At 44.2% G+C, this 43,433-nt stretch carries 44 protein-coding genes and 1 pseudogene (1 of these 45 only partly in view); 15 read left to right on the top strand and 30 right to left on the bottom strand.

Annotation, left to right across the window (positions count from 1 at the left end):
- Positions 1-18 precede the first annotated feature (18 nt).
- Both C7Y69_RS20765 and C7Y69_RS20760 read right to left on the bottom strand, forming a co-directional pair.
- Positions 19-327, bottom strand: a pseudogene (locus C7Y69_RS20765) (cytochrome ubiquinol oxidase subunit I); the annotation flags it as partial.
- 449 nt (positions 328-776) lie between these two features.
- A complete protein-coding gene (locus C7Y69_RS20760; protein WP_013786440.1) occupies positions 777-1,415 on the bottom strand; it encodes a DUF3365 domain-containing protein in 639 nt (212 codons plus the stop codon).
- A gap of 176 nt (positions 1,416-1,591) precedes the next feature.
- On the opposite strand from C7Y69_RS20760, the gene C7Y69_RS20755 reads away from it, so the two are divergent.
- The 3 genes from C7Y69_RS20755 to C7Y69_RS20745 all read left to right on the top strand — a co-directional run bounded on the left by C7Y69_RS20755 (position 1,592) and on the right by C7Y69_RS20745 (position 5,537).
- Positions 1,592-2,857 (top strand): sigma-54 interaction domain-containing protein, encoded by a 1,266-nt coding sequence (locus C7Y69_RS20755; RefSeq protein WP_041453156.1) that lies wholly within the window; start codon positions 1,592-1,594, stop codon positions 2,855-2,857.
- Between the two features lie 86 nt (positions 2,858-2,943).
- Entirely contained in the window at positions 2,944-3,366 is a 423-nt protein-coding gene (locus C7Y69_RS20750; protein ID WP_232363159.1) for a hypothetical protein, read from the top strand.
- A gap of 77 nt (positions 3,367-3,443) precedes the next feature.
- The gene (locus C7Y69_RS20745; RefSeq protein WP_013786443.1) at positions 3,444-5,537 is read left to right on the top strand and encodes a TonB-dependent receptor; all 2,094 of its coding nucleotides are present in this window, start codon (positions 3,444-3,446) and stop codon (positions 5,535-5,537) included.
- A 139-nt stretch (positions 5,538-5,676) separates the two neighbouring features.
- Here the strand turns inward: C7Y69_RS20745 and C7Y69_RS20740 are convergent, their stop codons facing one another.
- Entirely contained in the window at positions 5,677-6,447 is a 771-nt protein-coding gene (locus tag C7Y69_RS20740; protein WP_013786444.1) for a sulfite exporter TauE/SafE family protein, read from the bottom strand.
- Positions 6,448-6,702: 255 nt separating this feature from the next.
- Between C7Y69_RS20740 and C7Y69_RS20735 the strand changes: the two genes are divergently transcribed.
- Complete coding sequence (locus C7Y69_RS20735; protein WP_013786445.1) at positions 6,703-8,532, top strand: DUF4105 domain-containing protein; 1,830 nt, start codon at positions 6,703-6,705, stop codon at positions 8,530-8,532.
- A gap of 22 nt (positions 8,533-8,554) precedes the next feature.
- Complete coding sequence (locus tag C7Y69_RS20730; RefSeq protein ID WP_126874033.1) at positions 8,555-9,001, top strand: DUF3015 family protein; 447 nt, start codon at positions 8,555-8,557, stop codon at positions 8,999-9,001.
- A 121-nt stretch (positions 9,002-9,122) separates the two neighbouring features.
- Here C7Y69_RS20730 and yeiP read toward each other — a convergent pair whose 3' ends face one another.
- From yeiP to C7Y69_RS20700, 7 genes are all read right to left on the bottom strand, one after another.
- Complete coding sequence (gene yeiP / locus C7Y69_RS20725; protein WP_013786447.1) at positions 9,123-9,689, bottom strand: elongation factor P-like protein YeiP; 567 nt, start codon at positions 9,687-9,689, stop codon at positions 9,123-9,125.
- Between the two features lie 99 nt (positions 9,690-9,788).
- Entirely contained in the window at positions 9,789-10,184 is a 396-nt protein-coding gene (locus C7Y69_RS20720) for an MmcQ/YjbR family DNA-binding protein (RefSeq protein ID WP_013786448.1), read from the bottom strand.
- A 16-nt stretch (positions 10,185-10,200) separates the two neighbouring features.
- A complete protein-coding gene (locus C7Y69_RS20715; RefSeq protein ID WP_013786449.1) occupies positions 10,201-10,707 on the bottom strand; it encodes an AAA family ATPase in 507 nt (168 codons plus the stop codon).
- Between the two features lie 33 nt (positions 10,708-10,740).
- Positions 10,741-11,334 carry a GNAT family N-acetyltransferase gene (locus tag C7Y69_RS20710; RefSeq protein WP_126874032.1) on the bottom strand — a complete coding sequence of 198 codons (594 nt, stop codon included), beginning with the start codon at positions 11,332-11,334 and terminating at the stop codon, positions 10,741-10,743.
- A gap of 39 nt (positions 11,335-11,373) precedes the next feature.
- Positions 11,374-11,532: a hypothetical protein gene (locus C7Y69_RS21655; RefSeq protein ID WP_013786451.1), complete on the bottom strand. Its 159-nt coding sequence runs from the start codon at positions 11,530-11,532 to the stop codon at positions 11,374-11,376.
- A gap of 78 nt (positions 11,533-11,610) precedes the next feature.
- Positions 11,611-12,750, bottom strand: coding sequence for an FG-GAP repeat domain-containing protein (locus tag C7Y69_RS20705; RefSeq protein WP_126874031.1), 1,140 nt, complete (start codon positions 12,748-12,750; stop codon positions 11,611-11,613).
- A gap of 64 nt (positions 12,751-12,814) precedes the next feature.
- Positions 12,815-14,725 carry a DUF885 domain-containing protein gene (locus C7Y69_RS20700; protein WP_126874030.1) on the bottom strand — a complete coding sequence of 637 codons (1,911 nt, stop codon included), beginning with the start codon at positions 14,723-14,725 and terminating at the stop codon, positions 12,815-12,817.
- A gap of 487 nt (positions 14,726-15,212) precedes the next feature.
- Here C7Y69_RS20700 and C7Y69_RS20695 point away from each other — a divergent pair, with 487 nt between their 5' ends.
- The 3 genes from C7Y69_RS20695 to C7Y69_RS20685 all read left to right on the top strand — a co-directional run bounded on the left by C7Y69_RS20695 (position 15,213) and on the right by C7Y69_RS20685 (position 17,190).
- On the top strand, positions 15,213-15,710 hold the full coding sequence (locus C7Y69_RS20695) for a hypothetical protein (RefSeq protein ID WP_126874029.1): 498 nt from the start codon (positions 15,213-15,215) through the stop codon (positions 15,708-15,710).
- 88 nt (positions 15,711-15,798) lie between these two features.
- Positions 15,799-16,188, top strand: coding sequence for a YybH family protein (locus C7Y69_RS20690; protein ID WP_013786455.1), 390 nt, complete (start codon positions 15,799-15,801; stop codon positions 16,186-16,188).
- Between the two features lie 171 nt (positions 16,189-16,359).
- Positions 16,360-17,190: a 5'-nucleotidase, lipoprotein e(P4) family gene (locus C7Y69_RS20685; RefSeq protein WP_013786456.1), complete on the top strand. Its 831-nt coding sequence runs from the start codon at positions 16,360-16,362 to the stop codon at positions 17,188-17,190.
- Between the two features lie 70 nt (positions 17,191-17,260).
- On the opposite strand, the gene C7Y69_RS20680 is transcribed toward C7Y69_RS20685, so the two are convergent.
- The 5 genes from C7Y69_RS20680 to C7Y69_RS20660 all read right to left on the bottom strand — a co-directional run bounded on the left by C7Y69_RS20680 (position 17,261) and on the right by C7Y69_RS20660 (position 23,490).
- Positions 17,261-17,479, bottom strand: a complete 219-nt coding sequence (locus tag C7Y69_RS20680; protein ID WP_013786457.1) for a DUF2892 domain-containing protein — start codon at positions 17,477-17,479, stop codon at positions 17,261-17,263.
- Positions 17,480-17,553: 74 nt separating this feature from the next.
- Complete coding sequence (locus C7Y69_RS20675; protein WP_013786458.1) at positions 17,554-19,062, bottom strand: hypothetical protein; 1,509 nt, start codon at positions 19,060-19,062, stop codon at positions 17,554-17,556.
- A gap of 5 nt (positions 19,063-19,067) precedes the next feature.
- Positions 19,068-19,982: an outer membrane lipoprotein-sorting protein gene (locus C7Y69_RS20670; protein WP_013786459.1), complete on the bottom strand. Its 915-nt coding sequence runs from the start codon at positions 19,980-19,982 to the stop codon at positions 19,068-19,070.
- Position 19,983: 1 nt separating this feature from the next.
- Positions 19,984-22,569 (bottom strand): efflux RND transporter permease subunit, encoded by a 2,586-nt coding sequence (locus C7Y69_RS20665; RefSeq protein ID WP_013786460.1) that lies wholly within the window; start codon positions 22,567-22,569, stop codon positions 19,984-19,986.
- 687 nt (positions 22,570-23,256) lie between these two features.
- On the bottom strand, positions 23,257-23,490 hold the full coding sequence (locus tag C7Y69_RS20660) for a hypothetical protein (RefSeq protein ID WP_013786462.1): 234 nt from the start codon (positions 23,488-23,490) through the stop codon (positions 23,257-23,259).
- Between the two features lie 409 nt (positions 23,491-23,899).
- Here C7Y69_RS20660 and C7Y69_RS20655 point away from each other — a divergent pair, with 409 nt between their 5' ends.
- Positions 23,900-24,679 carry a siderophore-interacting protein gene (locus C7Y69_RS20655; protein ID WP_126874027.1) on the top strand — a complete coding sequence of 260 codons (780 nt, stop codon included), beginning with the start codon at positions 23,900-23,902 and terminating at the stop codon, positions 24,677-24,679.
- A 217-nt stretch (positions 24,680-24,896) separates the two neighbouring features.
- Positions 24,897-25,088, top strand: a complete 192-nt coding sequence (locus C7Y69_RS20650; protein ID WP_126874026.1) for a CsbD family protein — start codon at positions 24,897-24,899, stop codon at positions 25,086-25,088.
- Positions 25,089-25,195: 107 nt separating this feature from the next.
- Here C7Y69_RS20650 and C7Y69_RS20645 read toward each other — a convergent pair whose 3' ends face one another.
- Genes C7Y69_RS20645 through C7Y69_RS20635 form a run of 3 tightly spaced genes read right to left on the bottom strand, consistent with a single transcriptional unit; the run spans position 25,196 to position 27,046 of the window.
- Positions 25,196-25,723: a CC0125/CC1285 family lipoprotein gene (locus C7Y69_RS20645; protein ID WP_126874025.1), complete on the bottom strand. Its 528-nt coding sequence runs from the start codon at positions 25,721-25,723 to the stop codon at positions 25,196-25,198.
- The gene (locus tag C7Y69_RS20640; protein ID WP_126874024.1) at positions 25,713-26,561 is read right to left on the bottom strand and encodes an anti-sigma factor; all 849 of its coding nucleotides are present in this window, start codon (positions 26,559-26,561) and stop codon (positions 25,713-25,715) included. The genes C7Y69_RS20645 and C7Y69_RS20640 overlap by 11 nt, the downstream gene beginning before the upstream one ends.
- Entirely contained in the window at positions 26,558-27,046 is a 489-nt protein-coding gene (locus C7Y69_RS20635) for an RNA polymerase sigma factor (RefSeq protein ID WP_013786467.1), read from the bottom strand. The genes C7Y69_RS20640 and C7Y69_RS20635 overlap by 4 nt, the downstream gene beginning before the upstream one ends.
- Before the next feature lie 252 nt (positions 27,047-27,298).
- On the opposite strand from C7Y69_RS20635, the gene C7Y69_RS20630 reads away from it, so the two are divergent.
- The gene (locus tag C7Y69_RS20630) at positions 27,299-28,654 is read left to right on the top strand and encodes a S8 family serine peptidase (protein WP_126874023.1); all 1,356 of its coding nucleotides are present in this window, start codon (positions 27,299-27,301) and stop codon (positions 28,652-28,654) included.
- Between the two features lie 29 nt (positions 28,655-28,683).
- Here the strand turns inward: C7Y69_RS20630 and C7Y69_RS20625 are convergent, their stop codons facing one another.
- The 4 genes from C7Y69_RS20625 to arfB form a co-directional block, all read right to left on the bottom strand.
- Positions 28,684-29,688 carry a hypothetical protein gene (locus C7Y69_RS20625; protein WP_013786469.1) on the bottom strand — a complete coding sequence of 335 codons (1,005 nt, stop codon included), beginning with the start codon at positions 29,686-29,688 and terminating at the stop codon, positions 28,684-28,686.
- Positions 29,689-29,849: 161 nt separating this feature from the next.
- Positions 29,850-30,497 (bottom strand): hypothetical protein, encoded by a 648-nt coding sequence (locus C7Y69_RS20620; protein ID WP_126874022.1) that lies wholly within the window; start codon positions 30,495-30,497, stop codon positions 29,850-29,852.
- 174 nt (positions 30,498-30,671) lie between these two features.
- The gene (locus C7Y69_RS20615) at positions 30,672-31,349 is read right to left on the bottom strand and encodes a hypothetical protein (protein WP_013786471.1); all 678 of its coding nucleotides are present in this window, start codon (positions 31,347-31,349) and stop codon (positions 30,672-30,674) included.
- A gap of 150 nt (positions 31,350-31,499) precedes the next feature.
- Positions 31,500-31,913 carry an alternative ribosome rescue aminoacyl-tRNA hydrolase ArfB gene (gene arfB, locus C7Y69_RS20610; RefSeq protein ID WP_126874021.1) on the bottom strand — a complete coding sequence of 138 codons (414 nt, stop codon included), beginning with the start codon at positions 31,911-31,913 and terminating at the stop codon, positions 31,500-31,502.
- A gap of 138 nt (positions 31,914-32,051) precedes the next feature.
- On the opposite strand from arfB, the gene C7Y69_RS20605 reads away from it, so the two are divergent.
- The gene (locus C7Y69_RS20605) at positions 32,052-33,008 is read left to right on the top strand and encodes an alpha/beta fold hydrolase (RefSeq protein ID WP_126874020.1); all 957 of its coding nucleotides are present in this window, start codon (positions 32,052-32,054) and stop codon (positions 33,006-33,008) included.
- A 42-nt stretch (positions 33,009-33,050) separates the two neighbouring features.
- Here the strand turns inward: C7Y69_RS20605 and C7Y69_RS20600 are convergent, their stop codons facing one another.
- The 4 genes from C7Y69_RS20600 to C7Y69_RS20585 all read right to left on the bottom strand — a co-directional run bounded on the left by C7Y69_RS20600 (position 33,051) and on the right by C7Y69_RS20585 (position 35,106).
- Positions 33,051-33,476, bottom strand: a complete 426-nt coding sequence (locus C7Y69_RS20600) for a hypothetical protein (RefSeq protein WP_013786474.1) — start codon at positions 33,474-33,476, stop codon at positions 33,051-33,053.
- Positions 33,477-33,562: 86 nt separating this feature from the next.
- Positions 33,563-34,012 (bottom strand): hypothetical protein, encoded by a 450-nt coding sequence (locus C7Y69_RS20595; protein ID WP_013786475.1) that lies wholly within the window; start codon positions 34,010-34,012, stop codon positions 33,563-33,565.
- A gap of 184 nt (positions 34,013-34,196) precedes the next feature.
- Positions 34,197-34,760, bottom strand: coding sequence for a CBS domain-containing protein (locus C7Y69_RS20590; protein WP_013786476.1), 564 nt, complete (start codon positions 34,758-34,760; stop codon positions 34,197-34,199).
- 52 nt (positions 34,761-34,812) lie between these two features.
- Positions 34,813-35,106, bottom strand: coding sequence for a hypothetical protein (locus C7Y69_RS20585; protein WP_013786477.1), 294 nt, complete (start codon positions 35,104-35,106; stop codon positions 34,813-34,815).
- 262 nt (positions 35,107-35,368) lie between these two features.
- Here C7Y69_RS20585 and C7Y69_RS20580 point away from each other — a divergent pair, with 262 nt between their 5' ends.
- On the top strand, positions 35,369-35,896 hold the full coding sequence (locus C7Y69_RS20580; protein WP_126874019.1) for a cytochrome b: 528 nt from the start codon (positions 35,369-35,371) through the stop codon (positions 35,894-35,896).
- Positions 35,897-35,918: 22 nt separating this feature from the next.
- Entirely contained in the window at positions 35,919-36,497 is a 579-nt protein-coding gene (locus C7Y69_RS20575) for a YceI family protein (protein WP_126874018.1), read from the top strand.
- A gap of 97 nt (positions 36,498-36,594) precedes the next feature.
- Here C7Y69_RS20575 and C7Y69_RS20570 read toward each other — a convergent pair whose 3' ends face one another.
- The 3 genes from C7Y69_RS20570 to C7Y69_RS20555 form a co-directional block, all read right to left on the bottom strand.
- Positions 36,595-37,887 carry an NAD(P)/FAD-dependent oxidoreductase gene (locus C7Y69_RS20570; RefSeq protein WP_126874017.1) on the bottom strand — a complete coding sequence of 431 codons (1,293 nt, stop codon included), beginning with the start codon at positions 37,885-37,887 and terminating at the stop codon, positions 36,595-36,597.
- A gap of 246 nt (positions 37,888-38,133) precedes the next feature.
- Complete coding sequence (locus C7Y69_RS20565) at positions 38,134-40,239, bottom strand: TonB-dependent receptor (RefSeq protein WP_126874016.1); 2,106 nt, start codon at positions 40,237-40,239, stop codon at positions 38,134-38,136.
- A gap of 339 nt (positions 40,240-40,578) precedes the next feature.
- Entirely contained in the window at positions 40,579-41,586 is a 1,008-nt protein-coding gene (locus C7Y69_RS20555) for a 5'-methylthioadenosine/S-adenosylhomocysteine nucleosidase (protein ID WP_126874015.1), read from the bottom strand.
- Between the two features lie 361 nt (positions 41,587-41,947).
- Here C7Y69_RS20555 and C7Y69_RS20550 point away from each other — a divergent pair, with 361 nt between their 5' ends.
- A complete protein-coding gene (locus C7Y69_RS20550) occupies positions 41,948-42,832 on the top strand; it encodes a LysR family transcriptional regulator (protein WP_013786484.1) in 885 nt (294 codons plus the stop codon).
- 105 nt (positions 42,833-42,937) lie between these two features.
- Here C7Y69_RS20550 and C7Y69_RS20545 read toward each other — a convergent pair whose 3' ends face one another.
- Positions 42,938-43,433 carry the final stretch of an OmpP1/FadL family transporter gene (locus C7Y69_RS20545; RefSeq protein WP_126874014.1) on the bottom strand. It continues 860 nt past the right edge of the window, so only the last 496 of its 1,356 coding nucleotides appear in the window; its start codon lies off the right edge, out of view; it ends in the stop codon at positions 42,938-42,940.

The following is a 43,433-nucleotide window of genomic DNA, read 5'->3' as shown; positions in this document are numbered from 1 at the left end:
AATCTATTGGAGCACGTCAATCAGACCTTCAATAGCCAGCGGTGCCCCAAAAATATCCCCTACATAGTGAGAATAGTAGGACCAATTCATACCGAACTGAAACTCCATAGTGAGGCCGGTAGCCACACCAATGGCGAAGTTAATACCAAACAACTTGCCCCAAAACTGAGTCATTTGTTTGTAAATTTCTTTGCCTGTCATCACATAAACGGATTCCATAATGGCAAGCATGAAACTCAACCCTAAGGTTAAGGGCACAAATATAAAGTGGAACATCGCAGTTAGCGCAAATTGCCACCGCGATAGCTCGACTAACGTATCGCTCATGGGTTTTCTCCCTAGTTAAAAAACAGTACGGCAAGCCGCTAAAATTCTTTTAAATCAATAACCTTAAAAATAAGGCCGCACCGTAAGACTTGTACTTCTGACGGAGGTTTAGCAAGCTTTGCGCCAGCTATGGCACGATTGCCCATCACCACCTGTATTCCCTACCATGCGGCGCAATTATTCCACTAAGTCGAACCAGCCGCGTTGATCCATCTCAAACAAGATGAGAGGAAATTGCGCCAAAAATGACAATTCCCGCCATTTTTGACAAATAAAAATTAAATGAAGTAATAGGTCAAAAAATCTGAAAGTGGAGGGTTTGCAAAAAGCACTGGAAAGGAATTAGGTGAATAGAAATAAGTAAAGAGAGTAAGAAGAAATAAGCGAGAGGCGATAGAGATGCAACTGAGCCAGTAAAGGCCCGTTGCATCTTCTAAATAAAGAAATGGCTATTCGGGTGAATAGGTAAGCGTGAAAGCCCCTCTTAAACTGCCCGGCGCTAAACCCGTGGCGGTATCTTCAGGGTATTTCTCTTTAATAATATCTAACACTGCTGGGGCCACGTTATTGCCATGACAGGCTGTACATACTTGCCCCGTAACAATCGCTGACATATAGCGCAATTCACCTGTTTCTTCATTCCACTGTGATGCCTCTAGCGGCATAGGCAATTGCTTAGATAAGGCATCTGCAAACTCGTGCAATTGGGTTTCTTCCCATGCATCTGGTTGGTTGTCTTGGTTACGCACTTGCAGCGCGGTGCGCCCTACCGTCCAACCATCCTTCTTGAGCGCTTCTGCAATAGGCCCAGCAGCCACATAGCACTCTTCTACCCCTGCTTCCAAACCACCTTTTGAAATAGCTTGCTGAAGCCTCGACTTTAACGCGCCCCCTAGTGCTTTGGCATTGCTACGTGCTTGATTTAGCTTATCTTCGGGGCCTGCCAGGGTGGTTTCAGTTGCGTGTTGTGTAGCTATGCTGTCTTGCGGCTGCGGCATTTCAGCCGCTAGCGCGGTTGATAGTACGATTAATAGTGAAGCAGATAAAAAGAACCCACTTATCACAACAGCCGTTAATCTCGTTTTCATATTCTTTTCCTCAATGGGGAGCATTACCTACCAAGATACGTACAAGGCTCGTGCCAATGTGATACCTTAAACCTAGATTAATTACCTTATGGGTGTAGGTTGTATCTATACCGCATGCGCACCCACCCCGTATCGCTAGGTGAAGCTGTTACATGAATATCTCGATTGTTCAGGCAATGATAGATGCCATCGATAAACCCGCTATTTTCATTAATCATCAGTATGTAATAGAGGCGGTTAACCAGCCTTATCGCAATACCTACCCTGTGGATATTATTCCGGGTAAAAGTCAGTGTTTTAAGGTGTCACACGGTAATACTAAGCCTTGTGATCAATGCGGTGAAAGCTGCCCTATTCAGCAATGCAAAGACACCGGCCGGACTGCAAGTGTGGTTCACATTCACACCACAAAAAGCGGTCAAAGCTATTGTGATATTCTCATGCGGCCGGTTCACGACGCTAATGGCGACCTGCTTGGTTACTTAGAAATATTAGATAAACTCGCGTTTGCATCAAATTACCCTACCAAGGGTAAAATGATAGGTGAGTCTGCCGCCTTTAAAGCCATGCTGAATAAAATTAATCGGGCCGCAAAATCCGATATAGCCGTGTTGCTTCAAGGCGAAACGGGCACAGGTAAAGAGCTGGTTTCTCATGCCCTGCACACCAGTAGCCACCGCGCTGAAAAACCTTTTGTGGTAATAGAGTGTACGGGGTTAGCTGATACGCTTTTTGAATCGGAGTTATTCGGCTACGAGAAAGGCGCTTTTACTGGCGCGCAATCAAACAAAAAAGGATTAGTTGATGCCGCCCAAGGCGGAACGCTATTTTTTGATGAAATTGGCGATGTGCCTCTTACCATGCAGGTGAAGTTACTACGGTTGTTTGAAACTCAAACCTACCGCCCAGTTGGAAGCGTGCAAGTAAAAAAAGCCGATTTCCGTTTAGTATGCGCTAGCCATAAAGACTTAAAATCCTTAGTGGAAAAAGGTGAATTCAGACAAGATCTTTACTACCGTATTGCAGGTTTCCCCATACACCTTCCGCCACTTCGTGAGCGTCAAAGCGACATTGAATTGCTGTGCAGCCACATGTTGCACGAACTGCCTTCGAAAAAGCGTTTACACAAATCCACTATTGAAATGCTAACCAACTATACCTACCCAGGTAACATTCGAGAGCTTAAAAATATTGTGGAACAAGCGTACTTGTTGGCAGATGAAAATGTAATTTACCCAACCGATTTGCCCGAGCTAGTTAGCGAACCCACTGTCCACACAAATGAAAGAGTCCTCACTCTGGAAGCTGCTGAAGCTAAGTACCTTGAAAAGGTAGTGGCAAAGCACGAAGGCAGTATAGACACTCTTGCCAATGCACTAGGTGTCAGCCAGCGGACGTTATATCGTAAGCTTCAATCGCTAGGGTTAAAGGTTAAGGGTTAAATAGCTCGCAGTAAAAACCCTTTCAACATCCTATTTTTAACGTATTATTAGATAAGTTCCGGTAGAAATAGAATACTGCTTTGCCATTGAAGTCATTATTTACACTGCTAGTATGCCTAACCCTGCTTTTGCAAAATGCGATGGCATTGGGGCTTGCGGCTGTTTCAATGGAAAAGGCCCAGCAATTTACTACCCAGTTTAACGACAGCAACAACGATATAGAACTTATCTGTACCGGTAATACCATGCGCTGGATATCATTAAGCGCGACTGAACATGCCGGTGAGTTTGTTTATGTTAGTGTCGATATTAGCAAAATACCGGTAGAACATATCGACTGTACCAATAGCCTACTTTCTGATTTACCCAACGCGGTAAAGTCACCTGAGTTTTCACTTCCCTTAATAACCTTTGTTAGTTATAACAACCTTGCTACTGCCATTGCACAGCGGCCCTATACCGCATACGCCTACGCGGCTCCGCTGTCACGCGCTCCACCCCTTTCATAGTTTTCCCATAACACTTTATTTATAACGCGCTTTTATCAGCGTTATCGCTGACGTTGTTTAATTAAAATGGACTAATTATGAAAAAAACAGCCATTGCACTAGCAGTATGTACTGCTGGCTTTTCCCCTTTTTTGTATGCTCAAGACACCGCTTCAACAGAAGTGATTACCGTTATTGGCGAGCCGCTCACCCTCACTAATAATGCGCCGGTTTCGGCCTCTACTAATACCGAAGCTGACTATGGCGATCAACTCGCTGCCCTTCCTGGCGTAACTATTTCACGAAACGGCCCCGTAACCGGGTTAATTCAATACCGTGGCCTTTATGGTGATAGAGTCGGCGTGACTATTGATGGTGTAGATATTGCGGTCGCAGGCCCTAACGCTATGGATTCCCCGCTTTCACATGTGTTACCTGAACCCGGCCTTCAGGCCGTGCTGTATCGCGGAATAGTACCGGTAAGTGCAGGGGTTGAAACCTTAGGCGGTAAACTAGACATTCGTGCCGACGCTCAGCACTTGTTTGCACAAGCTAATGGCCTGCAGTTTAATGCCAGCGCCGGTGCGTTTTCTCCCGGCGATGCACAGCAGTACCAAGCCAATGCATTTTATGGCACAGACAATGGCTTTTTTAGCGGCGCATTTACCCACCAGCAACGTGACGAGCGCGAGGCTGCCTCTAACGATGCAGGCTCAAACATAACTATCCCTAATTCTCAGTACCAAAGAAACGGCGGTAAACTTCGTGCAGGCTATAGTTGGGGCAAGCATAGCCTAGATGTCAGCTACCAAACACTGAACACTAACAATAGCGGTACTGCGGCTCTTGCCATGGATATTACGTCTATAGATGCGGCGTGGTATCGCTTAGGTTATCAATACCAAGCCGATGATGAGCGTATGTTAAAAGTCAGCGTGTTTGGAAATAGCAACCAACACGCCATGGACAATTTTTCTCAACGCGCGGTTTCGATGGCCAGCACGGCAAGACAAAACGATGCCGATTCCGTTGCACAAGGAATAGAGGCAAGCTACATCACCCCAGCCCTTAATGGTGAACTTGAAGTAGGCTTTAGTCATTTACACAGTCGAAATAGCTCTGTTATCACCAACCCGAATAACAGCGCATTTTATATCAATAACTTTAGCGATATTACCCGCGATACTTACAGTGGTTTTACCGAATGGCATAGAAAAACCGACACCGCTGATTACCTGCTGGGCCTTCGTTATACCCAAATTGATATGGACGCTGATGCAATAGACTCTAACATGGTAATGATGAACGATGCGGTGGCCACACTAGCGTCTAACTTCAACACCGCCGAACGTAGTGAAACCTACAATATGCTAGATGCGGCAGCGACTATTCAAATACCCGTAAGCGAAACGGTGACAGTCTTTACGGGTATCTCCCAAAAGAACCGCGCGCCTAATTATTATGAACGTTACACCTGGTTACCATTAGGCATTACAGGCGGCATGGCAGACGGGTTCAATTACATTGGTAACCTTGAACTCGATAACGAAACTGCGCGTCAAATTGAGTTTGGTGTTACTTACAGCAAAAATGACTGGACCGTTTCACCACGACTTTATTATCAAGACATAGAAGACTATATTACTGGCACCCCGAGCAGCAATGCAGCTGCGGTTATGTTCTCGACCATGATGGGGTCTGATACACCGTTTCAATGGACGAATACCGACGCAGTTATTAAAGGCCTAGACGTTACGATTAACGGTAAGCTATCTGACAACCTGCTTCTAACGTCTACAGCAAGTTTGAGCCATGGTAATAGAGACGATATAGACGACGGGTTATTTCGCATTGCCCCTGAGCAATTAACTACCCGTATTGAGTGGCAAAGCGAGCTTATGCAATCGCCGCTTATGTTGTCAGTTACGTCTCATTTAGTGGGTGCACAGAATCATACCTCTGCCCTACAAAATGAAAGCAGTACATCAGGTTACGGACTTATACATTTGGGCGCACGCTGGCAACTTACTCAAGCCTTTAGCGTGTCGGTACAGCTTCAAAATGCGCTTGATAAGTACTATACCGCTCATACCGCAGGTGTTAACCGCGTATCAGATGCCGATATTGCGGTAGGAGATAAACTGCCTGGGACTGGCAGAGAATGGCAGATCTCAGCGAGCTATCGCTTTTAGCGACCACTATTCACTGGCCCACTCCCAAAGCGAGCCAACATGTAAATTACGATAAAAAAGGTAAAGTGATAGGCGAAGATATTCGCCTATCACGCTTTCGTTGAGTAATTCATAGGCAAACAACATCGAACAAGCTGACCTACACTAAATCAGACACTGCCTGCACAATTAAGCGGATTGCTAATAAGGTAACGATAACCTTAAACAGCACGAGAAATTTATCGGCTGGAATCTTCTTGAGTACTTTTAGCCCCACGTAAGTCCCCACTGCGCCACTTATAATCATGGCAAAAATTAATCCTAGCCATTGAAAAAAGGAGAATCCTACAAAGGTAAACACAAACGCTTTTAACCCATGTTGAAAGGTAAGGCACGAGGCCATGGTGGCGGTTATCTGCATTTTATTGTAATTGTTCCGATGCACAAACGCGGCAACTAGCGGCCCCGTAGCCCCCACAAACATAGAGATTAACGTGGTGACCAGCCCCGCTAGACTTCGCCCAGCGGGCTGCATTTCCTGCGCTTTTGGTTTGCTGCCCCACACCAAAAATAAGATAAAACCCGCTACAGCAAATTGGATTACGACTAAGGGCAATTGCACGACTATAAACGTAGCCAGCACCGCCCCCAACAACGCCCCAAACGAAAAGAACTTCACCATAGACCAATCAACATAACGAAAGGTCATTAGTGCTCGGTTGCCGTTTGAACCTAACTGTACCAACCCATGCACAGGAATAAGTGCAGATACTGGCAAGCTTCCCGCCATTACCGCAATAAGCAACACGCCACCGCCAATACCAAAGGTGGCGGTTATCAAGGACGTCATCGTAGAGGTTGCTATTAGCACTGCGGCGGTAGTTAACGAGATAGCGCCATCAGCGGTTAGCCAATAAGTAACGAGATCCAATTACAGCCCTCCTTTTTTAATTTATTGATTTTTAGTTTCCCTCAAGCACAAACGAGGTGAAAGAAAATGGTTTTAACCTCACCTTTTTGAAGCGAAATTTAAGGCACCTAGTAGCAATTAGTAACAAATTATCTGTAATTGGAACTTGTATATACCCTGCAGCGAAGGCATATTCTGCAATCTTCATTGCGCAACGAAACGGTTTATTTTACGTCGTTGTCGCGAATTTAAATGGATTTAGTCTAGGAAGTTGCGTTGTATTCCTTTTTCACCCGCTGTTGCATAGTATTTTTGTGTACCGTAACGCTAGTTTACGCTAACGATGCGTCTCAACATATAAATAACCTAGCATCACACAAGGTGTGGAAGCAGCTATTACATGCTGAGCAAACCGCAGTAACGCTACACCACAATGGCAGTAACTTCTATTTAGCAGAAAATGGCTTTGAAAATCCACTTTCGGAACTTGAAGCGACTATTCATGCCTTCTCACAAAACCCAAAAAGCCAGTGTCAATTTCCCGCACGTAAACGTTTTATAGAAAAACAGTTACCCACACTTAGCTTCCCTGACGTGGCATGTCCAAAGTATGAAGATTATTTAGATGCTTTTTCTACCCACAGCGCCAGCCTTATTTTTGCTTCAGGCTACTTAGGTAACCCCGCGTCGATGTTTGGTCATGTATTTTTAAAGTTTAATGGCGAATCAGAAGACGGCTTACTCGATAACACCTTCTCTTATGGGGCTAAAGTACCCGATAACGAAAACAAGTTGGTTTACATCACTAAAGGCATATTGGGTGGCTATCAAGGTAAGTTCTCTAACCAGCAATACCACCATCATCATTTAACTTATAGCGAAACCGAGCTTCGCGATATGTGGGAATATAAACTTGCCCTATCCCAAGACGATATTCAATTTCTACTTGCCCATTTATGGGAGCTAGAAAATGCCACAATGACCTATTACTTCTTTGAGCAAAACTGTGCCTACCAATTAGCAAAGTTACTCAGCTTAGTTTTCGATGAATCTCTGATTGCCCCCAATAAGGTGTGGGTGATGCCATTTGATTTAGTGGTAATGATGCAACGCCATCAAACTAGCCGTACAATGTTTAATGACGTTATCTACCATGGTTCACGTCAGCAAACACTTTATGATCGCTGGCAACAATTAACCAGCAAGGAACAGCAAACCTTACTGCAAATTCTAGAAAGTGCGCCTAAAGACACGCAACAGCAACTTGCTGCTTTAGGTGACGCATCGGCGATACGGGTTATCGATACCCTTTACGACTACTTTGCGTTTATTGAACAAAAAGAAGACGACCTCACCACTATACAACAAGCACAAAAGCGGCAAGCCATGATAAAACGGTTTGGTATGGCACCCGTTAAACCAAACTGGAAAAGCATAGATAGACGCCCTCCTCATGAAGCACAAGATACCACGCGTATTGGTCTTGGTTTATACGACACACCATCAGGCGACGTGGCGGGGGAGTTGAACTTTAGGGCCAATTATTACGATCTGCTCACGCTGAATGCGGGGCGAATTCCTTACTCTGAGCTAACCACCTTTAATCTTCGTCTTCGTTACCTAGAGGGTGAAGAGTTAGCAGTAAGAGAGTTTACGCCAGTACGAATTATTAACCTTAATGCGTCTGAATCTGGATTGCCACTTGATAGCAATTGGGCTTGGAAACTGGCCTTTGGCTACAGAGAACAGGCTAACAACTGTACCCACTGCGGCGCAGGTTATATCGACAGTTTTATTGGGAAGTCTTGGGCCTTTCGTCACAACCTTGTAGGTTATGCCGCGCTCAGCACTTCTATTACCAGCTCTAATCTGAATGGCGGCTTTATCGCTGTGGGTTCAGAAGTGGGAGGCGTAGCACATGTTACGTCTGAAATAGCAATGTCATTGGCAGTAGGACAACAATGGTTTGTGAACCAGCCATCGAAGGATCAACATTACCTCTCTATTACCGCGCGATATTCAATTAATCAGCGCTGGGATGTGAGAGCCAATATTGATAACAAGCATGGTACTGACTTCGGCTTGCTCATTTCACATTATTACTAATAACAATCAGAGGAATATAACAATGTTTAAAAAACTAACGCTTGCTGCACTTCTTACGACTACTGCCATTGCTGGAAACGTATCGGCTGACGACAACATCAACCCGTGGAAACACTGTGGTATTGGCGCGGCTATTTTTGATGACAATGGCACAGCTGCTGCCATTTCAAACATCATTTGGGATTTAGGTACGACTGCGGTTTCTTCAAAAGTATCATCTGCTGATTCTTGTGAAGGTAAAATGGCTACTGCGGCGGTATTCATTCAAAATAACTTTAACAACGTTATTGAAGAAACTAGCCAAGGTTCAGGCGCACACCTAACGGCAATGCTTGATATTTTAGAAGTAAACGAAGCGGCACGTGCTGATGTTGTTACTGCTGTTCGTGCTGAAATGGCACTATCAGTTGCAGCAAACGAAGCAACTAGCCCAGAAGCTTTCTACAACGCTGTTGTAGCAAACATCTAGTTATATAGGCAGTGGCGAAATGACCGCTTGCGGGAATGCCACTGTCGCATAGCGGTGATATAGCAATAATAAACGAGGGCGCAATGCGCCCTCGTTTTTTTAAATCGTACTTAAATAAATATTACGCGCGACTTTGGAATTTACGCTCTTCGGTATTTACCTTTATCCACTCGCCAGTACTGATGTACTCAGGCACTTGAACCACTAGCCCCGTCGATAACGTAGCAGGCTTAGTCCGCGAGGTTGCAGACGCACCTTTAATAGAAGGGTCGGTTTCAGTTACCTCTAGTTCTACACTCATTGGTAAATCTAGCGCCACTGGCACATCGCTTACAATTAACACCTGAATAGACTCAGTCTTTTCGTTAATAAATAAGGCTTCGTCAGCAATGCTTTCTTTGTTTAGGTGGTACGGCGTGTAATCTTCGTTATCGAGGAATACATACTCGTCGCCATCTATGTAAGAAAACATCACTGGGCGACGCACTAAATCAGCCATTTCTAGCATGTCTGAATCTTTGAAGGTTTCATCAAACTTAGCGCCGCTAACCACGTCGTACATACGCATGCGATAAATACTACCACCCGCGCGGCCCTGAGGTACTGAACGTTCGATATCTCTCACAATACACGTTTTACCACCATAAACGATGGTGTGATTCTTTTTAATTTCACTTGCCTTTGGCATGGTCTTACCCTGTTATTAATGGCCTTTAACGATTGGCGGGCCATGTTAAATTATCGCCCTATCTTCCGGTAATTGAGTGTTATAGTCAAAGCTATAAGATTAACTCAACCCTAGTTCCTTTTGTTTTTTCTTAGTAAGTCCTAGCGACACTAATTTATAAGACTCGTGTAAGTAGTAGCTCAACTCTTCGTTGAGTGCTTCTACACTTTGTTCAAATTCAATTTTAGGTTGAGTTTCATCGCCGCCAAATTGCTGGATCCATTTCATGCCCCGAGACGCAAAATAAGGCGCCGGGCGATACCCGGGTTTCTCGCTCAAAAAATGGTAATTAAGCTCTGAGGTTTTGAAAATAAAAGCGGGTTCACCGTTTTTGCCTAAACCGCCTATGGCAAATACTTTACCGCCCACCTTCCATACATGGGAGTTATTCCATTGCATTACATAAGTTGTAGCCTTTAAGCCACCACAAAACTGATTAAACTCGTCGTAGGTCACTGTGCTTCGCTATCTTTCATTGTCTTTCACTGTGGCTGTTTGAGGTGTACATGGTTTTGGTTCCCTCAAAACTATCGTACAAGACTTGATGACTTTGCTTGGAAAAGGTATCCGTTCTATTTTCATAGTCCTTTATCCAGTCTATCAACATATCTAAATTCGCATCTTGCGCTTGCTTAGACGCATACTTATGAGGTTCCCATGGGCGTGCCTTAGCATTTTCTACACAAAGGTTAATGGGTAGATTTAAGAAGATGAGCTCATCGGCAGAAGGCAAGACTTCAGCGAGCAAATCGGAATAGCAACCCTCAATAACCCACGATGTATTTTTAGATAAGAAAGTTTCAATAAGCACCTTTGATTCGCTGATAGGCAAACGACTAGGTGGGTTTGTCGGCAAACTAGAAGGCGCCCAAGCCACCGAGTCCAAATCTAAATGAGCGATGTGGTGCCCCTTTACCAAATTCTTAGCCAAGGTAGACTTTCCTGAACCTGAATTTCCAAATACCACGATTTTTGTCATGACTCACCTTGTTATTAGCGCTATCACGTGGCTCTATTGTCGAAAACTTGCCAACTTGTACACTAAGTTATTTTTTACCGCCGCCCATTCAGAATTAATAATGGAAAATACCACTGTGTCTCTAAACGAACCATCTGGTAGACGTTGATGCTGCCTAAGTACCCCATCCTGTTTTGCGCCGAGACGAGCAATTGCCTTACGCGATTCAAGATTGTGCCAGTGAGTTCTAAACTCAACAGCAATAACGTCAAGCACCTCGAATGCATGGTTCAGTAGCGCTAATTTACATTCCGTGTTTACCGACGAGCGCTGATGACTTTTTGCATACCAGGTATAACCAATTTCTACTCGCTTGTTTGCATAATCTAGATTGCAAAAACGGGTACTGCCGATCACTTTCCCACTTAGTTTTTCAACCACCACGAAGGGTTGGGACAAGCCATCTTTTTGCTGCTGCAATGCCAGAGAAATATAAGTGTCAATAGCGTCTGGTCGTGGCACCGAAGTAAACCAGAGCTCCCATAGTTTTCCATCACTCGCAGCGTCTGCCAAATCATCAGCATGTTCTTCCCGCAAAGGCACCAGCACGACTGATCCGGCATCAAGTTCATTTTCTGGTAAAAACATTGTATATCCTGCTTCCTTTTCAGTTTAACTAAACTAGCGTTAGCATTGTTTTTTAGGTCTTTTGGCCACTTTAAGCAAAGGCATAGGACCAACGAGCATCGTCGGGTCCATTTGAAAATCTAGGTCGATAATTTCCCAGCCCTGCGAACCAAGTGAATTCAGGTACTTTTCAACATCTTCGACAGTAAGCTCTGTCAAAATATCCCTTTTATTAGCGCACGAATATTATTTCTGACGCTGTTGATTACTTAAAAGCTACACTAAATAACTCAACGCCTACAAGTCATTGCTACTAACATACACAGCAGCCCGTTTACTGTCACCATCTCCAATGACAAAATCACTTTTACCATCTTGATTTATATCGAGAATGGCAAGGCTCCAGGGGTTTGAAATTTGAGGGTGCTTGAAACTGATAGACTTAAATGACGACTTAGTTCCCAATATTGCAAGCACTTCACCTGACCAACTGCTGATTAACGCATCATCAATTCCGTCATCATTTATATCGCCCGTGGCAATTTGTTTAGCGCCTGCTGAAGCGCTAATTTCTGATTTAGCGACTTTTAGAAAATTACCGCGACCATCGCCGAGCATAATGGTAATCATACTTTCATTTGTCGCTACAATGACATCTTGGTTTCCGTCGCCATTCATATCAGCAAGTTCAATAGCAAAGGGCGATTCCGGTTGGGCTAACTTGCTTAAAGAAAAGCGCATTTGCTTATCGCCAGTATTTACCAATACGCCAATATCTCGCTGATTTGGAGTAACCATATCTTCAAAACCATCGTTATTGATGTCGCCAACAGCAAACCCTCGGTATGGGTCTCCACCTGCGTTAATAACCTTACCAGGCGTTTTAAATCTTCCTGCACTTAAGCCTTTTAGTACCAGAAGTCCATTGTGGCTTCTGTTATCTACAATTAAATCTGGCGTTTCATCACCATCAATGTCACTCAATTTCACAACGTGGGGATGAGGCTTTACGTTAATATTTAAGGGGGAATGCGGCGGCTCGACAAAGGTTCCATCCCCCTTGCCAAAGAGCACAGTAATGTACGAAGTTTCATGATTGGCAACAACCACATCAACGTGTCCGTCTGCGTTTATATCTGATATCGCTAACCCAGAAGGGCTATCCCCTGCAGCAAAAATTCCGCCGCGGTTTAGGGTACCCTTCCCGTCTGAAAGGTAAGTGATAATATTATTATCAGACGCGTTCGCGATTATCACATCTTGGTTGTCATCAGCGTTAATATCCGACGCGATAATCGATGGTTGCCCAGCCCCTACTTCAATAATGGACGATGTGTATTTTATGCTATCTATTTCAATAGTCTCTGCTGACGCGTAAACGTCAACTAAGCCAATAGTTATCAAAAGGAAATAACTTGTAGAAGTTAATACATTCATGTTTCACCTACAGATATTTATACCGCCGATCGCAGAGAAGAAGTAGGGCATTGTCCTTCTGCTATTATTGTTTAGTGTTGATGTATTGCTCTACCCGCTTTTCTAACGCGTCCAAAGGCAATGCGCCAGCACCCAGTACGCTTGAATGGAAGTCGCGAATATCGAAGTTATCACCTATCTGCGCTTGTGCTTTTTCACGTAATTCCAGTATTTTTAACATTCCCATTTTGTAAGAAAGTGCCTGACCAGGGTTCACGAAATAACGCTCTACTTCCGTTTCAATATCTTGAGGTGATAAAGGGGTATTGGTAACAAAATATTCTATTGCTTGTTCTCGCGACCAGCGTTTGTAGTGAATACCTGTATCGGTCACAAGGCGAACCGCTCGCCAAAGCTCATTCTGCAAACGGCCAAAGTTATGCAATGGGTTTTTATAAAAACCCATTTCAAACGCTAATTGTTCAGCATACAAGGCCCAGCCTTCAATATAAGCCCCTACGCCTAAATACTTCCTAAAGCGCGGCAGCCCTTCTAGTTCTTGTGCCTGAGCAATTTGAAAATGATGGCCGGGTACACCTTCATGATAAGTTATCGCTTTGAACACATACTTTTGAACCCCTGTCATATCAGCCAAATTAGCATAGTAAATACCAGGACGGCTTCCATCTAAACTGGGACGATTATAAAACGCAATAGACGTAGAGTTCTCGCGCCAAGGCTCTACTCTACGTACTTCTAAATCGGCTTTTGGCAGAGTATGGAAATATTGATCGGCAACGGCAAAGATTTCACTGGTTTGCGCTTTTGCATCATCCAAAAACGCCGCTCGACCCTCGTCGTTATTGGCATAATAATTATTGGGGTCGGTGCGTATAAATTCAAAAAACGCTTGTAGTGTTCCCGTAAACTCAACCTCATCCATTATCTGCTGCATCTGTTGATGAATGCGTGCAACTTCATTTAAACCAATCACATGAATTTCTTCTGGTGACAACGCTAATGTGGTTTCAGCTTTTACTCGATTCGCGTAATACGCATCGCCGTTAGGCAACGACCAAACACCATCATTGTTAATTTGTAATGGCTTTTGTTGTTCAAGTGTTGCAAGTAAACTGCTGTAGCCTCTTTTAAACGGTCCTTTTAGGGCGTTACTAGCCTCTTCAAGCAATGCATTTTCTTTTGATTCTTCTAAATGCAGTGCGGCTAACTTTTCTTTAAAGTCAGCATATAAGGGGTGAAGGCTGCTACTGCTCGCTACCGGGGCATCTAGGGGTGCGCCGGTTAACATAGCACTTACGTCGCTAATCATTGAATCAAACGAAAATGCAGGCGGCAACACACCGAAGGCTGCACGGTCTTTCATTCTCGTCACAATATCTGCCATGAGCGATTCAAAACCCACAAGCCTATTTATATACGCTTGTGCACCAGCTTCATTCACAATAAGGTGGTTATTTTTAAGCAAGGTAATGGCTGAGGTGTATTGGCCTCTGAATTGATCGACCACATAGCTTTGCTTTCGAAACGCTGCATTTTCAATGTCATTGGTGAGTTCTCGTTTGAACAAATCAAAATTCAATTTGCCTTCGTCGCTTAAGTCACCGCGGTCGAATTCGGCAGTTAATTTAGCCAGATCGGCCTTTGTGTTTTCTAACTGTTTTTGAGCAAACGCATCAGACGTGTCACTCCACGTAGATTGCGCGCCATTGTTAATACCTAGGTAAGATTGGAAATTTGGGCTTTGTGCCACCAACCTATCAAAACGCGCCTCTATAAACGCGACAAGGCGCTTATCTTCTTGCTGTTTAACGCTTTCTGGCTTATCAACACTAGCCTGCTGTGCATGCTTCGGCGCATCTTCAGATGCGGGATTGCAGCCACTTAATAAAGTAGTACTTAAGCCTACTGCGCATACAGCAAATGCCACCGCACTTTTAGAAAGGGCTTTTGTAACGCTACATTTTCTTACCCGCATTCGTTTCTCTCCCAAAGCATCTATATTTATTATTTTGTGTTTTCATCTACGACATTAAAACAAACCGATTCGAATGGGTAACAATTTTACATATTGATAAAACTTGGAAGCGGAGCCCCTTGGAACCTATACGGGTATACCGATTACTACCGTACGAACTCAATATAGATGGTGTGCTAGGGCAATCGGAACCCTCCACAGTATTGATGCTGTGGCGAAGTAGCCAGCTATGTTGAGTTTCAGCGTGAGGGTGGAGCGCATACCTTATGACCCTCTGCCGCAAGGATGCGGCAGCGGAGCCCCTTGGAACCTATACGGGCTTACCGATTACTACCGTACGAACTCAGTATAGATGGTGTGCAAGGGCAATCGGAACCCTCCACAGCATGGATGCTGTGGCGAAGTAGCCACCAATGTAAGCTTTCAAAGTGAGGGTGGAGAGCATGCCTCATGACCCTCTGCCGCAAGGATGCGGCAGCGGAGCCCCTTGGAACCTATACGGGCTTACCGATTACTACCGTACGAACTCAATATAGATGGTGTGCTAGGGCAATCGGAACCCTCCACAGCATGGATGCTGTGGCGAAGTAGCCAGCTATGTTTCAGAGTGAGGGTGGAGAGCGAGTCTCATACCCTCTGCCGCAAGGATGCGGCAGCGGAGCCCCTTGGAACATTTACGGGCTTACCGATTACTACCGTACGAACTCAGTATAGATGGTGTGCTAGGGCAATCGGAACCCTCCACAGCATGGATGCTGTGGCGGAGCGCCCATGGATGGGTTTACCGCGCGTTTCGATTGCCCTAGCACATCATCTGTTAAGCGATGAGAATCTACCCCACAAAGTCATTGACTTTTTATTCGGCAAATTAAATACTGCGGTTATGACATTACGCACATTGCTGTTTTCAGCACCGCGCCAAGGTTTGGCGTTAAACTCAATTATCCTCCTCGCTATTATTATTAATAATTGGCGGGAAAGTTAGTGCGTACGTAAAACATCACTAAAACCCGCCGCCAAGGCGGGTTTTTCTTAAGTCTGTCTTCGCGGTAAAAACAAACGAGACGACAGCCATGAACAACATCACTCAGTTATTAGCCCGTTTGCACAACGCGGTAAACGAAAACGACCCTGCTTCGGTTAGCGCCTGCTATGGCGATAATGCCAAGGTGGTATCTACGCCGCTAAAAGGCACAGCCCAGCACGATTGTGTTAGCGCACTACAAACTTTCCAACGCAAATACATGCCGGAGCATATCGTTACCACCGGCGATGAAATTGTAATTGAGGCGGGTGATGTAGCCTTAGTAATCGCTAAGCTTTACCTAGTGCCAAAAGCCGCTCCCCACACATTACCTTGCGACGGCAAACGAGCGGTGTATGTGATGCAGCGAAACGACAGCGGTGAATGGCGATGCATTATCGATAACTTCTTTGGCACCGATTTACTCGACTTTGCCTGAGACTTTGCAGAAGCATTAGGCCCGGCGCTAGTTAGTTTTATCAGTAATACGACAAAGTGAGGCTCGGGCAAGTTACCTTTATTTTGAAGCCGGAACGTTTTGTGTCAAAGTAACGCATCAAAATTTTCATTGGCGAAGATAAACCGTTACCGCCAAGCAAGGACTATAAACATGTTTACCACTGCTTCGACTTCTCTTAAGACCGCACTGCGACCTATTGCCGTGTCTTGTTTGGCGCTAAGCGCGCTATCAGCCTGTGTTACTACCCCACAGGCTGACACCAGCGTAGCGGACGCTGCGCCAGAAGCGTCTTTTTCTTTATCTAACGCTGTGAAATACCAACGCCAGAGTAAAGAGTATCCACTTCTTAGCGCCTATGTTTATAAGCAAGCTACCGCCGCACTGCCTGCAACCTTTGAAAATCAGCAAACGCCTGCCGTAATCGTGCTAGATGTAGATGAAACCGTGCTAGATAACAGCCTTTATCAAGAAGAGCGTGAGTCAAAAGGCTTGGGGTATTCAAGCGAAAGCTGGAACGCATGGATAAAAAGGGAAGAAGCCACGTTAGTTCCCGGTGTAGATAAGTTTCTAACAACCGTGATTGAAAGAGGTGGAAAAATTGCCCTTATTACTAACCGCGATAAAACCTTAGACAGCCACACGTGGAATAACTTGCTCGCCATGGGCTTGCCGCTTACACCAAGCAACACCTGTATTATGGGCAGATTACCTGCCGACAAAGAGGCCGTTGATCATAAGTACATTGTGAACGATAAAGACCGCCGTCGTAATGCCGTAAAGCAAGGCTCGCCAGCTTGCTCGCTCACGAATGACACGGCAAGTGAGGGTTGGAACAAACCGCATAATATTATTATGCAAATTGGCGATAATATTGAAGATTTTCAAGGGGTAACGCAGGAAGATGCTTATCTGCCAGCGATACTGCCTGAAGTCGGCACTAGCTTGTTTATTTTGCCTAACCCTATGTATGGTTCTTGGTAAGCGTAGCTAGCCATCAACGCTTAAGCCTAACTAGTGCCTTCGCGAATATTTAAATTCGCTTATCGTTAAACTAGTTTTGCTGTTGAGCCAGCTCTCTTTCGCTTTTTAGCCCCAATACCTTTTTAAAAAAAAGTGTGGCGGGGCAAAAGCCGGTAAAGCTTTGCTGAAATAAGTTGGCGCCAATAAACACCGTAAACCATACAAAGTTTGGGTGAACCCATACGGTTAACACAACCGACAACAACACCATGAAGCCCGCAAAAGCGGTCAATGCTTTTTCCTGAGACATTATCATTTCCTCTTAAATAATCGCACCCAGTTAATTTGTACAAAATTTACGACTACATTTGTTTGCTGCGCAAACTAATAAAAATACCTAAACGCAAAATAGACGTTACTGGCATCTTCGAATTGAGCAAAGAAAGTATGTGTTTCTTCGCCGCTAAATAGGTTTACTCCGCCTCGAACCTGCCATTTATCAGTCGGCGAATAGCTGGCGCTAGCTTTCAAATAACCATCATTATCCGTAGGTGAATAAAATAGAAAGCTATTGATAGTGAGGGTTTGTCGCCACGCCTGCCATGTAATACGACCTGTAACCCAATGGCGATACGCTTCTTGCTCATATTCTGGGTAGAGTGAATGAGTCAATAGTGAATCATGATGTTGAATGGCTTCGGTATACCACTGCACAGCGCCGGTTACATTAGCCATCACTTCTTGGCTGTAACCCAGTAAGAAGCGGCTCTGGGAATTACTCACAGATGGATCAGTACCTTCACTATCTTCCACACTCCGGTAATACGCATACTCTGCATTTGCAATCCCTTTACCCAATGGCATAACGACGCTGGCGCCAATGGCATTTAAGCGGCTATAACGCGGCGCACCCAATTCATCTACGGCGGTGGGTTGCTTGGTATAACCTCGATATCCGTATAACGCAGCCTCAATACTCCCAATCGAGCTGCTAAATGTGCGATGCGCCCGCAACGCCACTTCACTACCACTAGGCGTATTCTCATTACTTACGGTATACGCTGGCGCGATATTTTCATCGGCTTGGGGGCTAAAAAAGGAAAAGACTTCTCCTGTAATACCGATATCAGGTTCAAATTCTGGTGTCACCACAACATCTATATTTATGGCCTCCCAATACCCAGATAACTTAATAGAAGCACTGGGCGCTTTTAAATACTCATCATCACGGCCAGAAAAAAATGACTGATAATCTTTTGGGAAAAGATCGTTTAGAAAGACATAATCACCTGTTCCCCAAGTGAGTACTTGCTGCCCAATTTTCAGGTCAAAAGCATTGCCCCATTGGCCCAAAGCAGCAAGATTGCCTTGCCATGCTAGCTCACGTATCTGAAATTCTCGTTGATGTTTAACGCCGTCGTACCACGCATCGCCCCGAAAACTAAGTTTCGATGCTGCTAGCGCGTAATCAGCGCGTAGTTGCACTCTTGCATCTCGTAAGGTGCTGCTAGCATCAATGGCAGCGTCAGTAGCTACTCGGTTTCCTGCCGCTAACTCGACAAATCCACTTAAGGTGTAAGCGGTAGCGCTATTGTCCTGCTCGCCCCAGTCTTCGCTATCCCAATTATCGTCACTCCAACCTTCGTTGCCCCAGCTGTTATCATCCCACCCTTCATTTTCCAAACTATCGTCACTAGCAGGCTCGGGGTTGTCGATTTGTTCAGTTTTAGCGGGTACATCTTGTGCAATTTCATTCTGGAGTGCTTGTGAATACACCGGAGTTGAAACACTTATTCCCAGCAGCACTATTGCAAGTAGCGCTATTCCCGGTAGCCCGACCTCAAAAAGTGCGCTAACAAAGTATTTCCCTGAAAAAAGCTGTGCTGCCCGCATCACGATTACTCCACAAACTCTCGTGGTGGCACTCGCAAGCTACGTTCGCTAAACACGCTGTCTGGCAACGCAATATCGTACTGAATACCGCGAAATTCCATTAAGGTATAACCCCCTGATGCTAAATCAGACACCTTGCTTCGTACTACCGTTGGGTACCCTTGAACTGTGTCTACTGATACCGCTTCAACTCGGCGGTAATTATCATCTCCTTTGAAAAAGTTGATTAGCGTGGGCAAGTAGGTTTGCTTGTCTATCTCTACGACATAATGAGAGAACTCTACGCTACCGGCGCTTTTAGGCGTTGCGCGTAACACATAGTGGGTATCGGTGGTATTTTGCATAGTGAAGTTGTCTTCTGACACTGCACGGCCCGACACATCTTCATAAAAAAAGTGTGAACCGACAAACGAGGTGCGTTTATCGCCAGCGGCAATGCGCTTTACTAAATCAAGGGCCGGTAAATACAACCAACGATCATCATCGGTATCAATGTTGGTGTGCTTTTCAACTCTAAACACCGTGCCTTTTACTTCGGTTGGGCGGCTGAAAAACACCAGCATTTTTTGGTCGCCGCTTTCAGTACCTTCATTGTTTAGCACGTCTTTACGCAAAATCGTGAACTGACGCATTTGTTTACGCCCTTGACTATCTACGATGATCATTCGCGCCATTGATTTACCGTCATTGCCTGCGTAATAGGCGGCCTTTTCTGACTTCGCAATAATACTCGCCACGTCTTCTTGCGCATTCGCGGTAACGGGAGTCACCGCGGCAAAAGAAAAGCAAAGTAGCAACATACTCGTTAACCAAACACGAACACTCGAGTTGGAGGTTTTAGTGTTGATGTGAGTATTAGCGCGTGCCATACCAGAGAAAACGCGATTAACATTTGTGATGTGAAGCATTGAATTACGCATATTAAGCTCCTTTAAAAACCCAACGTTTTAAAAATACCATGGCCGCGGGTAAGACCAACAAAGTCACCAAGGCAGAAACCGCCATGATACTCGCCAAGAAAACACCCACCGTTATGTAAGGCACTAACGGCGCTAGCAGTAAAGGGGTGAAGCCCAGTGCTATCACCAACGCATTTCGCGTTATTGCACTGGCAGGCTCATCGAACATAGCGTCTAAGGTGTCTGGCACACTACCCGTTTCCTTATAGATTTCACGCGCCCTAGCAAGGAAGTGAATAGCGAAATCCACAGATAACCCCAAGGTAAGCGCCGAAAGTACAGCAATAGGCATGTCGTAGTCTTTACCCACAATGCCAATAAGCCCGTAAATAAAGGTAATCGTGATGGTAAGGGGAAGCATAGCGAGCACGCCAAAAACTAAAGAACGGAACAGTAGTACCATCATCACAAATACAATGACAAAGGCGCTAAGCAAGCTTTCCAACATGCCTGTTACCATATTTTCTTGCCACACCACATTTAAGTAGGCTTTACCTGCCCAGTCGTAGCTTAGCCCTTCTGGTAGTGGGTTATTAGCAAAGTAATCTTCAACAAGCGAAATGACATTCGTCATATCTTGGTTGTCACCGCTGGTTAGCTGTAGCCAAATCAGCGTTTGGCGATAATCCGGCGTGACAAAATGCCACAGGTCTTGAGGACGGTGGGAAGACTGATATTGCATTAGGGTTTGTGCCACGCCTCGGTTGTTGGCGGGCAATGCGTAGTCTACCTCATTACCTGAGCGCAACTCACGATTCACCACTTTGACTACATCAACCAAAGACTGTGATTTACCAATTAAAGGTTGAGTATCTAGGTACGCTTGTAACTTCTCAATATGCGCAAGTACTGCGGGCTGTTGGAAGGTATTGGCATTCCCATTCGCGGCATCAACGACTTGCAATAAGTTGTCTAACGCGGTTAGTTCATCATCGTCGAGATTGCTAAATAGCGCATCATCAATACGCATGGCAAGTTCCGACATTTTGTTAGCATCGTCGCTCTGGTTTATCGACACCTGAGTTTGCTCAACCCATTCATCTAAACTTGATGGTAAATTTGCCTCATTTAATACCTTGATAGCATCAATGCTTTTATTGGTATCTGTAATGACCAAATAAGCATTGTACGTGCCCGCAAACTCTGCATTTAAGGCCCTGTCTGCCACCCTTATTTCATGGTCTTGTTTAAACCAACGCACAGGGTTGTCGTTGATATTAATTTGCGTAATTCCCCACGCTGATACTAGGGTAATTGCACCAAATACAGCAATAATCAGCGCTCTGTGGTTTAGCGCGATGTAGCGTAGTTTAGTAACGGTACGTTTTAGTAACGTGGTACTGCCTTCATTATTATCTGCTTCTTCATTTTGATGTAGCGCGACTTGAAGTTTGCTTAATGCCGCGGGCGACATACGGGAAATATAAGCAGGGATAAACGTAAGAGTAATCAAAAATGCCAATAAAATGCCAAAGCCAATATAAGCACCAAAGATCTGCACGGGCGGTATAGGGGTTAGCATTAAAGAGAAAAAGCCTGCTGATGAAGTGAGTGAGGTAAACAGCATGGGCTTAAACAGGTGCTCAACCACGTGAGTGATCACCTTACCTGCATTTTCACCTGGCTTACAACGGTCGGAAAATTCAGACAATATGTGTACTGAGTCGACTACCGCGATTGGCATGAGAAAAATAGCAATCATGGATGACATAATGTGCACAGTGAATCCCATGCCAATGAGAGCACCCATGGTAATGATAACTGTAGCCATCGCCACTATCATGGGCGCAGTAATAAGCGACCAATTTCTGAAAAATAAGAACAGAAGAATAAAAATCATGGCACCAGCCGCAGGTGCAGCGATAGCCATTTGCACAAACATTTCTACCCCAAACTGATCTTCAGCAACAGGTAAGCCTGTGATGTGCCATTGGCCTGCCGTGTCAACATTCGTTAAATAAGCGCGAATATCTTGGGCAATGCGATAACTTTCATTCTTGTCGGCAATAGGGATATAAATAGCAGCAGCGTTACCTGAAGACGCAGCCAGCGTGTCGTACAGTAACGGCAGCCTTTCGATAGACTTTTGTAGTTCAGCACTTGCGCTTGCGGTTTCAGGTGGGCTGGCCATTAACCATGAAAACTCAAGACTCCCGTCACTACCTTGCTTAATGTTGTCTACTGTTGAAAACGACATGACGTCTTGGCTAATAACACCCTCTATAGCCAGTACATGGTCAGTCACTTGGTGAATGGCTGCTAAGGCGTCTGGCGTGTATATGCCGCTTATGGCCTCATCGCTTTTGGCACCCTTTTCCGGCACCACCAAACCAACCACTATCGCATCGTGCATGGAAAAGGTTTGCTTTACCTCATTATGAAAGGTACGAGCACGATGAGATTCCGCCAACATGTTTTCAGGATCGGTATCAATCTGAATTAACCGCATTTGAAAAGCGGCAAATGCCGTTATCACGGCGAGAAAAAAATAAACCCATCGCCCTTTGTGCGTGCTTACATGCAAAAGCATATCAATTGCTAATTTCATATCAAAAACCTTAATATATTAGATTTTTATTATATTATATATTGAACAGTAAACAAGCATATTTTCAAGCAAGGTAACACTGATTGTTATTGTGTATGTGCATTCGGTAAGAAACGACACGACAGTAGGAAAAAATTTCCCACCCTTTTTTTTAAACATACGCCCAATTAATGCCAAACGTTTTAAATTTAGAATAAAATAGATTTATATCAATAATTTACTATTATATTTAAACGACGCTAAATTTTGGCACAAGTTTGGCATTAATTAGACTAACGGATAACAACAGACGTAAACATGATGCTAGGAAGGCATACCGTTACCACGAAGGTAACCATGACATTACAGACTTTATCTGCGCAGGCTGACAACATTGGACGTAAAAGGAAATTCGTCGGCCAGGGATGCAAGGATTGATAGCAAGGTTAACGTCGCTCTGTTGTTTATCGGAAAGTTAAATACGTTTAACGCCAACACGGATGTTGAAAAAGGATGCGTCTTGATGACGAGCAAGGTTGACATTGATGTCGACAAAGCAATCACCACGGAGTGAGTTGATTTGCTTAAGGAAGTTGTTGACGTGAATGACCGATTATCTGTTTTTGCGCCAGTTGAGTGTGATGGCGACTTGGATTAAGTCGTAAAGGCCTGCAGGATGCAGAGTAGCTAGCGCTTTCATCGCGATTACTACTGGATGCCCACATCACTGGCACAGACATTGATGTCCATGTGCAACAAAGGATTGTAACTTATTTGGCTCTGTTGACCCGGCATTACGCCTTCAGCAATAGCCATATCGAGGAACACTAGTAATGTCATCGATATTATTAGTGTGCTGTCACCCGACAGCATGCCTCTCCCCTCTAAGGCCCTTCCCGGCCTTTTATATACCTCTGATTTTAGCCCGCCTTTGGCGGGCATTTTTTTGCCTGTCAGTTTATATTTTTACCTTTTATTTTAGGGTCTTACCTTTATTTCAAACCACTAAACCTATGATAAAAGAGGCTCTGGAAATAAATATTTTAAAAACTTTTTATTTATTTTTATATTTTGCTGAACTTTTCTTTATTTCACCGCTCTTACTAATACATGGAGTCATTTAGTGTGTTGGCTTTGTGAAGTGTAAATGTGTTTTCCAAGTTATGTTGTGTTTTTCTTAAGGGGCTCTTTAGCCCCTTTCTTTTTGCCTATAATAAATATCCTCTCTTTCGTAATACGGCCTACTTTTCTAAAAACCAGAATTATTAGCTAGATTTCATCCCACTCTTAGAAATGGAAATGAGAACTATTATCAAATAAGCTATGCCCACTGTCGTATTTGGAGAAAATCATGTCTAAACCCGCACCTCGTGTTGTTGAAGTTATCGAGTCTTTCCGTATAACACCAAACATGCAACGTATTGTCCTTGGCGGCGCTACATTAGAAGACTTCCCAGAAACTCGCCCTGGCGCTTACGTTAAGTTACTTTTTGATTTAAATGGTGACCCTGTCGTTCAGCCTGCCAAAGATAAACCCGTTGCTATGCGTACCTACACGATAAACAGCTTCGATAGACAAAAAGCACAAATGTCCATTGATATGGTAGTGCATGCAAAAGATGGAGTAACTGGCCCCGCCGCCGCATGGGCGCTAAGCGCAAAAGAAGGTGACAAGCTAACTATTGCAGGCCCTGGTAGCAGTAAAGCGTTAGCAGAGAATTATGACTGGGTACTTTTCGCAGGCGACATGACAGCGCTGCCCAGTATTAGAAACTATTTACAAGCACTTCCTAGCCATACTAAAGGCATTGCAGTTATAGCTATTGAACATGAAACCGATGCTACCACGCTAGAAAAGCCTAAAGGCGTATCGATTAAGTGGGTATCTAAAAAAGAAGCAACATTGTCTGACGCCTTGCAGCGTATTGACTGGCAACAAGGAACCCCTGCTGTATGGGTTGCCTGTGAATTTTCTCAAATGAGAAAAATTCGTTCGTGGCTTAAGGACGAAAAACAGGTGCCCCACAGCCAAGTGTACATTAGCAGCTATTGGCGTGAAGGGCGCAGTGAAGACCAGCATAAGATAGATAAGCGTCAAGATGTTGAAGCCTTTGCGAAGCAACTTGCTTAATGAGTATTGAAGCTATCATTTTATTGTGCCGCATAATCATAAAACCCTGTATGACTTTCAGCGCCATGTAAATAATGCAGAGCGCTGGCAATAGCCCTTTGTTCATAAACCACAAAAAACTATATTATTCATAATGTTAGTGTTTGGAATGGGGATTGCTACTTATTAAGTGCAGTTCACAATAACCACTCGGTTATTCTTTTTAAAGGAGCAACATATGAACAATGATCGTATCGAAGGCAACTGGAAAGAAATGAAAGGTAAGGTACAACAGCAATGGGGTAAACTTACCGATGATGACCTAGACGTAATAGATGGTCGTCGTGAAGAATTAGTAGGTAAAATTCAGCAAGCATACGGCAAGAGCCGTGAAGAAGCCGAAAAAGAAGTGGATAACCATTTCAACTAGGCACTTTACCTAAGCCTTAACGGCTTGCAGCACAAAAAAAGCCCCATTCGGGGCTTTTTTTATACATAACACAACCTAACCGTTAGGGCTAAGCACCTTGTAAGTGCTTAAGGTGAAGATTCCGTATCAGGTTTTAAGTTGTTGCTAATTTCTCTTGCATCAAAACTGGTGGCCGACGTGGGCCGTGTACCTTTTCCCATCTCAATATTCAAAATACTTTCGATTTCGCTCTTTTGCGAACCACCTACGAAAATGCCAGATTCAAACTGGGTTGTAGGATGATAAGACGTTCTACAAGTAATAACGCCACATTCAGTTACCCGCGCATAGCGTTGGCTGAAGCCAACCTGAGGTGATGTTTGTACGCGCTCTTTATCTACCATGGTTTCCCGATCGGTTACTACAAACCAATCATACCCTTTCAGTAAGGTCAGCTCCGCTGAACGGTACATGGCATAGTCCATAGCCTTACTCTTATCAGACCCTCTACCTTTGAAGTGAACGCGGTATTGGGTTTCACTTAATTTACTTTCGGTATACCCAAAACCACCATTAGATGCCTGTCGATAATCGGGTTGACTCGCGCACCCCGCCATTAGCATTACTGCTAGAAACGCTATAAATTTAGTTTTCATAAACGACTCCTTCGGCAGTCTTAGACTGCCATCCATGATTAATAGCTTGCTGCTCTTGTTCTCTGTTTAATGGCGTCGATACCATTAACAAATCTATCTCTTCATCAAGTACTTTATTGGCACTTGCCGTTTGATACTCACTTTTGTTGCGACCCGCTGTCATCAGCTTACTCGCGTGAAGTTGCCAAATGCCTTGTTCATTTTTACACGCAATCATGATATTCAGTTCATCTTCACCTTGTATCTGCGCTTGTCTGCACAACTGTGATTGTTTATTCATAAACGACAGTTGTGGCACTATCTCCATGCCCGCATCGGTTACCATCATCTCACCCGTTAAATTATTATCGAGGGCTGTAGATACATTCGCCCAATGGTTATTCGTTGACGAAGTGCCAGCAGGATCTAGGGGGTCTGTATACTCTGATTGCATCAAGGTTAACCCTGCCACTAACGCCACTCCAGCCGCTAACGATAAAGGGAATTTCCACTTCCCACTACGTTTAGCGTCTTGGGCTTTGCGATTAAACGAAGTAACGTTGCTTGGCATGCTCTCACTTGCCTGGCTTGCACTTACATGGTCTGAGTCGAAATCTGCTTGCTCAAGATAGGCTTCTGAGGTCGCATCATCTGCAAGTAATGCCACTACGCTATTAGGTAAAGGTTTTTGCGTTGCAGCATCAGCCGCTGCTTTCACCATCATGTCTACCTGCGCTAAAGACGCTAAGCGGTCTGACAGTGCAAGATCACTGGCAATAGCAGTTCTGACATGTTCCATGTCGTCATCGCTAAGTTCTGCGTCTAAGAATGCACAAAGCATTTCGTCAGATATTGTCATAACACCACCTCTTGTTGTGGGTTTAGCATATTACTGAGTTTGCTTCTTGCCCTAGCAAGTCTGCTCATAATAGTCCCAGCAGGCACCTCAAGTACCTCTGAAGCATCTGCGTAGCTCATTCCTTGTATAGCAATAAGTGACAAGGTCTCTCGTTGTTCTGGGGGTAATTCCCCCATGGCTTTACTTACTTGCTTTAGCGTAATACCACCTGAAAGGGCTTCATCCAAATGCGCCTCATCCTTAGCCTGCAATTCAGGGCTAACCGCCGCACTTGTTCTTACTTTTTGCGCACGATACTCATCTATCCATAAATTGCGGCAAACTCGAAATGCCCATGCCATTAATGTGGCATCTTGTGGCAAAGGTTTAGTCAGTAGCTTCTCAATCGTATTTTGCAGTAAATCATCAGCATCATGTATATTGCCGGTAAGTGAAAACGCAAATTTTCTTAATGATGGAACGAGTTCAGTCACTTCTTCTTTCATACAACTTCCTATGAAATCATGCTTTATACCTAGTTAACGTTTGATGCCGTGATTTATTCCCAAGGAACGGGAATTTTTTACATCACCAAACGTTAATTAAGTACGAGAAAAGGGTTATCCCATCATTAAGGGCACGTTTTATGCCAGCTTTATTTATGGATAGGTTGACCGAGTCCTTCGCGGTGAGTAACAAGCACGCTGGGCCCGGTGATGCCTGTATGGGTTTAGTCGCAAAGCAAGTGAGGTAAAATTATGAAGTGCAGATCGCTTTGTCAGCGCGTAGTAGGCGGCTTAATATTTACAATGGGCAGCGTGTTAAGCTTAAATGCCAGCGCCCAGTTAACTATTGGCCGTCAAATAATCGAACCCGTCAGGCCTATCATTGATAGCGTGCCCGTTGATGTAGGCACCGTGCGAGATGTGCTTGAAACTCAGGTAACACAAGGTGTTGAAAGTAGGTTTGACACCTTAGCTAACATACCTGCCCCGCAATTTTCTGTTCCATCGCCCCTAAGCCTTGCCTCGCCTTCAGGCACTCTTGTACTAAAAGAAGTAAAAGCCCCTGATGGATTTTTAGCATTGGAAAGAGAATGGTTAGTTGTCGGTAGCGAGGCTGACAAAACTCACTTTTCTCACCCCGACATCACCATTGAATCGTCTCGCCATTTAGCCGCTATAGACCAATGGATTTACCGTTTAAAGGTTAATACTAGCCTCGATGAACTGTCTCAAATAAGAAACAGCTTACCGGAAACACTAAAAACGCAAGTAGGTCGTAATCATATTTATTTAACGCAAGGCATGGGCGCAGCAGAAAGCGCTAAAATCAAAAACAACAACCAAGACATGCTAGCTAACATTACAACTACTGATAAACCAGGCGTTTGCCAAATACCTGTTCGTATTGGAATGATAGATACCAGCATTGCGCAAAACCACAAAGCACTGGAACACCTTGTTATTGAACAACAGCCTTTTCTTCCACAAGCTTTACCAACTACCCAAGTACACGGTACGTCAGTAGCCAGCTTATTGGCAGATAATATGCGTGCAGGAAGTCAACTCTATAACGCTAGCGTCTTTTATACGCGAAACAGTATTAGTCAGGGCGCGACCTTATTATCATTAATTGATGGTCTCAACTATTTAGTCGCCAAACAGGTTGATGTTATTAATATGAGCTTAGCAGGGCCAGAAAACTCGGTACTGGCCAACGTTATACAAAAAATCAGTGAGCAAGGGGTGCAAATTATTGCAGCAGTTGGAAACGAAGGACCAGCCTCTCCGCCTTTGTTTCCCGCGGCATACCCGTCAACTATTGCGGTAACAGCAGTAGACAATAACCACGCTATCTATCGATGGGCCAATCAAGGTAACTATGTTGATTTTGCGGCCAGCGGTGTTTCAGTAGAAGTCGCACATCCAGATGGTACGACTAGCCGTGAGACCGGCACATCGATGGCAACGCCTTTTGTTTCAGCCCGCTATGCCTGTCTATTTCGCGCTAGTTCAAATCCAGCCCAAGCGTTAGTCACATTGCGCGACCAAGCTATAGATGCTGGAGCACCGGGACGAGACCCGGTTTTTGGCGTAGGTATTCTCCATTAGTTAAATCAACAGTGAATGCTATTGTGCTATCAAAAATGAAATCTAACACCAATTTCACCAATGGTTTCTTGATAGTCTGCCGATACTAAGGTTGAACCATAGTCTTTGTATTGCGTGCTTACGATAAAATCTACGTTCTCCATAGCAGCATATTCTATGCTCGCTTTGAAAACATGCCTATCATCCTCTCGTCGCCTGCCGCCTTGTTGTTCAAACTCACTGAAAGGTGCTCCTGAAGCAGTAGGCTCGCTGCTTAGGCTACCTTGACCATAGTGTCTGTTTTCCATTTCATAACCGAGCTTGATATCGAGTGCGCTACCCCACAAGCTGGCGGGGTAAGCATAACTGGCGTCAATACCATAGCTGGAATAGTCGAACGCTTGGTTCAAGGCATCTTCATTTTGATATTTCGCGCCCAATTGCATAAAGCTTTGGTTTTTAAAAAACCAGAAACCGTCAATGCGGCTAGATAGCGCATCGGCGTCGCGCTCTGGCACCGATTCAAACGACTTATCGATGGTGTCGACACTTAATCGCCAGTAACCTTGCGTAAACGCACTGTTGGCCAATGAAACACCGCTTTGTTGGTAAGTGAGAAAAGCATTGTTATCAAGGTCAGCATTTGCGTAATAGTGATGAACGCCAATTTTAGTCCAAGACAATTGGTAACTCGCCTCGCCCGACAAGGTAGTGATAGCTAGGTCAAAATTCGACAGTGCATTGTAGCGCGTTTCACTATGCTGTGCAGACGCACTGAATTGCCATTTATCGGTAGGCATTAACGCTAGCTTAAGCTTCGCATTCCCTTTAATTGCTGAGTCGGATGTGTCGGTATTCGTATCAAGTTCACTAACGTTCACATTTGAGTCGTGATGAGCACCGATATAGGCTTCTCCAGTCACTTTTATCAACTTGTGTCCGTCAGTTTCTGCGCTGTTTTCTGACTGACTCGCCATGGCAATTTTGCCAATTAAGCTTAATGCAATAGATAGACTTAATACGCTTAATAATGATGTGGAGGTTTTAAGGCTCATGCAGGTGTCCTACTAAATCGAATGCTCACGGAATTAACACATGGAAGTAAGGGCGGGGCTGGGAGTAGCGCCCCCCTTGTTTATATAACCTTCATAGTTATTGGAATAACCAGAGGTGGCGGCGGTTCAAGATTCGTCTATTACCTTGAACCGCGTGACTTTTACTGGTTCAAAATGCCAGCAATACTTCCGCTCACCGTGTTTTCAACGGTGGTGGAAACCGTATTTTCGATTTGCCCACTTACTTGGCCAGATACCTGGCTAGCCACGCTTTCTTCAACCTGCGATTGCGCTACCGCTTCAACTGATTGGGTAAGTGTTGAGGAGACTATGGCATTGACATCCGCCGCCTGCGAAACACTGCTATCAACGGCGCCTGATACCATATCTGTGGCAGTTGAAGCGGTAATATCTAAGGCGCCTGCAGCATTAGAAGCAATGGTTTGCGTTGCCGCACCGCTGCCTACTAGAGCACTTTGGGCACTGGTAAGTTGAGTAAGCATTTCGCCGCTTGCCGCATCAGATGTTTCTGATGTGTCGTTAGTAGTGGCAGTAGCATCAGCCTGGTCTGCGTTTTGCGTTTCGCTGCTAGCTTCAGTTTCTGTAACACTATTTGACTGTGCATCTGCGTTTGCAGAAGCTGAAGTTTGTGAGGACATTGACTGAGTAGCACTTGCTTGCTCACCAGATACATTGGTTGAAGCTTGGGTGCTATTGAACACTGAAACAGATGTATCGACAGCCTGAGCTAGCGCCACGTTTGAAGTAAGACCTAGTGCAACAATTAAAGCAGTATGTAGTTTGTTCATTCGTTTATTTCCTGTTTTTCATCAAAGACACTTAAATAACGAATGAACCTCAGAGTTTATTCCCAACAAGCGATAAAAAATTTTCCACAAACAAAAACACCCCGCTTTAGGCGGGGTGTTTCATTTAATTCAAAAATCTAAAAAAGCTATACAAAACAGCGTAATGAAGACATCTTAATCACCAGAGGCATTGAGTCCAGCTTCCCACCAAGGTGATGAATAATCAATATTTTCTTGAGGAAGTACATTAGAGTAACGCATTCTTACCGACTCCCAAAAAGCCGCTTTGAAAACAGGATCGTAAATGACAAACTCGCCTTGTGAGCGATATTGCTCGAACAAATCCTTATAGGCACCAACGGGGGTAAGCGGATTACTTTGCTGGAAAACAACGTCTCCACCAAAGGTTTCATACAGTGACTTAGACACCTTCCAACTCTTAGCCATGCCTTCTGCCATGGCTAAACGATAACGTTCAACTTCTTCATCTGAGTATTCAGCATTGTGGCTTAAATCGACTGTCCAGGTTTTTATAACCGCGTAAGCAGACTCAACTTCACTATTTGAAGGCTCAATATTGTTCTCGTCGGCAAAGTCAGCAATAACAGATTCGCTAATTTTAGTGCCTAACGCACGCTGAGCTAAAAGTTTACGGATCTCAACTTCAGATTTGTCACTAAGAATTGACTGGAAGCGATCTACATCACTTTGGCTAGGTTGTAGTTCGCTATTTGAAATAGTTTTACCGAAGAGTTTCGCGATAATTTCGTTGGCGGCTTGTGGCGTATTTATCCCAAGCGAGACAACGATGGCAGCGAAAAGTACCATAGGTATAATGTCAGACCGTGTCATTGAAGAAATTCCCTAATATCCACAACAGCTTGAGCGCAAAACGTATTCTTTAATCGTATATTTTTCGTATCTAACTCATTAATACGTAGAATGTTCCATTCATTTCACGAAACGACGTCGCTGAAGAGCTATACTTTAGGCTAAAGTCGCTTAAATATCCACTTTTTTCCGCATAGACTTTCTCACACTTTGTTGCTTTTTGGCCTCGCCGCGTCTTGCTTTTACCGCACGGCTCATGCGGGTTGCCTTCCTTGGTTTTTGTTTTTTGGTGGCACTGACTATCCACGCTTTCAAACGCACAATAGCATCTTCCCGGTTCTGTTCTTGGGTTCGAGAATTCTGCGCTTTTAGCACAAACACGCCATCGTTAGAAATTCGGCTGTCTTTTGTATTTAGCAGCGTATCTTTTACCTCTTGCGGCAAAGACGAGGCAGGTATATCAAGGCGCAGATGGATAGCACTGCTCACTTTATTGACATTTTGCCCACCGGCACCCTGTGCTCTGATGGCTTGCATTTCAATGTCGCTATCTTCTAGCGTAATAGTAGGGGTAATCGTAATCATAGCTTAACGGTTATATTCTTCACTTGTAAATTATTTGACAGTTTATGCGTTGCACCCAGCCCCATGGAAAAAGGCTTACATTGACTGTTTATTCATTTCTTATTAGCTTACTAATTACGCTAATAAAGGAAACATATTGTGGTGGTCATTTATATTATTGTCGCACTTATCTTCTGCCTGTTACTGGCGTCGTGGCTTTTCACTCAGCATATCGATAAAAAAATCGAAAAAAACTTCCGTCCACCAGGCCAATTTTTAAATGTGCAGCATGAAAAAATTCACTACACCAAACAAGGGCAAGGCCCTACCCTTATTCTTATTCATGGACTGGCCGGTAATGCGCTTAATTTTACAGCCTTAGCGAATCAGTTAGCTAAGCACCATACCGTATACAGTATTGACCGCCCTGGAAGTGGCTTTTCTACTCGTCATCGTAACATACCAGCAGATTTCAACGTCCAAAGCGCCACTATTTTAGATTGGATGTCGCAGTTAAACATACGTGACGCTTATGTCGCTGGGCACTCTATGGGAGGCGCTATTGCTTTACGTATGGCACTAGACGCACCGGATAAAATTAAATCTGTCTCGCTGCTTTGCCCCTTAACCGTGCCCTTAACGAAAGGACCAGGTCCATTATCTATGCTGTACATTCCTTATCAAGGGTTGCGCAGGGTTATCAGTCGTACATTGGCCGCGCCGCTGCGTATACTTTTTGGAAAGAAACAAGTCGCTCAAATCTTTTTCCCAGAGCGGGTACCCTCGAACTTTGGAATTGAAAGCGGTGGGGCGCTAGCGCTGCATTCAGAGAGTTTTTATCAAGCTAGCTGTGACATGGTAGCATCAACGGAAAGCTTGTATAAACAGTTTGAACATTACGAAAAAATTTCCTGCCCGGTGGGTATTTTGTATGGTGAACAAGACGCTATCTTATCTCCCGATGCGCATATGTCATATATTGCTACATCGCTTCCCAACAGCATGGCTGAAATTATCCCCAATGCGGGTCATATGATAATTAACACTCAGCCTGAAGCCTGCTTTAACTTCATAAACAAAGTGAACAAATTAGACGCTCAGGGCGAGCTCGCTTAATCGTGTTAAGCATTTCATCTAATAGCGCACAAATTATTGCCTTTAGTGCGTAACCACTCTAGCGGTAGAGTTCGCGTTAGCACTTCGTAAATGTGACAGACTTGGTCTTAGCTCAACAGTTTGCTTTAGCTCTCGTAAGTAATCAGTGACTCTTTCAATCCCATCTGATGTAAAACACAAGTTTTTAGGCGTGGTTTTTATTTCACTTTGGTATTGCTGAAACCATGTTTGCATGGACGCACTGTCCCCTTCTGACAACGCAATGAGTAAATGATACATACGGATGAAAGAGAGCTGTCTACGATACTCTGTCGTGCCATGCTCGAACCCAAGTAGCGTTGTTTGCGATAGGGATGTTTCAGAAACGCCAAGTAAATCAGCAGCCTCCGCTTGATTCAAGCCAACTTCTTGGTAAGCCCAAGTGAAAGCTTTTATAACAACACTGGGTGGATAGGTGCTATGGATCATAGTTTGGCCTCGATTTCAGTCGTTTAAAACATCTTACTTATCGAGAATATTGCGAAAATCATTCCAACTTGCCGAGCCGCCTACAGCTACTGACAATGTTGTTTGGTTTTTACAAAATGAAAGCGCTCAGCATCTTCATCAAGAGTGTAACCTAGTTGAGTTAACCACGCCCTTGCTTCCGGGTAGGTATCAAAGAAAGTAAAGTCTACACCGGTTTGACGGTATACCGCGTCAAGTTGATTTCGGGTGGTTGATTTTACTAAGGATGATTCAAGTACCAACGCTAGATGTGTTAACCCAAGGTGACGTACTGCGGATATACGTTCAGCCAGAAGGTTTTCGGCATCGGGAATAAGCAGGGACTCCCCTTCAAGAACGACAATATCACCCCAATTACTGCCATGCATATCGATAGACTTATCTCGGTAATCAAGCACTAAGCCATTGACACACTCACTATTCCAGGGGCCATAAGCTTGAGTAAGCATAATATTACCGCACCGAGTAACTACAAATGAGCCATGTACTGGTTTCATAATTCTCCGCTCTTCAATGCTTCACAATCAAACTATAGTCAATGATTTCAAAATTCGAAATGTAGTAAACCATCGCGCCCTCAATATTGTGAGGGCATGATGGTAAAGTGAAGCAATTACAAGCGCGATGCGGGCATAGTCAAAAGCCTCTGCCGTGGCATTTAACAGGGGTAAACGGAGTAAGCTATGCAGCTAACACCCGAATCAACTGTGAAAACGTAGGCTTATCTTGAACATCAAGAGGCGCTCTTAATTCTCGAGCAATATCACTTACGCTAATAACACCGCGCACCTCGTGAGAATCTCTATCGAGCACTAAACAATGATGCTGCCCATAGTCTCTAAGGGTTTCTACCACATCCCCGACTGACGATTTTGTCAATTCTGTGAAATCAAATGACATTAGTGACGTTTTAGCCTGCATGAAATCACGCACCACTAACCCATCTCTAGGCACTTTTAATTCAGCAATTTTCTGCACAATATGCTGTTCGCTTACGTCTTGTGACGTAACAATGCCGGTGAATGCATTATTGGCATCTACCACCAGCATCATACGGACATGAGATTGACGCATGATTTTTTCAACGCGTGTAGCAGGTGCATTTTCGTCAATCACGTGTGGCATGTATTGTTTGAAATCTGTGAACACCGCCATCGCTGACGAAGTGACAGACACTTTATTTTCAACAACAGGCCAAGCTAGACGATCGGCGGCATCGGTTTTATGAAGTTGTAAGGTATGCATTACCTTCCCCTTAAAATAGTAAACAAATTAGATAGATGGATGAAAACTTTGTTTAACTAAAGTGGGGTGGCGCGCGAATAGGGTGCGCTGCATAGTCTGCATCGCTGAGAAGTGTGTAAGTAAAAAAGCGAGTATTGGGAACCTTGCTACTCGCGAAGAAAGCACTTAAAAAGTAGGCGCCATCATCAAGCTCGTCTTTATCACTGGCTTGATCTAGATTTGAAGAGGCTAAATATTGAATGCTAATGTCATTCGATACTTGTGAAATCTCTTTGCTCAATACATTGCCAGCACCATTTTCAGGTACTAAGAACGACATTGTGAGTAGCAACAGCAAAAGATTCAAAAGAAGAACTCCAGCAACATTTAAAAAACGGGTTAACTCACCCTTACCTAATACTATATGGCTTTTTTATTCACTATCACTTAAGCCCGCCTCAATTTTTAGACGATTTATCGCTTATTATCTAATTACTAAATATAAGTGACGTTACACCCTACGCATTCATTCTAATAAATAGAACGCACTGTTATAAGCTTTGCAATATTCACTCTTGAACTGTTCCAGTAGACTGATTTTAAAATTTGGTTCTATTGCTCATTCATTTATGAAAAAACGCTGGCCTCTTTGGCTTATCTTAATTCACTGGCTCACCTTTCTGGTTGTGGTAGGTATGTTTGCCTCAGGGCTATGGATGGTAGATTTGACCTACTATAGTGATTGGTACAAAACCGCGCCCCATTGGCACAAAAGTGTAGGGCTACTGTTGTTTGCTGTGACTTTAGTGAGGTTGATTTCGCGCGTATCTACCCAGCGACCAGCGACCTTTGGCAACAAGTTTGAGAAGTTGGCCAGTAAATTAGGACACAGTGCTATTTACCTTGTTCTTTTAGCGCTTTTTACCTCGGGCTATCTTATTTCAACTGCCGATGGCAGAGCCATAGATGTATTCAACTGGTTTGCGGTACCAGGGCTTGGTGAGTTTATAGAACATCAAGAAGACCTGGCTGGCGAGGTGCATTTCTACCTGGCTTGGACATTAATCGTGCTGACTTCTTTACATGGGTTAGCGGCATTGAAACACCATTTCATTGATAAAGACGACACGCTGAAGCAGATGTTGAGGCTTCGCTAAACACTGATATTAAGGAGATTTTATGAAGAAGTTAACACTTGCACTAGTGACGGCCGCAGCACTCAATACAGCGGTAAGTTCAGCTCACGCCGCTGATTATATTATTGACTCCAAAGGTGCTCATGCATCAGTTAATTTCAAAATTCAGCATTTAGGTTACTCATGGCTAACCGGCCGCTTTAACGACTTTAAAGGCACATTTAGCTACGATGAAAATAACCCTGCTGCAGCGTCTGTCTCAGTGACTATCGAGACCGATAGCATAGATTCAAACCATTCAGAACGAGATAAGCATCTAAGAGGCGACGACTTTTTAAATGCGGATGATTTCCCAGAAGCTAAATTCGTTAGCACAAAAGTGGCTGACAAAGGCAACGGTATGTTGGACATCACGGGTAACCTTACGCTGCATGGTGTGACTAAGCCCGTGACTATTGAAGCCAAAAAAATTGGTGAAGGTAGCGATCCGTGGGGCGGTTATCGTGCTGGTTTTTCAGGCACTACTACTATTGCGCTAAAAGACTACGGCATTGACTATGACTTAGGTCCCGCGTCACAAACCGTTGAGCTTTCTCTTCACGTTGAAGGTGTTAAACAGTAACGTTCTACACTTATAAAATAACAAAGCCCGCTGATGCGGGCTTTTTACGTTTACAGGCTAGATATAACTTACCCAGACATGAGTTATGCCTTGTAAATCAATGCAGCTTTAACTTAGGGCTAATCGCATAACTCAGCTTCTTAAGTAGCAGCTTTAGTGCGCCTCTTAGCTTTCCGTGTACTGCAAATTGGTGCATGTTGTATAAAGAGATATAAACTATCTTGGCTAAACGCCCTTCAATGAACATACTTGAATTTGATAACGACCCCATCAAGCTACCTACGGTGCTGTAGTTACTTAAATGCACTAGCGAGCCATAATCTTTATAGACATAGCCTTTTAATTCTTTCCCCCGCTGTAATGCAATAATATTGTTTGCCGCCGTGTCTGCCATTTGATGCGCAGACTGGGCTCTAGGTGGTACCCATTTACCGTTTTCTTGTTTGAAGCCACAACAATCACCAATAACCCAAATGTTACTGTCGCCAGTGCTTTGTAAGTGCTTATTAACAAGAATTTGGTTTGCGCGGTTGGTCTCAAAAATGCCCATTTCGGTGACGAAATCCGGCGCTTTCACCCCTGCCGCCCATACCATTAAATCAGCATCTACGCGGCTTCCATCTTTTGTGATAAGGCCATTTTCATCAGCCTCTGCCACCATAGTGCTTTCTTTGATGTCTACACCGAGTTTATGCAGCGCCTTACGAGCAGAATTGGCGATACGCTCTGGTAGCGCAGGTAATATCCGCTCTCCCGCTTCTACAATAGTTATCTTTAAACGGGACGCTGACATACCCGGCATGCCGTAGGTTTTCGATAAGTTAGCAACATGATGAAGCTGAGCGGCTAATTCAGTACCCGTCGCGCCCGCGCCCACAATAGCCACTTTCATAAAGCTATTTTCATCTTCTTGCTGATTAATACGAATTAGCTGATTCAACAACCCTTTGTGAAAGCGTTCAGCTTGAACCAATGAATCAAGAAAGTAACAATTTTGCGCAACGCCTGGCGTTCCAAAGTCATTACTGACACTACCAATCGCCAATACCAATTGGTCGTAAGGTATTTTACGTTCGGGTAATATCGACACTCCCTCATCATCGAATAATGGCGCAAGCGTGATAGTTTTGGCCTCTGCATCAATGGCACACATACTCCCTAACTGAAAGCGATAGTGGTGTGCCGCAGCATGAATAGCGTAATCAACGCCATCAGAGTGCTTGTCTATAACGCCAGCAGCCACTTCGTGAAGCAAGGGCTTCCAAATGTGAGTGCGACTTCTGTCAACTAGGGTTATTTCTGCTTCGTTCTTTCTCCCGAGGGTGCGGCTTAAGCGGCTTACAAGTTCAAGACCTCCAGCGCCACCACCGACAACAACTATTTTTTGCATGGGTTTACCTATAATTTAATCATTCCACGTATCTCATCTTTCATAATCCAAAATTATTGAAATGATATACCTGGCGCGACTAAAGGTATTCGCTGCATATGTGGGGTTAACAGTACGCCTGAACGCATTTTCTCGCAAGCCTGACAGGTTGGTTCTAGTAAGGCGTACGATAAAAAAGGCCAAAAAAAACGGTAACCGTGAGATACACGCTACCGCTTTTTATACCAGAGTAGATAATGGTTTTAACTAATACTGATAATCAACGCTGAACATTACGTTTCTTGGCCGCCCAGGGAAGTATCTATCGGCGGTAAAGGACGTGTAATCGGCTCGCTCAGCGTAGGCGGTATCGAGCAAGTTATTTACTCTTGCATACACTGAAAGTTCAGGCGAAATTGCCCAAGAGGCTCGAAGGTTCAATAAATCATGCCCTTCGTACTCGTTAAGGTTTTCAGCATCGGTATAATACTCATCGACATGCTGCCACTCGAGTTCAGCCCGAGTACTTTGGGTAAAGCTGTACCCTACGCGAGCATTGAAGGTAAGGTTTGGCGCCGTATCAATATCGTTGCCCTTAATATCAACTTCGCCCACAATTTCACTGTGCTCATAGGTGTGTTTGGCATAGCTGCCTGCAAACGCCAAATCAAACCCTTGGCTGATTTGATAGTTTAGGGTTAGCTCTACCCCTCTGTGCCAGGTTTCTCCATTGCTTACATTGAAAAAATCACTATCACGATAGATTACATTGTCTTTGGTTAAGCTATAAGCAGACACCACATAGCTAAAGGCTTTGTGTTGCCCTTTAACACCCACTTCTACATTGGTGGCGGTGACCGAGTCCAAGTCGGCAATTTGTTGATCGCGCTGTAACCTATAAAGCTCTGTCGCTTGCGGGGCACGATAACCTCTAGATAACCCTGCATACCATTGGGTTGTTTCACTGCTTTGAAAACTTACCGAGAGTTTAGGGCTAAAGTTACTGTAATCGTTGGTGCCACTTTCAGGCCTTGCGTACCGACATCCACCAAAACCACATTCGGTGCCATCGTCGCGGGTACGACCCGATAGCATATTGTTGGTGTAATCATAGTCCATATATTCATAACGCCCCCCTAAAGAAACCGCCCACGACGCTTGTTGCCAATTTAACGCAATGAACGGAGCATAAAGGGTAGCGTCTACCTGATAATCGTAATGAAGCCCCGTCGGTACGGTTTCCACTAAAAATGCAGAGCCAATCGTAGCGCCATCTTGTGCTTGCACCAAGCTACCTTGGGTATATTCAGCGTCTAAACCGGCATCAAAACTTAACGTGTTGTTCACCACATGGTGATACTGGGAAAGTACACCAAACCCTTCTTGCTCATTTTCTTCAAGCGGTGTACCGGGTAAAAAGTGCATGCGAAATTCCATGCTTTGATCGCGATAATACGGCGTAATAGACAATGCGTTGTCGCCGCTTAACGCCACATCTACTTTGCTCCATATTCGCAAACTTTTCGCTTTTCGAAAGGCTTCAGGGTTGTCGTTACCTTGGGCGATATCTTCATCTTTATAGCTTTCAAACCCGGTAATGTAACCGGCGGTTTCTTGATCTAAATGGGTGTACGTCAACCCACTGGTTACTTTTAGGTTATCAACTTCGTAGCGATGCCTGAGATTAACCTTTTCTTGATCTACACTTTCTTCGTCTCGATACCCGCCGTCGCGGGTAATACTCGCATTAATGCCTATACCAGACTCACCAAAGTCTTTACCTTGCCGCAGTTTCAACCTGCTATAACCATAAGAACCATAGTCAATTCCATATAAGGCAGTATCTTGGGTAACATCGGGGGTAATAACATTAATCACGCCGTGAATAGCGTTAGAGCCATACAAGGGGGAAGCAGGACCTTTTAACACCTCTATGCGTTCTGCCATTTCACCATGCGCTTCAAACAACTCGTTTATATTGCAAAAACCTGCTGCGCGTAAGGGAATGTTATCTTCAGCGGCCAATATACCGCCACATGCCCCAGCACCGGTAAGCACTGGCGAGCGTAAAGCAGGTAGGTATTCCTGCCCATTACCTCGCTGAACACCAGCACCTGCAATAAAATTCAACACTTCTTGTATATGGCTTGGTGAAACAAAGTTTATGTCATCGCTTGAAACCGTAGACACCACATACCCTGAGTTTGCGGTGGAATTAGCAATTCTACTTCCCGTTGTTACCACGCGTTCTATTGACGCTATGCTTTTTCCACTGTTTGAGCCCTCTGGGATTTGCGCGGCAGCAAAAGAAGAAAACGACACCACTGTCACGGTGCTAAGGCCATGTAAAAATAACCTAAATGTGGAGCTCATTGCTTGTCCTTTCTAAAGATTTGGCGAGATTAACATACGTATAATGCGTGTCATTCGACCACAACGTTGTTGCTAACTATAAGGTCAATTGTATCGTTAACTATTTAGCGATGAAATGATGTTTCTAATTTGTGCGCTTGTGGTATTTCTTGTGGAAGTGAAACTGGCTACCACCACCATCAATATGGTGCGTACTATTCGCTAAAAAGCGAAAGAGAAAACAAAAAAGCGAGGCAAACTCGATAATGTTATAAGTCTGCCTCGCCCTTTTTATTTGAAAGGATGTTATTTATCCTCGGCTGCTAATCTATTTAGCCTTCTGAATAGATCAGAATCTATCTATTCAGCTAACTCGTCTAGCACAGCAAATAATACATTTGCGCCTACGCGAGACACTTCTTTATCATACAAATTTTCTGTATTCACGCCTTCTTGGCCACCCGCTAAGTCACTGATAGCGCGAATAATAACCCAGTCCACATTGTTGATTGTGCACACTTGGCCAATCGCAGTAGATTCCATTTCGGTGACTTCAGCCGTAAACACATCTCTAACCCATTTACGATACTCTCGGTTATCCATAAACACCGAGCCGGTAACACCATTTCCACCTACATGAAGCTTGGCATCACGTTCATCCAAAATACGTTGAATTGGCATTTCAGCCATTGCTGTTTTCGCCGCGGCTAGTAGCTTTGGCGAGGCAGTGAAATAAGGCGTATCTTGTGGCTTATCCATACCGTCTTTTACAATCAATACTTCATCTGGGTGGATAAAGTGAAAAGGCTTATATTTAGGATAATGAGGGTCGGCTGCTAAACGAGAAGGCTGCTCTTCCATAAATTTTTCGTAATAGGCGGGTAACACGTATTCACCAGGATTTTCTGGGTCTTCGTTGGTATATACACTTTCGTCATGGTAGTACCAACGCTCGGGTACGATAACATCCCCCGGCTGCCATTTTGGATTCACCGCGCCCGCGATGCCCATATAGACCACTTGCTTAACAGGGAAATAATCGAGTGCCATTTGCGTAGACATTGCCGCGTTTGCAATGCTCATCCCAGTAGCGAAAACCAATATTGGCTCGTCATGATAGGTGCCAATTCGGTAAGTAATGCCTTTAATTGTGGTAGTAGTATGAATTTGTGCATCTGGATCGGACGCAATCCTACCTAAAATACCTTCCATTTCTGGCGCGTATGCAACCACAACCGCAGTAAATTCATCACCCGTGAAAGTAGCTGGCCCATATTGAGGTGTCGTGTTAGTTGAAGTTGTAGTACACCCTGATATCACCACAACAAATGACATACACAGCAGAAGCGAAATATCGCGAAGTTTCATAATCACCATTCTTATTTGATTTTTAGTGGAACGAGTGGAGAGCGATAGCATGCTCGCTCTTCGCTGTTTTATTCTTAACGTACCAGTTTTCAGTGTTAAAGAAAGTGTTATATCCGCATTTTACAAATATTAAAAACACTGGATACACCCCCCTAACAAATGACATTCTGCAAAGACTATCTTATTTCGCTTTTTAAACTAATTCTTTATCCTCAATAGAATAAAACGCGCTTAGTTGCAGTTTCATAAGCTGAATATGGATGTGTAGTTACCCTTATTGGATTACATTTATAGGAGATAAAAGGACTTAAAAAAGCAACGCGAGACCAACTGACTCGTATCGATGAGGATACAAATACCAATGAACATGAAACTACTTCGCTCTCTGCAAATTTTTGTTGAGGTCGCTGAAAGCGGTAGCATGAGTATTGCAGCCCGAAACCTGCATATGACCGTTTCGGCCATTAGCCAACAACTGAGAAAACTTGAACAAGACATTGGGCTGAGTTTATTTAACCGTAATACACGAAATTTGAGCCTTACCGAGGCTGGAAGGATCTATTACGACACCAGCAAAAAGATGTTAGATACCGCGGTTGAAGCACAAGAGCGTATTGAAACGCTTCAAGATGCGCCTTCAGGTAAAGTCAATATTATTGCCCCAGAAGGTTTTGGTGGAGGCTTATTAAGTCAGCCCTTGCAGAAGTTATGTGAGGATTTTCCAAAAATAAATGTATCGCTGACGCTAACCGACCAACCTACAGACATTATTGTTTCCGGTGCCGACTTACTGCTTGGCTTCACCCCAGTATCTGATACTAACTTCAGCAGTTTAGAGTTGGCCACATGGCGACGAATTCTTTGTGTATCGGCTGACCACCCTTTGGCAAAATCGCCTCTTGAGTCGCCCGAAATTCTTCAAGAGTATTCCTATATTTCTCACCGTCATATAGAAGAATATGTAATGAAGCACGACAAGTTTGATAAAGTGCCACTAACGTCGAGCCGTATTGAGCTTGATTCAATGCAGACCTTAATTCAGCTTACCCGTGATGGTCTTGGATATGCAGTGTTGCCTGAACCAGAGGTGCGCCACTTACTTAGTGAGGGTTCAATGAAGCAGCTATTCACTGACTGGTCGTTACCTGATTACACCGTATATGCGGTTACGCCAAAGCGGGAATTGGTTCCTGCTAAAATAAGCGCAGCTATTACATGCTTGCAAGATTGGTTCTCTGAGATTTAGGTTTTACGAATTAATCGCTTTCACTAAAAAGGCCTAAACTTGCGTTTAGGCCTTTTTCGTCAGTCAGTAGCAAACCAATACGCTGCCACTTTTTGATGATTTAGCTTAAAAGCGTGTGTTCATCTGTACACTTAAAATATGTGCTGTTGCTGACTGCGTACCTGTAAAGTTAGTGGTGAAGTCTGTATTTGGTAAAACATCGCTAAGGATAGTTCTATCTTTATTAATATACGCTTCGCGACCATCAATAAATACATACGCAGCGTCAATCGATGTGTTTTCGCTCATAGTATAAGTTAAACCACCTGATATCCAATGACGGTCAGTATCAGGAATACTCAATGAACGATTCTCCACCGATACTACTCCATCGTCGTAAGCGTAACCTGCACGTAAAGTAAACTCATCATTTAGGATATACGTTACACCAATAGATCCGCGCCATGAGTCGTCAAAGTTTTCTTCTTTAATAAGGAAATTTTCGCCATCTTCTAAGTTAGCTTCAAGTTTTTGGAAAGTACTCCAATCAGTGAAGGTAAGACTCGCTTGAACAGACCACTGGTCATCAATTTTCTGGTCGATAGCAAGCTCTGTAATAGCC

This window comes from Alteromonas sp. KS69 (assembly GCF_003989595.1).
Classification (GTDB): domain Bacteria; phylum Pseudomonadota; class Gammaproteobacteria; order Enterobacterales; family Alteromonadaceae; genus Alteromonas; species Alteromonas naphthalenivorans.
Note: the sequence above shows the minus strand (reverse complement) of the source record. Positions and strands in the feature narration are given on the sequence as shown.

Excerpts from the sequence above, each read along its gene's own strand:
- C7Y69_RS20595 (WP_013786475.1), bottom strand. The coding sequence starts at position 34,012 with ATGAAACCAGTACATGGCTCATTTGTAGTTACTCGGTGCGGTAATATT.
- C7Y69_RS20590 (WP_013786476.1), bottom strand. The coding sequence starts at position 34,760 with ATGCATACCTTACAACTTCATAAAACCGATGCCGCCGATCGTCTAGCT.
- C7Y69_RS20760 (WP_013786440.1), bottom strand. The coding sequence starts at position 1,415 with ATGAAAACGAGATTAACGGCTGTTGTGATAAGTGGGTTCTTTTTATCT.
- arfB (WP_126874021.1), bottom strand. The coding sequence starts at position 31,913 with ATGATTACGATTACCCCTACTATTACGCTAGAAGATAGCGACATTGAA.
- C7Y69_RS20745 (WP_013786443.1), top strand. The coding sequence starts at position 3,444 with ATGAAAAAAACAGCCATTGCACTAGCAGTATGTACTGCTGGCTTTTCC.
- C7Y69_RS20620 (WP_126874022.1), bottom strand. The coding sequence starts at position 30,497 with ATGAACAAACTACATACTGCTTTAATTGTTGCACTAGGTCTTACTTCA.
- C7Y69_RS20670 (WP_013786459.1), bottom strand. The coding sequence starts at position 19,982 with ATGCGTAATTCAATGCTTCACATCACAAATGTTAATCGCGTTTTCTCT.
- C7Y69_RS20580 (WP_126874019.1), top strand. The coding sequence starts at position 35,369 with ATGAAAAAACGCTGGCCTCTTTGGCTTATCTTAATTCACTGGCTCACC.
- C7Y69_RS20715 (WP_013786449.1), bottom strand. The coding sequence starts at position 10,707 with ATGACAAAAATCGTGGTATTTGGAAATTCAGGTTCAGGAAAGTCTACC.
- C7Y69_RS20570 (WP_126874017.1), bottom strand. The coding sequence starts at position 37,887 with ATGCAAAAAATAGTTGTTGTCGGTGGTGGCGCTGGAGGTCTTGAACTT.
- yeiP (WP_013786447.1), bottom strand. The coding sequence starts at position 9,689 with ATGCCAAAGGCAAGTGAAATTAAAAAGAATCACACCATCGTTTATGGT.
- C7Y69_RS20625 (WP_013786469.1), bottom strand. The coding sequence starts at position 29,688 with ATGAGCCTTAAAACCTCCACATCATTATTAAGCGTATTAAGTCTATCT.
- C7Y69_RS20690 (WP_013786455.1), top strand. The coding sequence starts at position 15,799 with ATGAACAACATCACTCAGTTATTAGCCCGTTTGCACAACGCGGTAAAC.
- C7Y69_RS20650 (WP_126874026.1), top strand. The coding sequence starts at position 24,897 with ATGAACAATGATCGTATCGAAGGCAACTGGAAAGAAATGAAAGGTAAG.
- C7Y69_RS20640 (WP_126874024.1), bottom strand. The coding sequence starts at position 26,561 with ATGACAATATCTGACGAAATGCTTTGTGCATTCTTAGACGCAGAACTT.
- C7Y69_RS20710 (WP_126874032.1), bottom strand. The coding sequence starts at position 11,334 with ATGTTTTTACCAGAAAATGAACTTGATGCCGGATCAGTCGTGCTGGTG.
- C7Y69_RS20600 (WP_013786474.1), bottom strand. The coding sequence starts at position 33,476 with ATGATCCATAGCACCTATCCACCCAGTGTTGTTATAAAAGCTTTCACT.
- C7Y69_RS20615 (WP_013786471.1), bottom strand. The coding sequence starts at position 31,349 with ATGACACGGTCTGACATTATACCTATGGTACTTTTCGCTGCCATCGTT.
- C7Y69_RS20660 (WP_013786462.1), bottom strand. The coding sequence starts at position 23,490 with ATGCCCGCCAAAGGCGGGCTAAAATCAGAGGTATATAAAAGGCCGGGA.
- C7Y69_RS20575 (WP_126874018.1), top strand. The coding sequence starts at position 35,919 with ATGAAGAAGTTAACACTTGCACTAGTGACGGCCGCAGCACTCAATACA.
- C7Y69_RS20685 (WP_013786456.1), top strand. The coding sequence starts at position 16,360 with ATGTTTACCACTGCTTCGACTTCTCTTAAGACCGCACTGCGACCTATT.
- C7Y69_RS20730 (WP_126874033.1), top strand. The coding sequence starts at position 8,555 with ATGTTTAAAAAACTAACGCTTGCTGCACTTCTTACGACTACTGCCATT.
- C7Y69_RS20700 (WP_126874030.1), bottom strand. The coding sequence starts at position 14,725 with ATGCGGGTAAGAAAATGTAGCGTTACAAAAGCCCTTTCTAAAAGTGCG.
- C7Y69_RS20630 (WP_126874023.1), top strand. The coding sequence starts at position 27,299 with ATGAAGTGCAGATCGCTTTGTCAGCGCGTAGTAGGCGGCTTAATATTT.
- C7Y69_RS20550 (WP_013786484.1), top strand. The coding sequence starts at position 41,948 with ATGAACATGAAACTACTTCGCTCTCTGCAAATTTTTGTTGAGGTCGCT.
- C7Y69_RS20680 (WP_013786457.1), bottom strand. The coding sequence starts at position 17,479 with ATGTCTCAGGAAAAAGCATTGACCGCTTTTGCGGGCTTCATGGTGTTG.
- C7Y69_RS20675 (WP_013786458.1), bottom strand. The coding sequence starts at position 19,062 with ATGCGGGCAGCACAGCTTTTTTCAGGGAAATACTTTGTTAGCGCACTT.
- C7Y69_RS20655 (WP_126874027.1), top strand. The coding sequence starts at position 23,900 with ATGTCTAAACCCGCACCTCGTGTTGTTGAAGTTATCGAGTCTTTCCGT.
- C7Y69_RS20755 (WP_041453156.1), top strand. The coding sequence starts at position 1,592 with ATGATAGATGCCATCGATAAACCCGCTATTTTCATTAATCATCAGTAT.
- C7Y69_RS20635 (WP_013786467.1), bottom strand. The coding sequence starts at position 27,046 with ATGAAAGAAGAAGTGACTGAACTCGTTCCATCATTAAGAAAATTTGCG.
- C7Y69_RS20705 (WP_126874031.1), bottom strand. The coding sequence starts at position 12,750 with ATGAATGTATTAACTTCTACAAGTTATTTCCTTTTGATAACTATTGGC.
- C7Y69_RS20565 (WP_126874016.1), bottom strand. The coding sequence starts at position 40,239 with ATGAGCTCCACATTTAGGTTATTTTTACATGGCCTTAGCACCGTGACA.
- C7Y69_RS20555 (WP_126874015.1), bottom strand. The coding sequence starts at position 41,586 with ATGAAACTTCGCGATATTTCGCTTCTGCTGTGTATGTCATTTGTTGTG.
- C7Y69_RS20665 (WP_013786460.1), bottom strand. The coding sequence starts at position 22,569 with ATGAAATTAGCAATTGATATGCTTTTGCATGTAAGCACGCACAAAGGG.
- C7Y69_RS20645 (WP_126874025.1), bottom strand. The coding sequence starts at position 25,723 with ATGAAAACTAAATTTATAGCGTTTCTAGCAGTAATGCTAATGGCGGGG.